Source organism: Pseudomonas sp. 8O, from assembly GCF_902506495.1.
Taxonomy (GTDB): domain Bacteria; phylum Pseudomonadota; class Gammaproteobacteria; order Pseudomonadales; family Pseudomonadaceae; genus Aquipseudomonas; species Aquipseudomonas chaetocerotis.
In genome coordinates this window covers 1-57671 of record NZ_LR733265.1, presented here as the reverse complement: position 1 = coordinate 57671, position 57671 = coordinate 1, and the positions used below count along the sequence as shown (strand labels likewise).

Here is a 57671-nt window from a genome sequence, read left to right as displayed (position 1 = left end):
TCACAGTTTCCGTGCTCGCGGCCTCAGCCCACAGGTGCGCCTGGAGGCCGACGCCGTACACCACCTGACTCAAGCGGTCAGCGCTGGTCTGTGCTGCAGCGTCATGCCGTTGCCGGCCGACGGTGCTCCGACCGACGGTCACCTGCGCCTTCTACCCATCGAGGAGGCTCATACCCTGGCACCTCAGGGCCTGATCATGCGTCGTAGCGCCCCTGCCTCACCGCTCGCGCAAGCCTGCTTCGAAGAGGCACGTGAGTGGCTGGCGGAGGCTTGATAGATTTGCTCGATCAACACATCAAAGCCAACGATTAGACGCTCCCCGCCCATGGGCCTAGGCTTAGCTGTGTCAATCTGTCACAGAGCGCGCCTCGATGGCCAAGCCAGCCGCCCAGTCGCACATCGCCAGTGCCTACACCTACGCCGAACTCGGTGACGGTCGTGCGCAGCACGCTGCACTGGCCGAAGAATGTGCCCTGGCGATCAGCTACAACGACCTGAATCAGGCCGTGATGATGGTTTCCCCCCATCATCTGGAAGACTTTGCCGTCGGTTTCAGTCTCGGTAACGACCTGATCAAGTCCATCGACGACATCTATGACATCCAGTTACGCGGCCTCGGTGACAGCCGCGAAGCGCGCCTGCAGGTCAGCAGCAGAGCCTTCTGGGCGCTCAAGCAGCAACGCCGGCAAATGGCCGGCACCAGTGGCTGTGGCCTGTGCGGCGTGGATGCACTGGAACAGGCGCTACCGGCCCTGACCGCCCTGCCCGGCGCGGCTTTGCCGCCGCTCGAACACCTGACTGGCCTGCGCGAGCGCATCGGTGACAAGCAACAACTGGCACGCCACAGCGGCGCGCTGCATGCAGCCCTGTTCATCGACGCCAGCGGCGAGATTCGTCTGTGCCGCGAAGACATCGGCCGCCATAACGCGCTGGACAAGCTGATCGGCGCCATCGCCCGCGAGCGCCTCGACACCCATGGCGGCTTCGCCCTGGTCACCAGTCGCTGCAGCCTGGAGCTGCTGCACAAGGCGGTACGCGCCGGCATCGACACGCTGGTGAGCCTGTCCGCGCCCACCGCCCTGACCGTGGACTGGGCGCGGCGCCACCGCCTCAACCTGATCCACCTGCCCCATCACAGCACGCCGCGGGTCTACAGCCCCGCGCCTGACGAAGAAGAACGACCATGAGCCTGCAACCCGTCAATCCCCGTTACAAGCCCTACAGCGGCCCTGCTGCCGGTTGGGGCGCGCTGAACGCCGTCACCCGTTTCTGGCTGGACAGCAAACAGCCGTTCAAGAACCTGCGCGCGCTGCTCAAGACCAACCAGAACGGCGGCTTCGACTGCCCCGGCTGCGCCTGGGGCGATTCGCCCGAAGACGGTCACATCAAGTTCTGCGAGAACGGTGCCAAGGCGGTCAACTGGGAAGCCACCAAGCGTCGCGTCGATCCGTCCTTCTTCGCCCGCTACACGGTCAGCCAACTGCGCGAGCAGAGTGACTACTGGCTCGAGTACCAGGGCCGCCTGACCCATCCGATGCGCTACGACGCCAGTACCGATCGCTACGTGCAGACCAGCTGGGATGACGCCTTCGCCCTGATTGCCCGGCACCTCAAGGCTCTGCCGAGCCCGGACCATGCCGAGTTCTATACCTCCGGCCGGGCCAGCAACGAGGCCGCCTTCCTCTACCAGTTGTTCGTGCGCGCCTATGGCACCAACAACTTCCCCGACTGCTCGAACATGTGCCACGAGGCCAGCGGTGTCGCCCTGGGCCAAAGCGTGGGAATCGGCAAGGGCAGCGTGACCTTCGCCGACTTCGAGCATGCCGACGCCATTTTCGTGCTGGGTCAGAACCCTGGCACCAATCACCCGCGCATGCTCGAGCCGCTGCGTGAAGCGGTCAAACGCGGCGCCCAGGTGGTCTGCTTCAACCCGCTCAAGGAACGTGGCCTGGAGCGCTTCCAGCATCCGCAACACGCGCTGGAGATGCTCACCAACGGTTCCGAGCCGCTGAATACGGCTTTCTTCCGTCCGGCGCTGGGCGGCGACATGGCTGCCCTGCGCGGCATCGCCAAGTTCCTCCTGCAGTGGGAGCGCGAGGCGCAGGCCAAGGGCGAACCGGCAGTGTTCGACCATGCCTTCATCGCCGAGCACACCGACGGCGTCGAGGCTTATCTGCAGTTGCTCGACGATTGCAGTTGGGAGGCGCTGCAGGCTCAGTCCGGCCTCAGCCTGCAGGAAATCGAACAGGCCGCGCGCATGTACCGCCGCGCCGAGCGCGTGATCATCTGCTGGGCCATGGGTATCACCCAGCACCACCATTCGGTGGCCACCATCCAGGAAATCGTCAACCTGCAACTGCTGCGCGGCAATCTCGGCCGCCCCGGCGCCGGCCTGTGCCCGGTGCGCGGCCACAGCAACGTGCAGGGCGACCGCACCATGGGCATCAATGACCGCCCGCCGGTGACGCTGCTCGATGCCCTGGAAAAACGCTTCCAGTTCAAGGTGCCGCGCGAGAACGGCCACAACACCGTCGAGGCGATCAACGCCATGATCGACGGCCAGGCCAAGGTGTTCATCGGCCTCGGCGGCAACTTCGCCCAGGCCACGCCGGACAGCCCGCGTACGCACAAGGCACTGCAGAGCTGCGACCTCACGGTGCAGATCAGCACCAAGCTCAACCGCAGCCACCTCACCGTGGGCGGTGACGCACTGATCCTGCCGTGCCTCGGGCGTACCGACATCGACCACCAGGCCGGCGGCCCGCAGGCGGTGACGGTGGAAGACTCGTTCAGCATGATCCACGCCTCCTACGGCCAGCTCGAACCGCTTGCCGGCAGCGAGATGCGCTCGGAGCCGGCCATCGTCGCCGGCATCGCCAAGGCCACACTGGGCAACCACCCGGTGGACTGGGACGCGCTGATCGCCGACTACGACCGCATCCGCGAGCTGATCGCCGACACCATTCCCGGCTTCCACGACTTCAACCAGCGTGTCGCTCACCCCGGTGGCTTTTACCTCGGCAACTCGGCCGGCGCGCGGCAATGGAAAACCGCATCTGGCAAGGCCAACTTCAAGGCCAATGCGCTGCTTGCCGACCTGCTGCCATCGCAGGTGCGCGAAAGCGGTGAAGCGCCGGATCTGATCCTGCAGACCCTGCGCTCGCACGACCAGTACAACACCACGGTGTATGGCCTCGACGACCGCTACCGGGGCGTGCGCGGCCAGCGTGACGTGCTCTTCGCCAACGAGGCGGACATCCTCCGCCTCGGCTTCAAGCCCGGGCAGAAGGTGGACATCCGCTCGCTGTGGAACGATGGCATCGAACGTCGCGTCAGCGGCTTCACCCTGCTCGCCTTCGACATCCCGGCCGGCCAGGCCGCTGCCTACTTCCCCGAGGCCAACCCGCTGGTGCCGCTGGAAAGCGCCGGTATCGGCAGCAGCACACCGACCAGCAAGTTCGTCGCCATTCGTCTGCAGGCGGCCAGCGGCGGCAATCTGCTGGGTAGTAGCGCAGCGAGCTGACAGGCGGCCAGGAACCTCCTGCGCAGATCACCGGTCAATGGCGTAACGCTCGCCATTGACCGGCGAATCCTGTGATCGAGGTGTCCATGAAGTCTCTGCAATTCTTCTTTCTTTCCCTTGGCCTGAGCAGCGGCGGCTTTGCCTTTGCCGGCAGTACCGAAGCCGGTTTGGGTGGTGCCCTGGGTGGCGCAGTGGGGGCGATGGTTGGCCAGCAGGTCGGTGGCAACACCGGCGCGGCGGTCGGCGCCGGTCTCGGCGGCGCCGCCGGCAGCATGGTCGGTGCCGACCGTCGCAGCCGTACCGAAGCCGCCATTGGCGGCGCACTGGGCGCAGCCGGCGGCAACGTCGTTGGTCAGCAGGTCGGTGGCAACACCGGCGGCGTGGTCGGTGCTGCAGTCGGTGGCGGCGCCGGTGGCGCGCTGGGCAACTACATGGGCAATGCCAGCTACGACGATGATCGTCGCGGCAAGCATCACCGCCACTACCATGGCAAGAAACACAAGAAGCACCACAAGCACTGGCGCCGTCACTGACGGATGCCTAGGGTCTGTTGGCATTTCGACGCAAGCCGCGTTGCCGCGAGAAATGGCTCCCGGTTAGGCGCAGGACGCAGGCAATGGTCATTCCCTTGCCAAGTCCTGCAACAACAGCGGGAGTCATTTCCCGCGCAACCCGAAGGGCCGGGCCAGTTTTAGCGTGGCGCGTCGTTACTCGACGGCTCATTTGGGCAACCAAACTTCGCGTCTCGTGCCTAGCTCCGCGCTAAAACTGGCTCCTGCGCGGTCGCGTCGAAACGCCAACAAACCCTAGCACCCAGGGTTCATGGCGACGACCGAAGGCGACTTCGATCTGTGCCTTGAACCCTGTTTGTTCATGGCCGCGCTCCCAGCCACGCGCCAGCTCGCGATAGGCATGGGGAACGCTAAGGCGGTCGTTCTCCAAGCGAATGGTCGCACCATAGCCGGCCTCTGCACCGTGGTGATAAGGCTCGATACTTCCGGCCAGTAACACCTGGCGCTGTCTATCCGGCCAGCGCTGACGCAGCACCTGCGCATCCACCCCCGCATCCACCAGCATCAGACGGCTGGATTGCTGCTCGACGAATTGCAGGCGGCGCTGGCGATCATCACGCTCTTGCCGCAACACCTCGCTCTCGGGCTTACCACCTAATTCAGCTTCAGCAGCGGCCAGTGCCTGGCGAGCCTGTTCGACCTGATGTCGGTACAACGGCCCATCCAGCTCCAACACCAACCAGACTTCGCGTGCTGTCTGCCTGTTCAAGGCTCGTTCATCCGTGGCGGAGAATCCCAGCTCGTGCAGCTTGGCTTCATTCAGCCAAGGCAACTGCCAGCCATCACCGGGGCGCTGCCAGCTCAGTTGCAGGCGCAGTACGCCATCGTCCTCATCGCGCAACCAGCCACCGTAGACGCGTTGTAGCTCGCGCTCGCTGAGCTGCAGTTGCGCCTCGGGCTCGCCGCTGCGGTTGTACCAGACGCCGCACAGGGCAACGGCATTGCTCAACAGCACCACGCCGAGAGCAAGCCACGCTGACCGCTTCATTGCGCACCTCCCGGCGCGCTGCGCCGCCAGCGTTGCAACACCACCAGCAGCAGCACGGCGATCAAGCCGAGCAGAAGGAAGAACAGGTAGCGCGGCAGCAACTGCCACCACCAGTCGAACAGCTTGGCGAAGAGCATGATCAACGCGAAGACCAGGCCGGTATTGACCACCTCACCCCAATTGCGCTGAATGCCCAGCCATACCGTCAACCCGGCGAGGACGAAGCCAAGCGTCTGGTAGAACGCCTCGATCCAGCCCGTCGGCCAATCAAGGTAGCTGCCGCCGCCCCAATAGGACAGCACCAGCACCGGGCCCAGCAGATAGAGCAGGCCGACCACTCGGTAGCAGGCGGCGAACCCAGCATAGCGCCGCTGATCGAGCCATTGCGGCACCAGCAGCAGCGCAGCCAGTGGCAAGAACAACTCCGGCCGTTCGCCCATCGACCACCAGTGCCAGCCCGCCCAATCACCCAGGCGAGCGGCGACGAACAGACCGAAGCAGAGCAGCGCCACCACCAGCAGCAGCCGCTGGCGGCACTGGTAGGCTAATAACAGCGCCAACGCACCCCAAGGCAGCAGGGCTTTGTCCGACGGGGTGATATTGAAGATCTGCCCGAGCATCGACAGGTTCAGCACGAAGCAGACGAACGCCAGCACCGCAGCCAGCTTGGCGTAATAGCCAGAGGTGTCGCGGGCCTGTAGCCAGAAGCACAGCAGCAGACTGCCGAGGCTGCTGCCGAAGAGGATGGCGACCTGAGCAGCAGCATCGAACAGCCCCCAGAACTGGTAGAACAGGAAAAACAGCCCGGCCGACAGCGCCAGCGCACCGAACAGCGAGGCCAGGCGCATGCCCAGCGACAGCTGGCGCGCGCGCGCATCGGCGTCGATATCCAAGGTCTGACGAAAATGCGCCAGCAACTGGCGATGATGGTGAGCGACGGCCTGCTCCTGCACCTCGCTCAGTTGCAACACCTGCTCCTGGCGCAGCTCGGCCAGCTCCTCGCGGAAGGCGGCGATGCGAGCGGCGCGTCGCTGCGCCTGCTCACGCTCGAGATCGGACATGGGCACTCCCTGGCGGATAATTGCCCACAGCCTAGCAGGCCGCAGCAGGAGGTGCGCATGGCGCACCCTACCCAGTGATTACACCCAAAGTGGAGTGCGCTGTGTGCGGAGCGTTCAGTCCACCAGCAATGCCGCCATCGCCGCACGCAAGGCCTCAGGTATCGCTACGGGACGATTGCTCGCACGATCCACGAACACGTGGACGAAACGCCCAGCGGCGCAGGCCTGCTCCTCGCCGGCCCTGAAGATCGCCAGCTCGTACTGCACCGAACTATTGCCCAGCTTGCCGACGCGCAGCCCCACTTCGATGGCATCGGGGAAGGCGATGGAAGCGAAGTAGTCGCAGCCGGAGCTGACCACGAAGCCGACCACTTCCCCGCCATGGATATCCAGACCACCCTCGGCGATCAGGTAGGCGTTCACCGCGCTGTCGAAGTAGCTGTAGTAGGTCACGTTGTTGACGTGCCCGTAGAGGTCATTGTCGTGCCAGCGCGTGGTGATCGGCTGGAAGTGACGGTAATCGCCACGCAGGTGCTGGGGTTGGTTCATCGATGATCCTTGGGTTGGAATCGCGGCTAAAGCCCCTCCCACAAAGCTTGCGGATCTGTGGGAGGGGCTTTAGCCGCGACCTGAATCAATAAGCAGCCTGATAAATGGCCAGGGCCTGTTGCTCGTTCATCTCGCGCGGATTGTTCACCAGCAGGCGCTGCTGCAGCATGGCGTCCGCCGCCAGCGTGGGCAACATCGTCTCGCTCACTCCGGTATCGCGAAGCCGTGTGGGCAGGCCGCTGCGCTGGCTGAAGCCGGCCAGCGCTTCGATCAATTGTTCGGTCTGCGCCGCCGCGCTGCCCGCCCGCAGACGCTCACCCAGCACCAACGGCGCCAGCTCGGCGTACAGTGACGACGCTGCCGGTGCATTGAAGGCCAGCACCTGCGGCAGCACCAGGGCGTTGGACAGCCCGTGGGGAATATGGAAATGCCCGCCCAGCGGGTAGGCCAGGGCATGCACTGCCGCCACGGGCGCATTGGCGAAGGCCTGCCCGGCCAGGCAGGCGCCGAGCAACATGGCCTGGCGCGCCTCGCGGTTGCTGCCGTTGTGCACCACCTCATCGAGGTTGGCCGCCAGCAGGCGCAGCGCTTCACGCGCCAACAGATCGGAAAGCGGATTTTTCTTCAGCGCGCTGGTGTAGGCCTCGATGGCGTGCACCATGGCATCGATCCCGGTGGCCGCGGTGACCGCTGCCGGCAGGCCAAGGGTCAGATCGGCGTCGAGCAGGGCCAGATCCGGCAGCAGCAGCGGCGAAACCACACCCATCTTGGTGGTCTCGCCAGTGGTAACGATGGCGATGGGCGTCACCTCGGAGCCAGTGCCGGCCGTGGTCGGTACCTGGATCAGCGGCAGGCGCCGACCGCGCGCGTTACCCACACCGTAGATCTCGCTCAGCGCCTGGGCGCAGTCTGGATGCGCCAGCAGAGCCACCAGCTTGGCCACGTCCATCGAGCTACCACCACCGAAGCCGACCACCAGCTCCGCTTGCAGCTCACGGGCCTGAGCCACGGCAGCCAGCACCACGACCTCGGGCGGGTCGGCCAGCACCTGGTCGAACACCTGCACACTCATGCCGGCACCAGCGAAGCCCGGCAGCAGCGGTTCGAGCAGACCCAGGCGGGTTATGCCCGGGTCAGTGACGATCAGCACGCGCCGGGCGCTGCGCTCATGGCAGAGTTCGGCCAGACGCAGGCTGGCGCCGGATTCGCAGATAATCTGCGCGGTGGTGGCGAAGCTGAATGGGTGCATGGGGTGCTCCTCTTGTTGTAGCCCGGATGCAATCCGGGACCGGTCATGCAAATGTCCCCGGATTGCATCCGGGCTACGCCGCTGCGTCCGTAGGAGCCGGCTTGCCGGCGATCACAACCGGCATCGCCGGCAAGCCGGCTCCTACAGACATCTGCGCTAAAAGGCGAAACTGTCCTCATCCATGGCCATCAGGCACTGCGCGCCGCCCAGCAGGGCTTCGCGGTGCGCGCTAGCGCGCGGCAGCACACGGCGCAGATAGAAATCGGCGCTGTGCAGCTTGGCCTGGTAGAACGCCGCCTCGCCGCTACCCGCCTCCAGCGCATCCTGAGCCCGCGCCGCGGCTTGCAGCCAGAAACCGGCGAGCAGCACATAAGCCGAGTACTGGAGAAAATCCACCGAAGTGGCGCCGATCTCCTGCGGGTCACGCTGACAGGCGGCAATCACTTCTGTGCTTAGCTCGCGCCATTCGCCCAAGCGGGCCTGCACCATGCTGGCCATCTGAGCCAGGGCCGGTCGATCCGCCTCGGCATCGCACAGCTGGCTGAACTCGGCCTGCAGTGCGGACAACTCCGCACCACCGTCACCCAGCAATTTACGGCGGATATAGTCCAGCGCCTGGATGCCGTTGGTGCCTTCGTAAAGCTGGGTGATGCGACTGTCGCGCATCAGTTGTTCCATGCCCCACTCGCGGATGAAGCCATGCCCGCCGTAGACCTGCACGCCATGGCTGGCCACTTCCTGGCCCATGTCGGTGAAGAACGCCTTGACGATAGGGATCAGCAGCGCCGCGCGCTTGCCGGCCGCCTTGCGCGCCTCGGCCGACTCGGCGCTGTGCTCCAGGTCGAGCTGGCGCGCGGTGTAGGCGGCGAGCATGCGGCTGCCCTCGACCAGGGTCTTCTGAGTCAACAGCATGCGTCGCACGTCGGGATGATTGATGATCGGATCAGCTGCCTTGTCCGGCGCCTGCACGCCCGCCAGACCACGTGACTGCAGGCGCTCGCGGGCATAACGCAGCGCGCCCTGGAAGGCCGCCTCGCCTATCCCCAAGCCCTGCAGGCCGACCTGAAAGCGCGCGTCGTTCATCATGGTGAACATGCAGGCCAGGCCCTGGTTGGCTTCGCCTACCAACCAGCCGGTGGCGCCGTCGAAGTTCATCACACAGGTGGAGGCACCCTTGATGCCCATCTTGTGCTCGATAGCGCCACACGACAGCGTGTTGCGTTCACCCGGTGTGCCGTCGGCGGCAGCGATAAATTTCGGCACCAGCAGCAATGAAATGCCCTTCACACCAGCAGGCGCATCCGGCAGGCGCGCCAGCACCAGATGGATGATGTTTTCGGAGATGTCCTGCTCGCCGCCGCTGATAAAGATCTTGCTGCCGCTGACGCGGTAGCTACCGTCGGCCTGCGGCTCGGCGCGGGTACGCAGCAACGCCAGGTCGGTGCCGGCCTGCGCCTCGGTCAGACACATGGTGCCGGTCCACTGACCGCTGACCAGCTTGCCCAGGTAATGCTGTCTCAGCGTTTCGCTGCCGTGCTTGTGCAGCGCCAGCACGGCGCCCTCGGTCAGCCCGGAGTAGACGCGGAAGGATAGCGAGGCGCCCATCAGCATTTCGTGGAAGGCAAAAGCCACCAGCTGCGGGAAGCCCTGGCCGCCATATTCCACCGGCCCGGTCATGCTCGCCCAGCCGTTGTCCACGTATTGCCGGTAGGCCTCGGCAAAGCCCTTGGGCGTGCTGACCTGGCCATTTTCCAGGTGGCAGCCCTCCTCATCGCTGTTGCGATTGAGCGGCGCGACCTCGCCTTCGGCGAAGGCCGCAGCCTCCTCCAGCACGCCGTCGATCAGCTCGCGATCCAGGACGTTACCCAGACGCTCGCAGTGGCCGGCAGCGTCGAACAGTTCGTGCAGGACGAAACGCATATCGCGCAATGGCGCCTGATAGCTCATACCCGACCCTCCTGTACGTCGCTGAAATACTTGTTCTCGGCAGCCAGCCGCTCGATCAGCGCCGCCGGTTGCCAATGCGCGCCGAAGCGCTCGGTCAGTTGCAGCAGACGCTGGTGAATCGCAGCGACACCTTCGCCGTCGGCCCAGCTCATCGGGCCGCCACGCTCGGCGGGAAAGCCGTAACCGTTGAGATAGACCAGATCGATGTCGTGGCTATTGGCGGCGATGTTCTCCTCGAGAATCTTCGCCCCTTCGTTGACCAGTGCCAGCAGGCAGCGCTCGAGAATTTCCTCGTTGCCGATATCGCGGCGGGTGAAGCCCAGGCGTTCCGATTGCATCTGCACCAGCCCGTCGACGACCGGATCATGCTCGGCCTGGCGACTGCCGGGCGCATAGCGGTAATAGCCCTTGCCACTCTTCTGGCCAAAGCGACCCAACTCGCACAGACGGTTATCCACCTGCACCGCCGGATCATCCTGACCCTGGCCGGACAGTTCACGGGCGCGCCATTCGAGGTCGATGCCGACCACGTCGTACATGCGAAACGGCCCCATGGCGAAGCCGAAGCCCTGCAGCGCCGCGTCCACCTGATGCGGCCAGGCGCCTTCGAGCAGCAGCATGCGCGCCTCGCGCACGTAGGTGTGCAGCATGCGGTTGCCAATGAAACCGTGGCAGTTGCCGGCGACCACCGCCACCTTGCCCATGCGCGCGCCCAGCTCTTGAGCGGCCTGCAGCACGGCTGGCGCGGTCTTGCCGCCGCGGACGATCTCCAGCAGTTTCATGATGTGCGCCGGGCTGAAGAAGTGCAGGCCCAGCACCGATTCTGGCCGCGTGGTGACCGCAGCGATAGCGTCGACATCCAGCGCCGAGGTATTGCTGGCGAGGATGGAGTCCGGCTTCAGCACCGCGTCCAGCTCACGGAAGATGCTTTGTTTGAGCTCGAGATTCTCGTACACCGCCTCGATCACCAGGTCGGCGTCGGCCAGGGCCGCGTAGCCGTCCACCGCCTCAACGCGCGCCCGTCGTGCCGCGGCTTCGGCCGAAGCGATACGGCCCTTGGCGACGTTGTGCGCCCAGGTCTGCTCGGCCATCTCCAGGCCCTGCTCGACCATCTGCGGGTTGTTATCCAGCCACAGTACCTGCAGGCCGGCATTGGCCAGGCTGATGACGATGCCACGGCCCATGGTGCCGGCGCCGATCACGGCGGCACAGCGAAGCGGCGAGACAACTTGAGTCATTGCTGTTCCTCTAGAGAACCAATAGAAAAGCTTGGGTCACGATAAGCAAGCCGCTACTATTTTTGAAATTTAGTCTTGTGATACGACGTATTCAGCAGATGAATTTCAGCAACTTCGACCTCAACCTGCTGCGTGTACTGGACGCCCTGCTACGCGAGCAGAACGTCTCGCGCGCCGCCGAACACCTGGCGCTGAGCCAGCCGGCGGTAAGTAATGCGCTGGGTCGCCTGCGCGTACTGCTAGACGACCCGCTGTTGGTGCGCGTCGGCCGGCGCATGCAGCCAACGCCGCGGGCACTGGCACTGGAGGCGCCGATCCGCAGCGCGCTGCGTCAGCTGGAGCAGAGCCTGAGCGCTGGCGAGGCCTTCGAGCCGGGCGAAAGCCGCCAGCGCTTTCGCATCGCCGTCACCGACTATGTCGAGCTGGTGTGCATGCCACGCCTGCTCGATCGTCTGAGCCAGAAGGCACCGGGCATCGGCATCGACATTCGCCACCTCAGCCCGAGCCTGCCAATGGAGGCGCTGGACAAGGGCGAACTGGATCTGGTGCTGGGCCGTTTCGACGAGATACCCGCACGTTTCGCCCGCCGTCACTGGATGAGCGAGACGCTCAAGCTGGCGGTGCACCGCGAGCACCCACTGCTGCGCCAGGGCCACCTGGAACTGGAGACGTTCCTGCGCCTGCGCCACCTCTGGGTACACGGCGGGCAGACCCGTGGCATGGTCGATCAGTGGCTGGGGGAACAGGGCCTGTCGCGGCAGATCCTCTACACCACGCCGAACTACCTGCAGGCAGCGCATATCGTCGCCGGCAGCGAACTGGCAGCAGTGCTGCCCACCGCCCTGGCCCGGCATTTCGCCACGCTGCTGCCGCTGCAGTTGTTCGATCTGCCCTTCACCCTCGGGCCCTTCCACCTCGAAGTGGTCAGCCTTGCGCAGCGCCAGCGCGATGCCGCGCTGCAATGGCTGATCGAGGAGATCGTCGCAGTGGCCAACCCGTAGGGTGTCGCAGGGCCGCCACAGGCCTTGCGCACCGGCCACTCTTCAATCTACGGGTGGTGCAATGTCGGTGCGCACAGCACACCCTACCTCTCGACTTGGCGATCGGCGCGGCCACCCAGGTACCAACCGAGCACACCCCATAGCGCGGCGCAAAGCGCACCGACCATGGCCACCAGCCAGGTCCCGTGGCCAAGCATGTCCAGCCCCGCCTTGGCCCAGCCACTGAGGGCATCGCCGCCACGATAGACCACGGTGTCGATGAAATTCTTCGCCTTGTACTTGCTCTCGGCGTCCAGTGGCGCGAAGAGCATTTCCCGCCCCGGTCGGACGAAGGCGTATTCACCGATGCGCCGAACGATCATCAGCCCCGCCAGCATGGCGAAGGTCGGCGCCAGCGCCAGACCGACAAAGCCCAGACAGACCAGCGCTGGCACCAGCGACAGCAGCACGCGCACGCCGAGCTTCTGCGCCACCCGACCGGTGATGAATACCTGAGTCGCCAGCGCACCGGACTGCACGACGAAATCGATCACGCCGAACACCTTCACCTGCGCGGCACGATCCGGGAACAGCTCGGCCACCAGGCGCGCCTGTTCGAAGTAGAGAAAGGTGCTCACCGAAGTGAGTAGCAGAATGAAAGCGCCGATACCCAGCAGGTAACGCGAACCGAGCATACGCGTCAGCCCGCTGAACGGATTACCCGGCACCGGCCTGCGCGGGCTCTCGCTGGGTACCGCCCCAGCTCGTCCGGCGCCCTGGCGCTCGCGCCAGTCCATCAGATAGCGCTTGAGCACCATGGCCGCGCCGAGCAGCACCGCGGCCATCAGCATCAACCCGGACTCGCCAACCACACCGATCAGAACAGCACTCAAGAGTGGCCCGCACAGCCCACCGACGCTGGCGCCTGCGGCAATGAAAGCGAACAGCCGCCGCGCCTGAGCGCCGTCGAATACATCGGCCATCAGGCTCCAGGCCACCGAGACGACGAACAGGTTGTAGACCGAGATCCACACGTAGAACACCCGCGCCAGCCACACGCTGTCGTGATCGACGCGAAACAGCACAACGAAGACCAGCAGGTTGAGGCAGAAAAAGCCGTATACCCAGTCGATGAAGTGAATGCGCGGGACTTTCGAATTGAGCCAGGCGAACAGCGGCACCGCCAGCAACATGACGACGAAGGTGGCGGTGAACAGCCACTGCAGATTGTTCACCCCACCAGTGATGCCCATCGCCTCGCGGATGGGCCGCAGCATGAAGTAACCGGCGAACAGGCAGAAGAACAGGGCGAAGCCAGCCAGAACGGCCGCCAGCTCCTCACCTTCGGCATTGATCGCCCGCGCCAGGCGCCGGGTCAGCGCCTGCATCTCAGGCGAACAACTCGATGATGCGCTGGCGCTGAGCCGCGTCAGGCAGGCGGCCCTGACCGGCGAGGATGTTGTCGGCCATGTAACGCGGATTGGAGGTGGCTGGAATCACCGCCGTCACCGCCGGATTAGCGAGAATGAACTTGAGCATCAGTTGGGCCCAGGAGGTGACATCCAGCTCCACCGCAGCCCAGTCGGGAAGGTTCTTTCCCTTTACTCGGTCGAACAGTGCCGCGCGCTGGAACGGCCGATTGATCAGTACCGCGATGCCCTTGTCGGCGCAGAAGGGCAACAGCTCGCGCTCGGCGTTGCGCTCGCCGATGGAGTAGTTGAACTGGACGAAATCCACCGGCTCCCGGCGCAGCACCTCAAGCAGGCGTTCATGGGCGGAATCGAGATAATGAGTCACGCCGATGTAGCGTACCCGGCCCTGTTCCTTCAGCTCGCGCAACAGACCCAGTTGAGTGCTGGTGTCCTGCAGGTTGTGCACCTGCATCAGGTCGATGGTGTCGGTCTTGAGCGCGGCGAAGCTGGCCTCGATCTGCCGCTCACCTGCCGCGCGCCCGGAGGAGGAGACCTTGCTGGCCAGGAACAGTTTCTTGCGCATGTCGTCTTCTGCGGCCAATGCACCACACACGGCCTCTGCTCGTCCGTAGCTGGGCGCGGTATCCACCAGACTGGCGCCACCATTGACCAGCGCCTGCAGCACCTCGCGCAAGGGCTGTAGGGCCTCATCGGTCATCGCCACATCGTGGGTGCGCGACGTACCCAGACCGATCACCGGCAGCAGTTCACCACTGCTGGGAATCGTCCGACTCAGCAGAGTGCCGGAAGCGAAGGCGGATGACGGCAACCAGGGCATCAGGGCGGCTAATGCCACCAGACTGGCGCTACCGTGCAGGAATCGACGACGACTGGGCATGGCGTGGCTCCTCTGACAGTGACCGGTTGGTTATAGGCACTGACCACGCTCAGACCAAGACGTTACATCCGTTGCCGATCAGGTATCGGGGAAAGAAAGCATGCCGGTGAAATGCCTGCAGCCCGGCTATGACGGGGGAAAGAGGGGAAATACGGCAGGCTACGGACGCAATATCCGGTAACCAAAAACGCCGCTGCGCCAGGCGGGATAACGACGCAGCGGTCGGGAAAGAGTTATCAGGCCGCGCGCGTGGCGGACTCGCTGATCAGCATGCCGTGGGACACCAGATAGCAGCGGCTGCCATTGCGCAGCGTCATGGGGCTGCGACTGGCGATGACCCAGCCTTTGCTCAACAACTGCTCGATGTGCTCCCGCAGTGCGGGCAGGTGGCGCTGTTCCTTCATGGCCGACTCCTCATGTGATGGATGACGTTGCACCCACTGGTTCATCCGTGACTCAGATCTCAAAATGGTAGTGGCGCAATGCCAGGAAAGAAAGCGGCGCGATTGTGCAACTTTTTGTAGGACATTCGCTATAGATCAGGACTGCGCCAACACGCTTTGCTGCTCGCCCTGAGGGGCGGAAAACACCAGATAATCGTCTTCGAGATTGCCGTAACGCAGCTGCGCCAGATCGAAGAGATAGTTCTGATGCAGCTTCCAGGGCACCCGATCACCCTGCGCCGGCAACAGGTGTGAAGCCCGCTCGATATAGCCCGACTGCAGATCGAGAAACGGCTCCGGCCGTGCCCGACCGTCGGTGTCACGCGGAGTTACCTGCCGCATGCCGATGGCATCCATGTGGCGGATCAGGCGGCAAAAGTACTCGCTGGAGAGATCGGCCTTGAGCGTCCAGCTGGCATTGGTGTAGCCCATCACCACCGCCAGATTGGGCAGGTCACGTAGCATGATTCCGCGATAGCCCATGCTCTTCGGTGCCTCGAAGGGCACACCATCGACACTCACGGCGATGCCACCGAACAACTGCAACTGCAGACCGGTGGCGCTGACGATCACGTCGGCAGCCAGCTCCTCGCCGCTTTTCAGGCGGATGCCCTGCGCGGTGAAACGCTCGATCTCGTCGGTCACCACCTGCGCCTTGCCCTGGCGCAGCACGCGGAACAGATCACCGTCGGGCACCGCACAGACGCGTTGGTCCCAGGGCTTGTAGCGGGGGCTGAAATGGCGCAGATCGACCCGTCCGCCCAGTTGCCGCCGCACCAGCCCAAGCAGGACCCGCCGCACCAGATTCGGAAAGCGCTTGGCCAGTTTGTAGAAGACCAGTTGCAGGGTCACGTTGCGCCCGCGCGCCAGGCGATACACCCAGGTCTCCGGCAATACCCGCCGCAGCGAGTTGGACAGCGCATCGCGCTGCGGCAGGTTGATCACGTAGCTGGGCGAACGCTGCAGCATGATGACCTGCGCCGCGCGCTCGGCCAGTGCCGGTACCAGGGTCACGGCGGTGGCGCCGCTGCCGATCACCAGGATGCGCTTGCCGCTGTGATCGAAACCCTCGGGCCACAGCTGCGGATGAATGAATGCACCCCGGTAATTCTCGCGCCCAACGAAATCGGGGGTGTAGCCGGCCTCATAGCGGTAATAGCCGGTGCACATCATCAGGAACTGACAGCTCAGACGCAGCGGTTCGTCCTCGTCGCCGCGCTGCACCAGCAACTGCCAGGTGGCGCTGGCACTGCACCAATCCGCTTTGAGCACCTTGTGCCGATAACGAATCAGCCCATCGACGCCATGTTCACGTGCGGTCTCCTCAATGTAGCGCCGGATCGACGGGCCGTCGGCAATGGCCTGTGGGTCGCTCCAGGGTTTGAAGTTGTAGCCGAGGGTGTACATGTCCGAGTCGGAGCGGATGCCCGGATAACGAAACAGGTCCCAGGTACCACCGAGCGCCTCTCGGCCTTCGAGAATGGCCAAGCGCTTGCCCGCGCAGTGGCGCTGCAAATGGCAAGCGGCGCCGACACCGGAAAGGCCGGCCCCGATGATCAGGACATCAAGATATTCCACGGACATGGCGCACGCTCACGAAACTCGGGCAATGAGCATCACCTTAGTCCATGCGCTCGTCATCCGATCTTTAGTGTGACCGAACGGCTTGTACACCGTACCGTCGACACAGTCTGAGCACCGCGGCTGGCCTGGCGGGTCCCGTCAGCGCTAAGCTGTCGCAATGACCACGCCATACCTGACCCCGCTCCAGACCAGCAGCACGGATGCAGCCAGCGGCCTGCGCATCGGTGGCGACTGGACGCTGGCCCATTACAGCCAACTCGAACCTCAGGTCTTGGCCCTGCGCGAACGCCTGCACGGCCAGGAAAGCATCGACCTCGACGAGCTGGCCGCGCTGGATACCGCCGGCGCTGCGCTGCTGGTGGAACTGCTGGGCAGCGAACGCCTGCGCCAACTTGCGCAACAGGACACCCTGAGCGCTGAGCGCCGCGCCCTGTTGCTGGCAGTGGCAGACGCCATGGCAGGCACTGCGCAGGTGCAGGAACACGCCACGCCTTCGGCACTGCGCGAGGTACTTGGGCATATCGGCGAAGTGGTCGAAAGTCTGTGGTGCCAGGGCCGTGCGCTGCTCGGGTTCATGGGCCTGACCCTGACCAGCATGCTGGCGATACTGGTACGCCCGGCGCGTTGGCGTCTGACCTCGCTGGCGGTCCATCTGGAACAATGCGGGCTCAACGCCGTGCCCATCGTCGCGCTGCTGACCTTCCTGGTCGGCGCCGTGGTGGCCTTTCTCGGCGCCACCATCCTCGCCGACTTCGGTGCCAGCATCTACACAGTGAATCTGGTCGCTTTCTCCTTCCTGCGCGAATTCGGCGTGCTGCTCACCGCTATTCTCATGGCCGGCCGCACAGCCAGCGCCTTCACCGCACAGATCGGCTCGATGAAGGCCAACGAGGAAATCGATGCCATCCGCACCCTCGGCCTGAGCCCGATCGAACTGCTGGTGCTGCCGCGGGTGTTCGCCATGCTCATCGCCCTGCCGATCCTGACCTTCATCGCCATGCTCAGTGGCATGCTCGGCGGCGCGCTGGTCTGTGCGCTGAGCCTGGACATCTCGCCAACCATGTACCTGTCGATCCTGCAGGACAGCGACTTGCTGCAGCACTTCCTCGTTGGCCTGCTCAAGGCGCCGATCTTTGCTTTCCTGATCGCCCTGATCGGCTGTCTGGAAGGCTTCAAGGTCAGCGGCAGCGCACAATCGGTGGGCGAGCACACCACCTCGGCGGTAGTGCAGTCGATCTTCGTCGTCATCCTGCTCGACGCCCTGGCGGCATTGTTTCTGATGGAGATGGGCTGGTGAGTCAGGCAACCGTCATCGAGGTACGCGACCTGTGCAACCAGTTTGGCACGCAGGTGGTGCATCAGCATCTGGACTTCGACCTCTATCGCGGCGAAATCCTCGGCGTGGTCGGCGGCTCGGGCACCGGCAAGTCCGTGCTGCTGCGCAGCATCGTCGGCCTACGCCAACCCAATGCCGGCACCGTGCGGGTGTTCGGCGAAGAGCTGCTGAGCCTGCCAGCCGAGCGGCGCTCGCAGCTGGAGCGGCGCTTCGGCGTGCTGTACCAGCGCGGCGCGCTGTTCTCCTCGCTGACCGTCAGTGAGAACATCGCCCTGCCACTGATCGAGCACGCCGGTCTGACGCGTGCAGCAGCCGAACGCCTGGCCAGGGTCAAGATCGCCCTCGCCGGCCTGCCGCAGGATGCCGCCGACAAATACCCCAGCTCGCTGTCCGGCGGCATGGTCAAGCGCGCGGCACTGGCCCGCGCCCTGGCACTGGACCCGGACATCCTGTTTCTCGACGAACCCACCGCTGGCCTCGACCCGATTGGCGCGGCAGCCTTCGACCAGTTGATCCGCACCCTCAGCGACAGCCTGGGTCTGAGTGTATTTCTGGTCACTCATGACCTGGATACGCTCTACAGCATCTGCGACCGAGTCGCGGTGCTGGCCCAGAAGAAGGTGCTGGTAGCCGACCGCCTGGACGTGGTGGCCGCCACCGACGATGCCTGGATTCAGGAATATTTTCACGGCCCGCGTGGACGCGCAGCCGCACAGACCGCTGCGGCGGCAGGGAGTCAATGAATGGAACCCAGAGCCCATCACGTGCTCATCGGCTTATTCACCGTAGTCACGGTGAGCGCTGCGCTGCTGTTCGGCCTCTGGCTGAACAAGACCGGGGCTGATCGTGCCGTCACCGACTACGAAGTGATCTTCAACGAAGCGGTCACCGGGCTGTCGCAGGGCAGCGCCGTTCAATACAGCGGCATCAAGGTCGGTGACGTGATCAGCCTTGGCCTGGATCCCGACGATCCGCGTACCGTGCGGGCGCGCATCCGCATCGTCGGCAACACACCCATCAAGCAGGACACCCGCGCCCGCCTGGCGATCACCGGCATCACCGGCCTGGCAGTGATCCAGTTGTACAGCGGCAGTCCGGAAAGTCCGCCGCTCAAGGGCAAGGATGGCGAGCCGGGGATCATCATCGCCGACCGCTCGCCACTCTCGCGGCTGATGGCCAACGGCGAAGACCTGGTGCTCAACATCACTCGCCTGCTCCACCGCGCAAACCGCATGCTCTCGCGCGAGAACGCCGAGCGCGTATCACGCACCCTGGAGAATCTGGAGCAGGCCACCGCCGGCATCGCTGACCAGCGTGACGAGCTGGGCGAAGCGCTGCGCCAGACCAGTGCCGCCACGCGTGAAGCCGCCGCGTTGATGCAAAACGCCAATCAACTGCTCGACAAGCAGGGTAGCCAGGTGCTGGAAAGCGCCGAACGCCTGATGGTCTCGCTGGAGCGCAGCAGTCGCACCATCGAGCAATTGCTGCAGAGCAACCGCAGCGCGCTGGACAATGGCATGCAGGGCATCGGCGAGCTCGGTCCCGCCATCAGCGAACTGCGCGACACCCTCGGCGCCCTGCGCGGCTTCTCCCGTCGCCTGGAGCAGGACCCCACCGGCTACCTGCTGCGTAACGACAGCATCAAGGAGTTCCAACCATGAAGCGCCTGTTCCTGCTGCTGGCCGCCGGCCTGCTCGGCGCCTGCTCGATCCTGCCGCAGAGCGAACCATTGGATATCTACCTGCTACCGGGCGCCGCCCTGCCGGCGCAAACCCAGCGCGTCGACTGGTCGCTGCGGGTGAACAGCCCGGTCAGCAACCAGCTGCTCGACGGTACGCGCATCGTCGTGCTGCCCGAGCCGGGTCGGGTCAACACCTATCAGGGGGTGCGCTGGAGCGAGCGCACGCCGCAGCTGCTGCGCGGCCGCCTGCTCGATGCCTTCCACGACGACGGGCGGATTCAGGCGCTGAGCAACGAGGAGCAGCGCCTGCAGGCCGATCTGGAACTGGTCAGCGACCTGCGCAGCTTCCATAGCCAGTATCGCGACGGCATTCCCGAGGCGCTGATCCAGCTCGATGCACGCCTGGTCGATGCACGCGACCAGCGTATCCTCGCCAGCCGCCGCTTCAGCGTCAGCCAGCCGGCGGGTGATACCTCGGTTGCCTCCGTGGTGGCTGCGTTCGGCCAGGCGGGGGATCGATTGTCCCGCGAGCTGGTGGACTGGACGCTGGCCGAAGGGCAACGCGCTAACCCGTAGGGTGTGGCGGGCCGCTTGGGCTGTACGCACCAGGCACTTCACAGGTGATCATCGGTGCGCGCGGCGCACCCTACACAACTGGCGAGAACCGTACGCACCAATGCCTTGCGCGCAATCCCTGGTGCGCACGCCTGGGCGCCCCTACGCGAACGACGCCGCCAACCAACCGCGCACCTCGGCGTAGGGGTACTCCTCCAGTGCAGCGAAACCGGCCAGCTGGCGTGCCTTGAGCTTGGTGAACAGCGGCGTGGGCACGCCGCAGAGAAAGCGCGCCAGGCACTCGCAGCTCGGCCTGTTACCCGCGTGCTGCTGGTGCTTCTCGACGAAGGCGGCGCACAGCGCCTGTGCATCGCGGCCTTGCAGAGAGGGCAACTCGGGCGGTTGTGGCAAAGTGGCGACCTGTCCCCGACACACCGAACAGTGCCCACAGCGCTCGGGCGCCTGCTCATCGCCGAAATACAGCGCCAGGCGCCGGCTCAGGCATTCGCGGCTCTCGAACAGCGCGAGCATGGCCTGGATACGGGCGATCTCGCTGGCTTCATGGCCGCGGAAGTGCGCGTGCAGATCATTGGCCAGGACTTCGACCTCAAAGCCGCCATCGAGTACGGCGTAGACCTCGGTCATCTGCTTGCTTTCCAGCTCCAGCCAGCCCTTCTCCTGGAAGTAATCCAGCGCCTTGACCACCCGCGCGCGCTCGGCGCCATGGTCGCGATACAGCACATCGAAATCCAGGGTGTTCCAGGTCCGCGCGCGGCGCGAGCAGGCCAGGATGGCCTCGACGAACTGACGTCGCTCGCCCTCGAACTGCGCCAGCAACGCCGCGTCGTCCAGCAACAGCTTGAAGCGGTATTCGGCGAAGTAGGCGTAGCGCGGCGCGATGATGCCGCGCAGTTCAAGCTGTACCAGCAGGGTCTTGAGCGGCAGCGCGCGGATATTGCTCAGCTCCGACAGTTGCCCGAGCATCAGCTCCCATTGCCCGCCCGTGCCGACCGCACGCAGGTCGGTGAGCACGGCACGAATCCCATCGAGCTCCGGCGTATCGCCATAGACGAAGTTTTCCAGCACGCTGAGCCCATCGCGGCTGGCCAGCACCAGGCAGTCCGAAGCCTGGCCGTCACGGCCGGCGCGACCGATTTCCTGGCTGTAGTTCTCCACCGACTTGGGCAGGTCGAAGTGCACCACGTTGCGAATGTCACGCTTGTCGATGCCCATGCCGAAGGCGATGGTGGCGACGATGCATTCCAGCTCGCCAGCCATGAAGCGCCGCTGGATCGACTCGCGTGCCTCATGCGCCATGCCGGCGTGGTAGGCGCTGACCGCCAGACCGTCTCGCGCCAGGCGCTCGGCGACCTGCTCGGAGGTCTTCTGCTGGGTGACGTAGACGATGCTTGCCTGGCCGCGGCGCGGCGCCAGCCATTGCTGCAGGCGCTGCGCCTTGGCGCCGCCAGGCACCGGCTCGACCAGCAGATTGAGGTTGGGCCGATAGAAGCCAGTGGTGACCACGTCTGCTTCGGCAATGGCGAATTTTTCGCGCATGTCGGCAATCACCTTGGGCGTCGCCGTGGCAGTGAGCAGCAGCACCTGGCCGATGCCGAACTGACGCTGATAGTCGGGCAGCTTGAGGTAGTCCGGGCGAAAGTTGTGGCCCCACTCGGAAATGCAGTGCGCCTCGTCGACCACCAACAGCGAGATCGGCACCTGAGCGATGAAATTGCGAAAGCGCTCGTTCTTCAGGCGCTCCACCGAGATCATCAGGATCTTCAGTTCGCCACTGCGCGCGCGATTCATCACCTCGGCAGCCTGCTCGCGGCTCTGCGCCGAATCGATGCTCGCCGCCGCGATGCCATGGGCATGCAGGAAGGCCAACTGGTCTTGCATCAGTGCCAGCAGCGGCGAAATGACCACTGTCAGGTGTGGCAGGTGCAAAGCCGGCAACTGATAGCACAGCGACTTGCCGGAGCCGGTGGGGAAGATCGCCGCCGCTGAACGGCCGGCGAGTACGGCGCTGATCACCGCTTCCTGACCGGGACGCAGGTGATCGAAACCGAAGACACGTTTGAGGGTGGACATGCGCTGTCACTCCATTGACCGCCGAATGGCCCATGACCATAACGCGGTTGGGTAGGGTGCGCCATGCGCACCAACGTATTGCCGTATTAAGCCGGTGCGCACGGCGCACCCTACCCCGGAAATGACAAAGTATGTAGCCCGGATGAAATCCGGGAAGTCTCGTGGGCGGGTGCAACCCGCCACTCTGGCCATGGCGGGTTTCACCCGCCCTACGGCGCACTTGGCCTTCATAAATGACAAAGCCGCCCGCAGGCGGCTTTGTCAGAGAGCGCAGGTCAGCTTACAGCTGCAGCCCGGCGTTCTTGATGGCGTCGCTGACATCGAACTTCTGGAAGTTGTCGATGAACAGCTTGGCCAGGCCCTTGGCGGCTTCGTCGTAGGCATTCTTGTCAGCCCAGGTGTTGCGCGGGTTGAGCAGGTTGGTCTCGACGCCCGGAACCGACTTGGGCACATCCAGGTTGATGATCGGCAGGTGCTCGGTCTCGGCACCGATCAGCGCGCCGCTCTGGATGGCGGCGATCACACCACGAGTGGTGGGGATGTTGAAACGCTTGCCAACGCCGTAGCCACCACCGGTCCAGCCGGTATTGACCAGGTAGACCTTGGAGCCGAAGGCATTGATGCGCTTGATCAGCAGCTCGGCGTATACGCCGGCCGGACGCGGGAAGAACGGTGCACCGAAGCAGGTGGAGAAGGTCGACTTGATGCCGCCGCCCGAACCCATTTCAGTGGAACCGACCAGCGCGGTGTAGCCGGACAGGAAGTGGTAGGCCGCCTGCTCGTTGTTGAGGATCGACACCGGCGGCAGTACGCCGGTCAGGTCGCAGGTCAGGAAAATCACGGCGTTCGGCTCGCCGCCCAGGTTCTTCTCGCTGCGCTTCTCGACGTATTCCAGCGGGTAGGCGGCGCGGCTGTTCTGGGTCAGGCTGTCATCGGCGTAATCGGGAACACGCTGCTCGTCGAGCACGACGTTTTCCAGAACGGTACCGAACTGGATGGCTTTCCAGATCACCGGCTCGTTCTTCTCGGACAGGTCGATGCACTTGGCGTAGCAACCACCTTCGACGTTGAACACCACACCTTCGCCCCAGCCGTGCTCGTCGTCACCAATCAGGTAACGCGACTCGTCGGCGGACAGGGTGGTCTTGCCGGTACCGGACAGGCCGAAGAACAGGGTGACATCGCCCTCTTCGCCGATGTTGGCGGCGCAGTGCATCGGCAGCACGTCTTTTTCCGGCAGCAGGAAGTTCTGCACGGAGAACATGGCTTTCTTCATTTCACCGGCGTAGCGCATGCCGGCGATCAGTACTTTCTTGGCGGCAAAATTGATGATCACGCAGCCGTCGGAGTTGGTGCCATCACGCTCAGGCACGCACTCGAAGTTGGCAACGTTGAGGATCTGCCACTCGCCCTTGCCAGCCTGGTTGTAAGTGGTCGGGTTGATGAACAGCTGACGTCCGAACAGGTTCTGCCAGGCGGTCGCGGTGGTCATCTTGACCGGCAGGTAGTGCTCTTCGGCAGAACCGACGTGAACGTGGGAGACGAAGTGCTCCTGAGCGTCGTTGAAGGCGGCGACGCGATCCCACAGGGCGTCAAACTTGTCGGCCGGGAACGGACGGTTGATGGCGCCCCAGGCGATCTGCGCCTCGGTGCTCGGCTCCTGAACGATGAAGCGATCAGCCGGCGAGCGGCCAGTGCGATGACCAGTACGTACGACCAGCGCGCCATTGGCGGCCAGTTCCCCTTCACCACGGCGAATGGCTTCTTCGACCAGTTGCGCGGCGCTGATGTCGGTGTACACGGCGTTGTTGGCTTGCGTCATGAGGGTCCCCGTCGGCCACTGGCCGAGTCTTCCGAACGTTGTGTAGTGCAGGGGCAACTGCACTACACGGTAAAAAAGTCGCGGGAGTATGCCAGAAAAGCGAACTGCTTGGCATCCTCCGATCTGATAGAGAACGGCTATCGTTCAGAAAAGTTCATCAATGTCGTGTATGCGACGGTGCCTCGCTGCCAGCGCCGGCGAACAGCTGGGCGATATCGGCAGCGTCGAATGCATAACGCTCGTTGCAGAACTGGCAATCGATCACCACGCTGCCACCCTGCTCGGCCAGCAGCAGTTCGGCATCGGCCTGACCGAGGCTGGCCAGGGCGCTGGCAGAACGCTCACGCGAGCAGCTGCAGCGAAACTCCAGCGGCTGCTCATCGAACAGACGCACATTCTCTTCGTGGTAGAGGCGATGCAGCAGGGTCGGGTTGTCCAGACCGAGCAGCTCTTCGGCGCTCAGGGTGTCGGCCAGGGTCAGCACATGGTTCCAGCTCTCGGCGCGTGCCTCGGGCTCGATCTGGTGGTGCGGTGGCAGCTGTTGCAACAGCAGACCGCGAGCACGCTGGCCGTCGGCCTTGAGCCAGAAGCGAGTCGGCAGTTGCTCGGAGCTGGCGAAATAGTTGGACAGGCACTCGGCCAGGTCGACGCCATCCAGGTCGACGATGCCCTGGTAGCGCTGGCCCCGGGTCGGATCGATGGTGATGGCCAGCACGCCATTGGGCATCAGGCTTTGCAAGTCGGCATCGGCGCCGATCTGCTCAGCTTCATAGCGGGCGATACCGCGCAGTTCACGCGCACTGGAACATTCCACCATCAACAGCGACAGCGGGCCTTCGGAGCGCGCCTGCAGTACCAGCAGACCATCGAACTTGAGGGTGCCAACCAGCAGGGCCGCGGCGGCCATCATCTCGCCGAGCAGCTGCTCCACTGGCTGCGGGTAGGCGTGCTTGGCCAGCACATGGGCGTAACTTTCGCGCAACGCGACCATTTCGCCCCGCACGTCGGTGTCGTCGAAGAGAAAACGTTGACTGAAGTCGTTCATGGCGGCTAGCCCAGAGTCTGTAAAAAGGCTGGCGATTTTATGCACAAACGCCATCACAACCAAGGCCCGACCGTCATGTGCGCCTGCTCACACAGCAGAAGCCAGGCCCTGAACCTCGACTGAACGAGCGCTCGGCTGCCCTTGTACTGCCGCGCGCACTGCCTATCATCCGCGCGCCTGGAGTTGGCCTGTCATAAAACTGCAAAGGGAATTCCCATGTCGAGCACGTTCATCAATCGCCACTGGCACCTACGCGCCGTGCTGGTCTGCCATGTCGTGGCCATCGCGCTGCTCGTCAGCTGGCTGTGGCAGCCCACACGCGAGTTATGGGACGCCTTCGACCTGTGGCTGTTCAAGCTGCTCAACGACCCGGTGCATGCTGGTGGCCTGTGGGCACATATCTGGGCAATCGGCAGCATGCGCCCGGTGGACCTGGGCGTCGGCGTGGTGATGCTGGCGGTGATGCTCAAGGCCGGCCTGGTCTTCGAAGGCCATCAGGTGCGCCGGGCCTTGTTCGCCTTTCTGGTCGTCCTGACAGTGATGCTACTGATGCGTGTGCTGTTTTCCGACCTGGTCGACTACATGGGCTGGCAGCATGCCAGCCCGTCGCTGGTGGTAGAAGGCGGTGCCCGCCTGACCGAGATGTTCCCGGCCTGGGAAGAGCGCTGGAACCTCAAGGACAGCGCCAGTCGCAGCTTTCCCGGTGATCACGCCTCGGTGCTGCTGATCTGGGCCTATTTCATGAGTTTCTTCGCCCGTGGCTGGCGCCTGCTGCTGGTCTGGGCAATTACCCTGATCGGCATACTGCCGCGCCTGGTGGCCGGCGCCCACTGGGGGGCGGATGCTTTCGTCGGCGGCGTGTTCCTCAGCCTGCTGGCCCTGGCCTGGGGTTGCTACACCCCACTGGGTCATCGCGCCAGCGAATGGCTGGAAAAGATCACCCTGCCGCTCACCTTGCGCCTGACCAAGCTGCCGCTGTTGGGCCACCTGAGCATCGTCAGCGGACGCTGAACGAGATCGCCCGGATGCAATCGGGGAAGGTCGAGATGATTCCCCCGGATTTCATCCGGGCTACTGCCGCCAACCGTAGGGTGCGCCGTGCGCACCAACATCGGTCGGTGAAGTTTAGGTACGCACAGCACACCCTACGGCCAGGTAACGCTATTCGTCCTCATCCGCCCAGGGATGGCGCAGGCCACCTTCTTGCTGTTCGTTGAACTGATGGATCTGCCGCCGCTGCTTCTTGCTCGGCCGGCCGTCGGTCTGCACACCCACGGCGCCTGCCTTACGCATCGCCGCAGCCTGCTCGCGGCGAGCGATACTTTCTTCCGTTTCGCGATACAGCAGTTGCGCCTCGGGCGCGCCACGACGCACGCTGGATAGAGCCAGCACGACCACCGTGCGTTCGTCGAAACCGGTGCGCAGCACGTATTCGTCGCCGATCTTCGGCTCCTTGCCCGGCTTGCAGCGCTCGCCACGATGATGAACCTTTCCACCTTCTATAGCGGCCTTGCACAGGGCGCGCGTCTTGAAGAAGCGTGCCGCCCACAGCCATTTGTCCAGGCGAATCTTGTCGTCGTCTTTTTCGCTCAATGCTCTCTCAACTCCATAACCATCGCTTCATGCCTGCCCGCACCCTACATTCACACCTGGAGCGGCGGTGAACGTGGCGCAACTCTTCACGTACAGGCAGGTCGGCAGGTGTTTTCAAGTTCCACACCAGCCCCATTCGCTGAAGCACCAAAAGCACCCACCATCCCGGGTCCCACTCGCCCTTATACAACCCCAGCTTTGCAGACCCTGGGAACGCGTGGTGATTGTTATGCCAACATTCGCCCATTGTCAGCAGGGCAGCGAAAGGCACGTTGTAACCCTGCACGCTCGCGCCTTCCACGATATGTGCCTGGTCACCATGACGGTGGGCGAAATGCCCAATCAACCAGTGGCCAAATACCCCAGCGGTGACTCGGGCGCAGACACCCCAGAACACCCAACCCCAACCACCGATAGCAAAGAACAGAAGAGCCCAGGGCAGTTGCTGCAGCATCCAGGTTTTTTGCAGGAAACGATAAACCGGGTCCTCCTCGACTCGAGCCTCAACCAGAATTTCCGGTGGCTGTCTCAGGCGCAACTCACAATGCAATTGCCACCAAGCATCCACCAACGGCGAACGCCGATGGCCAAAGAAGTCGTGACACGCCTTCTGCCGCTGGGCATAGTCGCGCAAATCATGGGTACGCAGCAGGCCGAGTGGTCCGCAGAGCCCCACCAGCACACCGCAATAGACCAGGAAGTATTCCAACCACTTGGGGCACTGAAAGCTTTCGTGGATGAGTTTTCGGTGCATGCCCAACGAATGCCCGCACAGCAAAACAAAAGCAGTCGTAACCACAAACAGCACAAGTGCAGACCAACTGAATGTCAGCGTACCGCCAACCAACGCTCCCAGGGCCATCGTGCTGAACCAGAGGGAACGTATCGGCTCCCAATGAACCTCACCGTTTTCGACGTCCGCCCCCAACTGGACTCGATGACTTTTCAGACTCTGCGGAAATATATCCATATGTTCCTCCGCCGGGACACCGGCTCATTCAGACGCTTTCTTGGCCTGCGCCTCAGACTCGCGCTTGAGTTGCCCACCCGTCGGGCAGACCTCAAAAGCAAAACCGAGCAGGGTATTCAGCAAGCTGTCGGGGTTAAGCCGGTAAGCCACGAACTGCCCCCGTCGCTCGCTTACGACCAATCCGGCCGTAGTCAGTACAGCTAAATGACGGGAAATGGCAGGGGCACTCATATCGAAGCGACTGGCAATTTCTCCCGCTGTCAGCTCCTGCGCGGAAAGATAGGCCAGTATCTGCCTACGCGGCATTGAAGCCAGCGCCTCAAAAATTCGATTAGCGTCCATTCGTGCCACCACAATTAACAACTTAGTTAATTGCTTATATGCCTAAAAGAAAAAGGTGACAACTGGATCAAGCAAAAACCATGTGGGCAGGTGCGGTTGTCATGCGCCCTGTCTAGAATGCCCATCCAAATACCCTGGAACGCCGCCTTGAAGACTTTCGACCAGCTCAGCGTGATCGGCCTGCGTGAGTGGATCAATCTGCCCGAGCTCGGCATCATTGGCTTGCGCGCCAAGATCGACACCGGCGCCAGCACCTCGAGCCTGCACGCCAGCGATATCCAGCCGTTCCAGAAGGACGGCGAGAACTGGGTGCGTTTCACCGCCTACCTCGGTACCCAGGTGCAACGCCGCCATCGCTGCGAGGCGCAGATGGTCTCGGTGAAACGTATCAAGAGCTCCAATGGCCAGGCGCAGAGCCGCTACGTGATCCGCACGCACCTGGCCCTCGGCGATCGCCTGTGGCCGGTCGAGTTCACCCTGGCCTGCCGCAAGACCATGCGTTATCGCGTACTACTCGGTTCCAAGGCGCTGATCACCGGCCAACTGGTGGTCAATCCGGCACTCAGCTATGTGCAGGACAAACCCTCACTCTCCTCGTCCCTTCCAGGTGCCCAATGAAGATCGCCGTGCTGTCGCGCAACCCGCGTCTGTATTCCACTCGCCGTCTGGTGGAGGCCGGTCAGCAGCAGGGCCATGAGATGCAGGTGATCGACACCCTGCGCGCCTACATGAACATCGCCAGCCACAAACCGCAGATCCATTATCGCGGCCAGGCGCTTGAGGGCTTCGATGCCGTGATTCCTCGCATCGGTGCTTCGGTGACGTTCTATGGCTGCGCGGTATTGCGCCAGTTCGAGATGATGGGCGTCTACCCGCTCAACGAGTCGGTGGCCATCAGCCGCTCGCGCGACAAGCTGCGTGCCTTGCAACTGTTGTCGCGCAAGGGCATCGGCCTGCCGGTGACCGGCTTCGCCCACTCCCCGGACGACATTCCCGACCTGATCCAGATGGTCGGTGGCGCGCCGCTGGTGATCAAGGTGCTGGAAGGCACCCAGGGCATAGGTGTGGTACTGGCCGAAACGCACAAGGCGGCCGAGTCGGTGATCGAGGCATTCCTCGGCCTCAAACAGGACATCATGGTCCAGGAGTACATCCAGGAAGCCGGCGGCGCCGACATTCGCTGCTTCGTGGTCGGTGACAAGGTGATCGCGGCGATGAAGCGCCAGGCCAAGTCCGGCGAGTTCCGCTCCAACCTGCATCGCGGCGGCAGCGCCAGCCTGATCAAGATCACCCCGGAAGAGCGCATGACCGCCGTACGCGCGGCCCGCGTGATGGGCCTGAACGTCGCCGGGGTGGACATCCTGCGCTCCAACCACGGCCCACTGGTGATGGAGGTGAACTCCTCGCCCGGCCTGGAGGGCATCGAAACCACCACCGGCAAGGACGTCGCCGGCATGATCATCCAGTACCTGGAAAAGAACGCCGAACCCGGCCAGACCCGCACCAAGGGCCGCGGATGAGGCCAGTGTTCGACGGTCGCCTGGCGCTGATCGCGCCAGCCTCTGCCATCGCCGAAGACGTGCTCGAGGCGACCCTGGCGCAGCTCGACGTGCTGGGCATCCGCTACCACCTGGGCCAGCACGTGCGCGCCCGGCATCGCTACCTGGCCGGTACGCCGGAGCAACGCCTGGAAGACCTGCACCAGGCCTTCGCCCTGCCGGACATCAGCGCCGTCTGGTGCCTGCGCGGTGGCTACGGCTGCGCACAACTGGTGGCGGATATCGACTGGGCGCTGCTGCGCCAGGCCAGCCCGCGCCCGCTGATCGGTTTCTCCGATCTGTCGATTCTGCTCGAGGCCTTTGCCCAACAGGGTCTTCCAGCCATTCATGGGCCGGTGGCCACGGCGCTCGGCCATCAGGCTCTGTCAGCGCCCGGTGGTCAGCGTGAACGCCTGGCCTCGATGCAAGCGCTATGGAGCCTGCTCAAGGGCCAGCACCAGCAACTGCCGCTGCGCCATATCAGCGGCCCGCGGCATGTCATCGAGGGCACCTTGCAGGGCGGCAACCTGACGGCCCTGGCCAGCGTCTGCGGCACCCATGCCGAGCTGCGCCTGGCGGAAGATTCGATCCTGATACTGGAGGACGTCGGCGAGCCCTACTACCGCCTTGAACGCAGCCTCTGGCAACTGTTGCACAGCTTCGCCGGGAAGCGCCCACGCGCGGTGTGCCTGGGCAGTTTCACCGACTGCCCGCGGCGCGGCGTGCACCACAGCCTGGAACAGATCATCGGTGAATACCTCGCGCCGCTGGGCATAGCCCTGTACGCCGACCTGCCGAGTGGCCATGGCGACAGCAATTATCCCTGGTCTTACGGCCAGCGGGCGCGCCTGGGCGGCGGCAGCCTGAGCTGGTAACGCTGCTCAGCGCTGACGCGCCTGCATCCAGGCGAGAAACTCCGCTTCGGTCATCGGCCGGCCGAACAGGTAGCCCTGGCCCAAGGCACAGCCCTGCTCACGCAGTAGCGCCAGCTGGCTGTCGTGTTCGATACCTTCGGCCACGCACTCCAGGCCCAGGTTGCGCGCGATCATCAGGATGGTCTGCACCAGCATGCGTCCACTCGCTTCGCCGTCGAGATCGGCGACGAAGCTGCGGTCGATCTTCAGCCGGTCCAGCGGCAGACGCTTGAGATAGGTCAGCGACGAGTAGCCGGTACCGAAGTCGTCGATGGCGAAGCGCACGCCCTGCGCCTTGAGCTGCTGCATCGTGCCGATACAGCGCTCGACATCTTCGAGTAGCACGCCTTCGGTGATTTCCAGCTCCAGGGACTGGGCCGGTACGGCGTGCTGGCGCAGGCACTGCTCGACACGTTCCACGCAGCCCGCCTGACGCAGCTCACGCGGGCTGAGATTGACCGCCAGTACCAGTTGCGGCCATTGCGCCTGCCAGCGTGCCAGCGCCGCACAGGCCTGCTCCAGCACCCACTGACCAATTTCCTGGATCAGCCCGGTTTCTTCGGCCAGGGGAATGAACTGATCCGGACCGATCTCACCACGCTCGGGGTGCATCCAGCGCAGCAACACCTCGGCGCCCGCCACGCTGTTGTCAGCCAGCATCAGCTGCGGCTGGAACACCAGCTGCAGTTGCTGACGCGCGATGGCCTGACGCAACTCGCTCTGCAACTGCAGACGTTCGTCGATGGCAACCTGCATCTCCGGAGCGAAGAAATGCAGAGCGTTGCGCCCGGCATTCTTGGCCCGGTACATGGCAGTATCGGCCTGTTTGAGAATGTCCGAGGCCTGCTGCAGGCCCAGCGGGTGCAGGGCGATGCCGATACTGGCGCTGATCGCCAGCTCATGACCATCGATCAGGCAACTGCCATGCAGGCCGCGCAGCAATTTCTCGCCCACTGCTGCGGCCTGCTCGGCAACCGCTTGCGGCTCATGGCCCAGCGCTTCGAGCAGCACCACGAACTCGTCACCGCCGAGACGTGCCAGGGTGTCTTCAGTGCGCAGCTCACGGGCCAGGCGTGTGGTCACTTCGACCAGCAGGGCGTCGCCAACCAGATGACCCAGGCTGTCATTGACCGTCTTGAAGTGATCCAGATCGATGAACAGCAACGCGCCCAGACTGCCCTCACGATTCTCGCGATCCATGGCGTGCTGCAGGCGATCGAGCAGCAGGCGGCGATTGGGCAAGCCGGTAAGTTCGTCGCTGTAGGCCAGGCGCTCGATCTCGCGCTGGTAGCGTTGGCGCTCGGAGATGTCGGTGACACTGGCGCGAATCAGCAGGCTCTCCCCTGGCATGCGTACCAGGCGCACCTCGCAGGGCAACTGGCGACCGCCGCTGTCGCGATGGCTCCATTCGAACACCGGCGCATCACCGGCAATGGCGCGGCGCAGGAAAGCCTTGCCGGCGCGGGAGGACAGCCGACCATCAGCCTGACGCAGCGGGCTGATGCTCTGAATCGACTTGCCGAGCAGCTCATCGCGGCGATAGCGAAACAGACGCAGGGCGTTCTCATTGCACTCGACGATGCCGCCCTCCGGGTCGAACAGCAAGATCGCCTCGGGCGCGTGCTCGACCAGCGTTCGATAGCGCGCCTCGGCCTCACGCCGGGCACTGATGTCCTCGACCAGCAGCAGGAACAGCGTCTGCCGGCCACCACCGCCGCGCACGGCGCGCAGGCTGACACGGGTGAAGACTACCAAGCCATCGGCACGCAGAAAGCGCTTGTCCATCTCGAAGCCATCGCTGCTGCCCAGCAGCACCTGCTCCACATGAGCCTGCTCGACTGGCAGATCGTCCGGGTGCGACAACTGCTGCCAACTGCTGGCGAGCAATTCGTCGCGGCTACGACCGAGGATGCTGCACAGCTTCTGGTTCACCTCTTCCCAGCCAAAGCTCCGGGTAGTCAGCGCCATGCCGATCAGCGGCGCCTCGAAGAACAGGCGCAGACGTTCGTCTCGCTCGCGAAGCTGCGACTCGGTGCGCTTGCGCTCGCTGATGTCCTGCACCACGCCGTAGATGCGCACCAGGCTGCCGTCGATATCGCGCTCGGCCATGCCGCGCAGGCGCACCAGGCGTCCCCCCAGGCGCGCGGCCAGGCGCACCTCGATATCCAGATCATCCCTGCCGCTCAAGGCTGCCTGCAGGGTCTGCATGATCAGCGTCTGACTCGGCGTGTCGTAGTAGTCCAGCACCTGCTGCAGGTCGGGTGGCCCCTGCTGGATGTCGCGGTCGACGATGCGGTAGCAGCCATCGCTCCAGAACATGCCGTAGTCGCTGATCTCCAGCACCCAGCCGCCCAGGTTGGCGATGTCTTCGGTCTGGCTGAACAGATGGCTCTGACGCAGTAATTGCGAGCGCTGTAGCTCGACCTTGGCCGCCAGCTCGACACGCTCGGTGACATCGTGCTGCAGCCCGACGAAATGGCTGATGCCCTGCTCGTCGCGCATCGGCGCCAGCACCACCTCGTTCCAGAACGGCTTGCCGTCCTTGCGATAATTGCGCACCACCGCATGGCCGCTGCGCCCCTCTCGCAGGGCACGGCGCAACGGTTGCAGCTCGAGCTGGGCGCGATCCTGACCGAGCAGGAAACGACAGTTGCGCCCCAGCGCCTCCTCGGCGCTGTAGCCGGTTATCTGGCTGAATGCGAAATTGCAGTACACCAATGGCATGTCGGCCTGGCGCGCATCGGCGATGGTCACGCCCAGCGGGCTGGCCTCCATCGCCAGATTGGCGCGGGCCAGTTGCTGCTGCATCAGCGCGCTGCGCGACAGCGCCTGGCGCAGATCGCCGAGCGCACGTCCCACCAGCAAGGTGGCGCCCATCAGCAGCAAGACGGCAAAGTGCAACTGGCTACGCTGCAGATCCAGCTCGCCGAAGCTCAGGCTGCCGCGTAACAGCGGTAGCGGCAGGGTGGCGGCGTACACCAGCAGCACACCATACAGAGCGCCGGCAAAGGCATGCCGTAGCGCCAGTACCAGCATGCTCAGACCAAGCAGTGGCAGAGCGAGCTGAGCCGGCAGGCTGGCGCTGAGCAGCATCAGCACCAGAAATATGCCAGTCGCCAACAGCCAACCACCTGGCGAACGACTGATGCTCAGCGTCGGCGCGCTATCTGCCAGCGGCTCGCTTATCCAGCCGCGCGTACGCAGCAGCGGGGTACCGTACGCCAGCAAGGGCGCCGTCAGGGCGAGCATGTTGATGGTGTCGCCCAACCAGATCGCCAGGCTGTCCTGCGCCCACTGCTCGCTGGTCTGAAAACCGGTCAGCCAGAGGTTGCTCTGCAAGCCGAGCGCCACCAACGCGCTCGGCATCAACACGGCGAAGGCGAGAAACCTCAGCAGATCGCTCAAACGTCCCAGGGCGGGATCGAAAGGCTGACGCCGCAACAGCCACCAGCCCAGAGCAACGGCGGCGGTTTCCGGCAGAGCATAGAGCGGCGCCCACTGCCAGGGCAGGCCCCACAGCGGCGTGCTGAACAAGGCATTGAGGTACAACGCCGGCAGCACGCGCGGCCCCCACCAGAGGCACAAGGCAAGGCCTAGCACCAGAGGCAGATAACACAACGCCACCCCGTCATTCAGGCGGGTCGCCAGGGAAATCCAGGTTGCCAGATGGAAAATTGGCAGCGGCAGCCACCAGATCCAGTAGGGCAAGCGTTCGGGAAAGGCGGCGGGCATGCAGGCCTCGAATTGATGCGCTGGCACAGCATAGCCCAGCGCCAGAGCGCTTGGCAGCATATTGCCAGCACCATCCCCCTCGCCGGGACGCTCGGTCGTCAGCTACACCGCGTCGCGCGGCAACAGCAGGCCGAGCGGCAGGCGCACCCGTGCCTCGAGCCCTCCACCACTGCGATTGCGTAACTCGACGCTGCCACCATGCAGTGCCGCGATGCGCTTGACGATAGCCAGACCAAGACCTGTGCCGCGCCCACCACGCGCCCGATCACCACGAATGAAGGGGTTGAAGATGCTGTCCAGCTCGGCCGGATCGATACCGTTGCCACGGTCCAGCACACTCAGCACCACATAAGGCGCGTTGTGGTCGCCGGCCAGGCTGGCGACCACCTCGACGGCATCACCACCGCCATGATTGAGGGCGTTCTCCACCAGATTGGTGAGCAGGCGCTTGGTCGAGACACGGCGCAGCGGGAAAGGCGGGATCGGCTCGAGGCACAGGCGCACGCGCTCGCCGTTCTGGTTGTAGGGCGCCAGGGTTTCGCGCACCAGTTCGGAGAAGTCCAGCGCCTCCACCGGCTCGTCGCGCCCGTCGCGGATGAAGGCGAGGAACTGATCGAGGATGGCGTCCATGTCTTCGATATCGCGCACCATATCCTCGGTAAGCTCGGAATCGTGGTCCATGAACTCCAGGGCAAGGCGCAGACGAGTCAGCGGCGTGCGCAGATCATGAGAGACGCCGGCCAGCATCAGTTCACGTTCGCGCCCGGCCTGTTCGACGTCTTCGGCCATCTGGTTGAAGGCGCGGTAAACCTCTGTCATCTCGCTTGGCGTATCGCCCACCGGCAGGCGCACACTGCGCCCCTGACCAAGCTGGCGAGCGGCATAGACCAGGCGCTTGAGCGGCGCATTGAGTTGGCGCACGAAGATCCAGGCGGCGGCCGTGGACAGCAGGCCGATACCCAGGAACCAGCCAAGCACGCTCCAGATACGCTGACCACGCAGAGGATGCGGATACATCGGCACCCTCACCCAGCCATCGCCGAGACTCGGCGCCCGCACCCACAGCGCGGGTGGCGTGGTCGCGCGCACGCGGGTTTCGGTATCGGGACCGAGCTCGGTTTGCATCTGCCGCTGGAAGATTTCGCTGTAGGGCCAGTGCTGCTCACTGGCCGGTACCTTGTCGCGCGGGATGCGCTTGAGCCCGGCAGCCTGGGCGATATGGTCGCGATCATCGGGATTGGCCGCCCAGTAGGCCCGCAGGGTCAGCGCCGCACCGTGGCTGTACTGGCGGTCGACCAGCACATCCTCGTTCATCATCAGGTACACCAGCGTCAGTGCCTTGGAGAACAGTACGACCACGAGCACCAGCCAGAGGGTGCGGGCGAAGAAGCTTTGCGGGAACCAGTAGGGGGCTTTCATCAATACAGAACCGTAGGAGCGAGCACAGCTCGCGAATCGAAACAACGTTTTCGCGAGCAGCGCCCGCTCCTACATGTCACTTGTTGCCGTCGGGCACGAAGACGTAGCCCACACCCCAGACAGTCTGGATATAGCGCGGCTTGGAAGGGTCCGGCTCGATCAGGCGGCGCAGGCGGCTGATCTGCACATCGATGGAACGTTCGAGCGCATCCCACTCGCGGCCGCGGGCCAGGTTCATCAGCTTGTCGCGGGTCAGCGGTTCGCGCGCATGTTGCACCAGCGCCTTGAGCACGGCGAACTCGCCAGTGGTGAGCATGTGCACTTCCTCACCCTTCTTCAGCTCGCGGGTGGCCAGGGACAGTTCATATTCGCCGAAACTGACGCTCTCGTCCTCGCTACCCGGCGCACCTGGCACCACCGGCGCCTGACGGCGCAGCACCGCCTTGATTCGCGCCAGCAACTCACGCGGGTTGAAGGGTTTGGCCAGGTAGTCGTCAGCACCCAGTTCCAGGCCCTGGATACGACTGGACTCATCGCCCTTGGCGGTGAGCATGATGATCGGCATCTGGTTGCCGGCTTCACGCAAGCGGCGGCAAGCAGAGAGACCGTCTTCGCCCGGCAACATCAGGTCCAGCACCACCAGATTGAACAGTTCGCGCGCCAGCAGACGATCCATCTGCTCGACGTTTTCCACTGCGCGAACCCGATAGCCCTGCTCATCGAAGAAGCGCTCGAGCAAGCGGCGCAGACGGGCGTCGTCATCGACGATGAGGATCTTCTCGCCTTCGGCGACAGGGGCAGCGGACTGGGTCATGGCGTCTCCTTGGACAGCCGTACTGAGGACGGCAAGTGGCGGCATTATCGCTCAGGCGCATGAGTGGGCGCTTTAGCCATTGTTAGCAGATTTTTCCCCAACGGTTCGCAGCTCTCGCGAATGCGGTGTTTATAATGCGCCGCTTTCGTGTCTGGCCAGCATCTTTGCGGCCGCCCTGTCGCTTCAGTGGGTAGTTTTTATATGGACAGCATCAACAACCGCATCGCCGATGAACTGGGCGTGCGCCCGCAACAGGTTGCCGCCGCCGTGGCCCTGCTCGACGAAGGCTCAACCGTGCCCTTCATCGCCCGTTACCGTAAAGAAGTGACCGGCAGTCTCGACGACACCCAGTTGCGCCACCTGGAAGAGCGCCTGCGCTACCTGCGTGAGCTGGACGAGCGCCGCGTGGCAATACTCGCCAGCATCGAGGAGCAGGGCAAGCTGACCCCCGAACTCAAGCGCGAAATCGACCACGCCGACACCAAGACCCGTCTCGAAGACTTGTACCTGCCGTACAAGCAGAAGCGCCGCACCAAGGGCCAGATCGCCCTGGAAGCAGGCCTCGGCGAACTGGCCGATGCGCTGTTCAACGACCCGAATCTCGCGCCCGAGCAGGAAGCCGAGCGCTTCATCGACGCCGAAAAGGGCTTCGCGGATGTAAAAGCCGTGCTCGAAGGCGCCAAGTACATCCTCATGGAGCGCTTCGCCGAAGACGCCGCGTTGCTCGACAAGCTGCGCAGCTTCCTCAAGGACAACGCCACCCTCAGCGCTCGCCTGGTGCCGGGCAAGGAGAACGAAGGCGCCAAATTCAGCGACTACTTCGAGCACGACGAAGCGCTCAAGGGCGTTCCGTCGCACCGTGCGCTGGCGATTTTCCGCGGCCGCAACGAAGGCATTCTCAGCTCCAGCCTGAAGGTCGGCGAGGAGCTGCCCGGCGCCATGCATCCGTGCGAGCTGATGATCGGCGAGCGCTTCGGCATCAGCGCGCAAGGCCGTGCCGCCGACAAGTGGCTGGCTGAGGTGGTGCGCTGGACCTGGAAGGTCAAGCTCTACAACCATCTGGAAACCGACCTGCTCGGCGAGCTGCGCGAGAAGGCCGAGGACGAGGCGATTGCCGTGTTCGCCCGCAACCTGCATGACCTTCTGCTGGCCGCTCCAGCCGGCCCGCGCGCCACCCTGGCACTCGACCCGGGCCTGCGTACCGGCTGCAAGGTGGCGGTGGTCGACGCCACCGGCAAGGTGCTGGAAACCGCCACCGTCTACCCGCACGCGCCGCGCAACGACTGGGACGGCACTCTCGCCATCCTCGCCAAGCTCTGTGCCAAGCATGGCGTCGACCTGATCTCCATCGGCAACGGCACCGCCAGCCGCGAGACCGACAAGCTGGCCGCCGAGCTGATCAAGAAGGTGCCGGGCCTGAAGCTGACCAAGGTGATGGTCTCCGAGGCCGGCGCCTCGGTGTACTCGGCCTCGGAACTGGCCGCCCGCGAATTCCCCGATCTCGACGTCTCCCTGCGCGGCGCCGTCTCCATCGCCCGTCGCCTGCAGGACCCGCTGGCCGAACTGGTGAAGATCGACCCGAAATCCATCGGTGTCGGCCAGTACCAGCACGACGTCTCGCAGCTCAAGCTGGCGCGTAGCCTGGACGCCGTAGTCGAGGACTGCGTGAACGCCGTCGGCGTGGATGTGAACACCGCCTCCGCCGCCCTGCTGGCGCGCATCTCCGGCCTCAACGCCACCCTGGCGCAGAACATCGTTGCCCATCGCGACCAGAACGGTGCGTTCAAGACCCGAGCCGAACTGAAGAAGGTGCCGCGCCTGGGCGACAAGACCTTCGAGCAGGCCGCCGGCTTCCTCCGCGTGATGAACGGCGACAACCCGCTGGACGCCTCCGCCGTACACCCGGAAACCTACCCGCTGGTCGAGCGCATCGCCGCCGATACCTCACGCGATATCCGTTCGCTGATTGGCGACTCGGCCTTTCTCAAGCGCCTCGACCCGGCCAAGTTCACCGATGAACGCTTCGGCCTGGTCACAGTCGGCGACATCCTCAAGGAACTGGACAAGCCTGGCCGCGACCCGCGCCCGGAATTCAAGACCGCCGAATTCCAGGAAGGCGTGGAAACCCTCAAGGACCTCGAGCTGGGCATGGTGCTCGAAGGCGTGGTGACCAACGTCACCAACTTCGGTGCCTTCGTCGACATCGGCGTGCATCAGGACGGCCTGGTACACATCAGCGCGCTGTCGGAGAAGTTCATCAAGGACCCGCACGAGGCAGTCAAGGCCGGCGACGTGGTCAAGGTCAAGGTGATGGAGGTGGACATCCCACGTAACCGCATCGCCCTGTCCATGCGCATGGGCGACACGCCGGGCGAGAAGATCGAGGGACCGCGAGGCGGTCAATCGCGCGGCGGCAACCGTAGCGGCAACGCACCGCGTAGCGAGCGCCATTCCAGCCAGGACAAACCGGCCCCCGCCACCGGCGGCATGGCCGCCCTGTTCGCCAACGCCAAGCAGTTGAAGAAATGAGCACGACCGACAACGTGGGCGCCAGCAGCGCCTTTTCCCGCCTGCTCGGCCTGGAGATCCTCCAGGTCGGCGGCGGCGAGGCGCGCGTGCGCCTGACCCTGACCGACGATTTGCGCAACCTGCACGGCAAGCTGCACGGCGGTGCGCTGTTCTCGCTGATCGACACAGCCATGGGCCAGGCCAGCCACAGCCTGGGCGATGGAGGCCCGAGCAGCGTGACCCTGGAGTGCAAGATCAACTACATCCGCCCGGTGTCCGAGGGTAGCGTGCTGTGCCATGCCAAGGTGCTGCACGCCGGCCGCCGCACCCAGGTAGTGGAAGCCGAAGTGCTGCAGGGCGACAAGCTGGTCGCCAAGGCGCAAGGCACCTTCGCCTGCGTGTAATCGCCTCCGCTCGGTCTGGTCTAATCTGGGAAACCGTTCGCCCCTTGCAGAGTGCAGGGGCGATCCCCATATTGTGGCGACTGCCCAGTTAGGAATTGCATCTTGAGCGATCTTCTCTCCCGCCGCCTGGCTCAGCTCGGCGAGCCGGCCAACCTGTCCCTGCTGGGTGAGTGTCTGCACGGTATCGAGCGCGAATGTCTGCGCGTCGATCGCGACGGCCAGCTGGCCCTGACCCCGCACCCGCAGGCGCTGGGGTCGACACTGACCCATGCGCAGATCACCACCGACTATTCCGAGTCGCTGCTGGAGTTCATCACCGGCACCGCCAACGACCCGGCCGCCACCCTTGCCGAACTGGAAAGCATCCACCGCTTTGCCTACGACAAGCTCGATGGCGAACTGCTGTGGAGCCCGTCGATGCCCTGTGCCCTGCCGGACGAGGAGACCATTCCCATCGCCCACTACGGCAGCTCCAACATTGGCCGCCTCAAGTACGTGTACCGCAAGGGTCTGGCGCTGCGTTACGGCAAGACCATGCAGTGCATCGCCGGCATCCACTACAACTTTTCCCTGCCCGAGGGGTTGTGGCAGCTGCAACAGCAGAGCGAAGGCAATGAGCAGAGTGCGCGTGACTATCAGTCGGCGCGCTATATCGCGCTGATCCGCAACTTCCGTCGCTACAGCTGGCTGCTGATGTACCTGTTCGGTGCCTCGCCGGCGCTGGACAAGGGCTTCATGCGTGGCCGTCCGCACCACCTTCAGGAGCTGGACGCCAACACTCTGTACCTGCCCTACGCCACCAGCTTGCGCATGAGCGACCTGGGCTACCAGAGCAGCGCGCAGTCCGGACTGACCCCCTGCTACAACGACCTGGCCAGCTACATCGACAGCCTGCGCCTGGCGGTCGGTACGCCCTACCCGGCCTATGTCGAGGCCGGCATAAAGCGCGGCGACGAGTGGCTGCAGTTGAACACCAACATTCTGCAGATCGAGAACGAGTACTACTCGAGTATCCGCCCGAAACGCGTCACCTACAGCGGCGAGCGACCGATCCAGGCGCTGATGAGCCGCGGCGTACAGTACGTGGAAGTACGCTGCCTGGACATCAACCCCTTCCTGCCGCTGGGCATCGACGTGGCGCAGGCGCGCTTCATCGACGCCTTCCTGCTGTTCTGTGCGCTGGAAGACAGCCCGCAACTTGAGAACGGCGAGTGCAGCAGTTGCACCAGCAACTTCCTCAAGGTGGTCAAGGAAGGTCGTCGCCCGGGCCTGCATCTGCACAAAGGCAAGCAGCAGGTGGAACTCAAGGTGTGGGCCAGCGAACTGCTCGAACGCATCCTGCCGCTGGCCGAACTGCTCGATCGCAGCCAGGGCAGCAGCGTGCATATCGAGGCGTTGGCGCAACAGCAAGCCAAGGTCGCGGATGTGGCGCTGACACCTTCGGCCCAGGTCCTGGCGATTCTGCGCCAAGGCAAGAGCTTCACCGAGTTCGCCCTGCAGCAGAGCCTGCGACACGCCGAATACTTCCGCGCTCAGCCACTCAGCGCGCAGCAGCAGCAGGCCTTCGAACAAGCCGCCCACGATTCACTGGCCGCGCAGGCAGAACTGGAGGCCCAACCCCAGGGTGATTTCGATGCGTTCGTCGCGGCCTACCAGGCGAGCATTCTGGCGTTGGCCGTGTAGCTCAAGCCGGTCGAGCTGCGCCGCAGGGTGTGCCGTGCGCGCCAAGCGACTCAGGATACAGGCGGTGCGCACGGCGCACCCTACGCGACACCCGGCAACATCAGGTGCTTGCCAATGGCCAAATCGGATTAGTCGACTGCGTCACAAAGCCAACCAGCGGAGCAAAAGCCAGGATGGGCGGCCACTCCCTTGGCCGCCCGGCCAGCTAGCATTGCCGGGTAAAGGACGATAGACGAGCAGCGCCCATGGCCGACGACGCCACGCCGCAATGGAGCCTGGAAAGCCTGACCAAGGCCTACCAGCAAGGTTATATGGCCGGTCTTACCGGCCAGCCCAGAACCCGCCAGCCCTACCCCGAGGAAATCCCTGCTGCCGCCTGGGAAGCCGGCTGGGACGACGGCTTCGAGCAGATGCGCCTGCAGCAGCACAGCGCCTGACGTTCTGACCGCATCGTGGGAGGGGCTTTAGCCGCGAACTGGCTCACCGGTCGCGGCTAAAGCCCCTCCCACTCATCGCATTTTTCTCTCTACAAGGTCTTTTCGAACACCTTGGAATTGCGCTGGTAGTTGTACAGCGACGCCCGTGCGGTGGGCATGCGCTCGACGCTGCTCGGCTCGAAGCCGCGCTCGCGGAACCAGTGGGCGGTGCGGGTGGTGAGTACGAACAGGGTCTTGATCCCCTGCGCCCGCGCCCGCGCCTCGATCCGTTCCAGCAGCTCGTCGCCGCGACCGCCGTGGCGATAATCGGGATTGACGGCCAGACAGGCCAGCTCACCGCAGTCGGAGTCGGCAATAGGGTACAGCGCTGCACAGGCGATGATCAGCCCTTCGCGTTCGACGATGCTGAACTGCTCGATCTCACGCTCGAGCACCTCGCGCGAACGACGCACCAGAATGCCCTGCTCTTCCAGCGGGCTGATCAACTCGATCAGGCCGCCGACATCTTCGATGGTCGCCTCACGCAGGGATTCGAACTGCTCCTGGGCGACCAGAGTGCCGTTACCGGTGCGGGTGAACAGCTCGCTGAGCAGCGCGCCATCGGTGGCATAACTGACGATATGACTGCGCCCCACGCCGCCACGGCAGGCCTCGGCCGCGGCATCGAGCAATTCCCCCTGGTAGTTGCTACCCAGCCGTGCCAGGTGCGCCGGCACCTGCTGCGGACGCAGCTCACGCACCAGCCTGCCCTGCTCGTCGAGCAGACCGTCTTCGGCGCCGAACAGCAGCAGCTTATCCGCACCCAGATCGATGGCCGCGCGGGTGGCGACGTCCTCGCAGGCCAGGTTGAAGATCTCCCCGGTGGGCGAATAGCCCAGCGGAGAGAGCAGCACGATGCTGCGCTCGTCGAGCTGGCGATTGATGCCCTTGCGATCGATACGCCGCACCTCGCCGGTGTGGTGATAGTCGACGCCATCGAGCACGCCGATCGGTCGTGCAGTGACGAAATTACCGCTGGTCAGACGCAGCCGTGAGCCCTGCATCGGCGAGGCGGCCATATCCATCGACAAGCGCGCCTCGATGGCGATGCGCAGTTGACCAACGGCGTCGATCACGCATTCCAGGGTCGGTGCGTCGGTGATGCGCAGGTCGCGATGGTAATGCGGGATCAGGCCACGGGCAGCGAGGCGCGCCTCGATCTGCGGGCGCGAGCCGTGTACCAGTACCAGGCGCACGCCAAGGCTGTGCAGCAGCACCAGATCGTGGACGATGTTGGCGAAGTTCGGGTGGGCAACGCCCTCGCCCGGCAGCATGACCACGAAGGTGCAGTCGCGATGGGCGTTGATGTAGGGCGAAGCGTGGCGTAACCATGTGACGTAGTCGTGCATGTAAAGGTCCGTTAGCGTCGAAACGTAGGGCGGGTGCAACCCGCCATGGCCATTTGGCGGGTTGCACCCGCCCTACCTCTCATCGTCGCTGCACGTCTTCACTCCGCGTCAGGCAATAGTGTTGGATCAGTTGGCGCAGCAGCACCACGGTAGGTTCGATGCGAGCCAGCTCCAGGTGTTCCCCAGGCTGGTGTGCGCAGTCGATGTCGCCGGGGCCAAGCACCAGTGTCTCGCAGCCAAGTTGCTGAAGATAAGGCGCCTCGGTGCCAAATGCCACCGCTTGCGCGCGGTGCCCGGTCAGACGCTCGGCCAGGCGCACCAGCTCGGCATCGGCAGCCTGCTCGAAGGGCGGCACGGCCGGGAACAGCGGGCCGTAGTCGATGCGCACCTGGTGCTTGAGCGCCAACGGCTGCAACTTGCCGCGAATCGCCTCACGCAGTTGCTCCGGGTCCATGCCCGGCAACGGGCGCAGGTCGAACTCCAGCGCGCACTGGCCACAGATACGGTTGGGGTTGTCGCCGCCGTGGATGCAACCCAGGTTCAAGGTCGGCTGTGGCACACCGAATTGCGGGTTGTTGAATTCGCGCTGCCACTGCGCGCGCAGGCCGCGCAGCTCGCCCATCACGTCCTGCATGGCCTCCAATGCGCTGCGGCCGAGCGCCGGGTCGGAGGAATGGCCACTCTGGCCGAGGATATCGATGCGCTCCATCATCACGCCCTTGTGCAGGCGGATGGGCTTGAGGCCGGTCGGCTCGCCGATCACCGCCGCACGGCCCAGCGGCCGGCCGGCATCGGCCAGGGCGCGGGCGCCGGCCATGGAGCTTTCTTCGTCACAGGTGGCAAGAATCAGCAGCGGCTGCCTGAACGGCTGATCGAGCAGCGGTCGCACGGCCTCGATGGCCAGCGCGAAGAAGCCTTTCATGTCGCAACTGCCAAGGCCCACCCAGCGGTCACCGACTTCGGTCAGCTTGAGCGGGTCGGTCTGCCACAGGGCGGCATCGAACGGCACGGTGTCGCTGTGCCCGGCCAGCACCAGACCGCCAGGGCCAGAGCCATAGCTGGCGAGCAGGTTGAATTTGCCGGGAGCGATCTGCTGGGTTTCGCAGGTAAAACCCAGATCACCGAGCCAGGCGGCGAGCAGCTCGATCACAGGCGCGTTGCTCTGATCCCAGTTCGGCTGGGTACAGCTCACTGAAGGCGCGGCGATCAGCGCGGCGAACTGCTCTTGAAAGGACGGCAAGGGCATCAGCACTCTCCTGGGTCGGAGCTCCATCATAGGAGCATCCAACCGCAGGGGAAACCGTCAGGACGGGATCAGACCCCGCCGAACAGCGCGCGCAGAATGAAGAAGAAGACGATCGACAGAATCGCACCGGCCGGCAGGGTGATGATCCAGGACAGGAAGATCTTGCCGATCATGCCCAGGTTCAGCGCACCGATACCACGAGCCAGACCGACACCGAGAATCGCGCCGACCAGGGTGTGGGTGGTGGAAACCGGCAGACCCAGGCCCGAGGCGCTGACCACGGTGGTGGCTGCGGCCAGTTCAGCGGCAAAACCACGGCTTGGCGTCAGCTCGGTGATTTCCTTGCCGATGGTGGCGATGACCTTGTAACCATAAGTGGCCAGGCCGACCACGATACCCAGTGCACCCAGCAGCAGGATCCAGCCCGGAACGATGGACTTCTCACCTGCAGCCAGCTCACCGCCGCTCTGGATGACACCGACGATGGCGGCCAGCGGACCAACGGCATTGGCCACATCGTTGGAACCGTGGGCGAACGCCATGGCACAAGCGGTGAAGATCATCAGAATGGCGAACACTTTCTCCACGCTGGAGAAATGGAAGGCCTTGTCCGCTTCGGCATCGACGTGAATGCGGCTGAGCAGGGCGATACCGATCAGCATGACCAGCACACCGATACCGAGCGAGAGCATGAAGCCTTCGGTGCTGGAGAGGTTCAGACCGACGTGCTTGAGGCCCTTGGTCATGGTCATCAGCGAGATCATGAAGCCTGTGATGAACATGTAAAGCGGCACGTAGCGCTTGGCATTAAGGAAGGGGTTGTCAGTGTCGATGATCAACTTCTGCACACTGACGAACAGACAGAAGGAGATGATACCGGCCAGCATTGGCGTGACCACCCAACTGGCAACGATGGGACCAACGCCGCCCCAGTGCACCGCATCCATCGACACGCCGACCGCAGCGAAACCGATCACGGCACCGACGATGGTGTGCGTGGTCGAAACCGGCCAGCCGCGCGTCGAAGCCACCAGCAGCCAGGTACCTGCCGCCAGCAAAGCCGACATCATCCCCAGCACCATCAGGTTGGGGCTGATCATGTTGGCATCGACGATGCCGTTCTTGATGGTTTCGGTCACCTCGCCGCCAGCCAGGTAGGCACCGGCAAACTCGAAGACCATGGCGATGATGATCGCCTGCTTGATAGTAAGTGCACGCGAGCCAACGGATGTACCCATAGCATTGGCTACATCGTTGGCTCCAACACCCCAGGCCATGAAAAAACCGAAAAGGCAGGCAAGAACGAGCAGAACGAGCCCGTAGTCCGCAATAAGAGACATAAATTAGTTTTCCGTAGATCCCAGAAAGGACACTGGCGCTTAGCGCGCCAGCAGTTGTTCCAGTCGGTTGCCCACTCGTTGGGCACGGTCGGCGACATCGCCGACCCAGTCGATGATCTGATAGAGGAACATCACATCGACCGGGGGAAGGTCCTTCTCCAGCTTGAACAGGTTGCGGCGTACCTCGATCTGCAGACGATCGGTATCGTTTTCGATCGAACCGAGTTCCTCGATCAGGGTTTCCACAAGTACAGCTTCACGGCCGGCGAAACCGGTCTCGAGCAGCTCGTCCAATTCGTTCATTGCCTTCAGCGCCTGAGCGCTGGCATCCACGCTGCGCTGCACATAGGTGCGCATCAGCGGCTGCAACGGCTGTGGAATAGCCATCTGCCGGCCGAGCATCAGGCCGGCGATGTCCTTGGCACGGTTGGCGACTTTGTCCTGTACACTGAGCAGCTCGAGCAGGTCCGAACGCGGCACTGGCAGGAACAGGCTCTTGGGCAGGTGCAGGCGCACGCTTTTCTTCAGCTTGTCGGCCTCGTGCTCCAGCCGGGACATCTCCTGTTGTACCTGTTCCACCTTGGCCCAGTCCTCGACCATTATGGCTTCGAAGAAAGGCACCAGGTTCGCCGCGCACTCGTGAGCCTTGGCGATATGCTGTTGCATGGGGCCGATGGGTGAACGGCCGAACAGGCTGACAAAGGGATTGATAGGCATAGGGTAAGCCCCCGTTTTGAGAAGGTCGCAAGTATAGGGACCGGCTTCGTCATTCGCCAGCGCGCGTCATCGCTCTGTCACATTTTCATAAAAGGCTATCTAGCTCTCCACCATGGTCAAAGAAACCGAAATCAAACTGCGCGCCAGCCGCGCCACCCTGGCCGCCCTGCGTGAACACCCGTTGCTGAAAAAACGCAACAAGAGCGGCTGGCAGCGCTGCGAGCTGTTCAACCAGTACTACGACACGCCGGACCGTGAACTGGCCGGGGCCAAGGTAGCCCTGCGTCTGCGCCGCGATGGCGAGCAGTTCATCCAGACCCTGAAGAGCCGTGGCCAGAGCGTCGCCGGCCTGTCCGAGCGCAACGAGTGGGACTGGTACCTGAGCAAGGCCAAGCTCGACCTGAAAAAGCTCGATGACAGTTGCTGGCCGGCCAGCCTGGCCGAGCTGGACAAGAAAACCCTGCAACCGCTGTTCACCACCGACTTCGTCCGCGAAAAAGCCGAGATCGCCTGGGGCCGTGGCAAGGCCAAGGTAGTCATCGAAGCCGCGCTGGACCTGGGCAAGGTCATCGCCGGAGAGGGCGAAGAAGAGATTTGCGAGCTGGAGCTGGAGTTGCGCCAGGGCGAACCCGCCGCGCTGCTGGAACTGGCCTGCGAGCTGGCCGCCGAACTGCCGCTGATGCCCTGCGACATCAGCAAGGCCGAGCGCGGCTATCGTCTGTTCGATGCCGGCAGCTACAACCTGAGCCTACCGGCTCCCGAGCTTAACGCCGAAATGAGCCTGGACGACGCCTTCGCTGCACTCGCCTGGCACCTGCTCGGCGCCAGCCAGCGCCTGGCCGAGCAATATCGCTGGAACGGCCATTGGAGTCTGTTGCAACAATGGCTGGAGCAACTGATCGACCTGCGCGCCCTGCTCGCCAGCCTCGGTCAGGCAGCGCCCCGCAGCAGCTCACGTGAATTGCGCGAAGCGCTCGATGCCCTGCTCGATGACTGGCGTCCGCGCCTGGCAGCCGGCCAAGGCGACGACAGCATGCGGCGCAATGCGCCGGCGCTGTTCGCTGCCGAACTGGATGGTTGCCGCTGGGGCCTGGTGTCGCTGAAACTGTCGCACTGGCTACTGCTACGCAGCTGGACGGCGGAGCGCAACAATCGCGGTAATCGCCAGGGCAATGCAGCCCTGGGCAACTGGTTACCGACCCTGCTGAACGAAGAAGGTAATGCCCTGCAACTGCGCCGCTACCAGCAGCAGCCGGAAGATCTGGCCGAGCAGATGCCGCGCCTGGAGCGCCTGCTGGTCTGGCTGCGCCTGGCGCGAGGCGTACTGGAAGTCCCCGAGGTCGACCGTCTGTATGGCGAGCTGAACAAGCTGTACGGCCTGGCTCAGCAAGATCTTGACGAAGAGCAGCGCCAGTTGCGTGCGACTCAGACGCAGATCGTGAGCAGCCTCAAGGCCTGGAAGGCGTTGGTCAAATAGCGCAAGACTCGGTGCGCACAGCGCACCCTACCGCTGGAAGGTGTTGGTGAAATAATCGCCTACACACTGTGGGAGGCGCTTCAGCGGCGAGCTTGGACGTCGCGGCTACAGCCCCTCCCACACACCATGAAAAACGGGCCCCGCAGGGCCCGTTTTTCATTTCAGCGTGCAGCTCAGTTGCTGCTGGGGTTGCGACGACTGTCGACGACCTGCTGCCAGGACGGATTGGCGGTCTCGTCCATGGCTTGTTGCATGGCCTTCTTGCGCTTTTCTTCGGCACGATGGGCGAAGAACCAGGCCAGGAAAGTGGCGAACGACACCGCCAGCAGGATCAGGCTGGCCACCGCGTTGATCTCAGGTTTAACCCCCAGGCGCACGGCGGAGAAGATCTCCATCGGCAGGGTGGTCGCTCCAGGACCGGAAACGAAGCTGGCCAGTACCAGGTCATCCAGCGACAGGGCGAAGGACATCATCGCACCCGCTGCCAGCGACGGCGCGATCATCGGTACGGTGATCAGGAAGAACACTTTCCACGGCCGCGCCCCCAGGTCCATGGCCGCTTCTTCGATGGACATGTCCAGCTCACGCAGACGCGACGACACTACGACCGCTACATAGGCCGAGCAGAAGGTGGTGTGGGCGATCCAGATGGTGGTCATGCCACGCTGCATCGGCCAGCCGATCAGTTGCGCCATCAGCACGAACAGCAGCAGCAACGACAGACCGGTGATCACTTCCGGCATCACCAGCGGCGCGGTGACCAGGCCACCGAACAGGGTGCGACCCTTGAAGTGGGTGATGCGGGTCAGCACGAAGGCCGCCAGGGTGCCCAGCGCCACCGCCGCGATGGCGGTGTAGCAGGCGATTTCCAGCGAGCGCATCACCGAGTTCATCAACTGCGTATTGTCCAGCAGGCCGACGTACCACTTCACCGACCAACCGCCCCATACCGTTACCAGCCGCGAGGCGTTGAACGAGTAGATAACCAGGATGACCATGGGCAGGTAGATGAATACCAGGCCGACCCAGAGCATGATGCTGGAGAAACTGAAACGCTTCATGGACGGCCCTCCAGTTCTTTTGCTTGGTTACGGTTGAACAGAATGATGGGCACGATCAGGATCGCCAGCATCACCACGGCCAGAGCGGAAGCCACCGGCCAGTCGCGGTTGTTGAAGAACTCCTGCCACAGCACCTTGCCGATCATCAGGGTCTCCGGGCCACCAAGCAGCTCGGGGATGACGAACTCGCCGACCACCGGAATGAACACCAGCATGGAACCGGCGATGATGCCGTTCTTCGACAGCGGCACGGTGATTTTCCAGAAGTTGTTGAAATTGCTCGAACCCAGGTCCGAAGCAGCCTCCAACAGGCTGAGGTCGTGCTTCACCAGGTTGGCGTAGAGCGGCAGGATCATGAACGGCAGATACGAATACACGACGCCGATATAGACCGCAGTGTTGGTGTTGAGAATCTGCAGCGGCGTATCGATCAGGCCAATGCCCATCAGCAGGCTGTTGAGCAGGCCGTTGTTGCCGAGAATGCCCATCCAGGCATAGACGCGGATCAGGATCGCAGTCCAGGTCGGCATCATGATCAGCAGCAGCAGTACGGTCTGGTGTTCTTTCGGCGCACGCGCGATGGCATAGGCCATCGGGTAGCCAATCAGCAGGCACAGCAAGGTGCTGAAGAAGGCGATCTGCAGCGAACCCAGGTAAGCCGACAGGTACAGGGCATCCTCGGTGAGGAAGATGTAGTTACCGAGGTTCAACAGCAGCGTCAGCTTGTTGTCCGCCCACTGGTAGATTTCCGTGTAGGGCGGAATCGCCACGTCGGCTTCGGCGAAGCTGATCTTCAGCACGATGATGAAGGGCAGCAGGAAGAACATGAACAGCCAGAGGAAAGGTATGCCGATAACGGCATGCCGCCCAGTGGGCAGATAGCGCGCCAGTTTGCTCGGTTTCATGATTGCAGTACCACGCCGCTGTCGTCTTCCCAGTACACCACTACCGGATCGTCCCAGGTCGGGCGCTTGCCGCGGCGCTCGGCGTTGGCGATGAAGCACTGCACGATCTGTCCGGAGGTGAGCTTGACGTGGTACACCGAGTGACCGCCGAGGTAGGCGATGTCGTGCACGTGGCCACGGCTCCAGTTGTACTCGGGATGCTCGTGGTCATCCGGCAGCGTGGTGGCCATCAGCAGTTTTTCCGGACGCAGGGCGTAGCTGACAGCCTTGTTTTCGGCGCGCGTACTGACGCCATGGCCGATGTAGATCGGCTTGTCCAGGTGCGGGCAATCGATGATCGCGTGGTCGACTTCGTCAGTGGTGATCTGGCCATCGAACAGGTTGACGTTGCCGATGAATTCGCACACCAGACGGCTGGTGGGCGTCTCGTAGATGTCGATCGGGCTGCCGGTCTGGGCGATCCAGCCCAAGTGCATGATGGCGATGCGCTGGGCCATGGTCATGGCCTCTTCCTGGTCGTGGGTCACCATCACGCAGGTCACGCCGACCCGCTCGATGATCTCCACCAGCTCCAGTTGCATCTGCGAACGCAGCTTCTTGTCCAGCGCGCCCATCGGTTCGTCGAGCAGCAGCAGCTTGGGGCGTTTGGCCAGGGAGCGGGCCAGGGCCACGCGCTGACGCTGACCACCGGAGAGCTGATGCGGCTTGCGCTTGGCGTACTGGGTCATGTGCACCAGCTTGAGCATCTCGGCCACGCGCTCGTCGATCTCGGCCTTGGGCAGTTTGTCCTGCTGCAGACCGAAGGCGATGTTCTGCGCCACGGTCATGTGCGGGAACAGCGCATAGGACTGGAACATCATGTTGATCGGCCGCTGGTACGGCGGCATGTCGGTGATGTCGACGCCATCGAGGATGATGCGCCCTTCGGTCGGCCGCTCGAAGCCGGCGAGCATGCGCAGCAGGGTCGATTTACCCGAGCCGGAGCCGCCCAGCAAGGCAAAGATCTCGCCCTTGTTGATGGTCAGCGAGACGTCATCGACGGCTATGGTCTCGTCGAACTTCTTGGTCACCCGATCGATCTTGACCAGCACCTCTTTCGGTGTCTGATCCCCCTCGAGGGCTTTTTTGTAGGCGCTGGAGGCAACAGCCATTATTGGAAAACTCCCGGAAGATTGTGCCCGCCCCCTGTGGCCGGGCAGGAACGATTACTGACCCGACTTGACCTTGGTCCAACTGCGGGTCATCAGGCGCTGCACGCGAACCGGCAGCTCGGCGGAGATGTACAGCTTGTCCAGCACCGCTTGCGACGGGTAGATGGACGGGTCGTTGCGGACCTCCTCATCCATGAATTCATCCGCCTTGGTATTGGGGTTGGCATAACCGACGTAGTCACTGACTTCGGCGATCACCTCGGGCTCGAGGAGGAAGTTGATGAAGGTGTGCGCCTGTTCGGCGTTCGCCGCATCGACGGGAATGGCCATCATGTCGAACCAGAGGTTGGCGCCTTCCTTGGGAATGCTGTAGGCGATTTCGATGCCCTTGCCGGCCTCGTCGGCGCGATCGGCGGCCTGCAGAATGTCGCCGGAGAAGCCGGCAGCCACGCAGATGTTGCCGTTGGCCAGATCGCCGATGTACTTGGAACTGTGGAAGTAGGTGACGTAGGGACGCACCTCCAGCAGCTTGGCTTCGGCCTTGGCGTAGTCGTCGGGATTGGTGCTGTTGGGGTCCAGACCAAGGTAATTGAGCATGGCCGGGATCATTTCATCACCGGAATCGAGGAAGGCTACGCCGCACTGGCTGAGCTTCTTGATGTTGTCCGGCTCGAACAGAACGGCCCAGGAATCGATCTCCTCGACACCGAGCGCGGCCTTGACCTTCTCGACGTTGTAGCCGATGCCGTTGGTGCCCCACAGGTAGGGCACCGAATACTGGTTGCCGGGGTCGTTGGTTTCCAGTTGCTTGAGCAGCGCCGGATCGAGGTTGTCCCAGTTGCTCAGCTTGCTGCGATCCAGCGGCTGGAAGGCGCCGGCGCGAATCTGTTTGCCGAGGAAGTGGTTGGAGGGCACCACCACATCGTAGCCACTGCGGCCGGCGAGCAGTTTGCCTTCGAGGGTCTCGTTGGAGTCGAAGACGTCATAGACCGGCTTGATGCCGGTTTTCGCCTCGAACTTGGCCAGAGTCTCTTCGCCGATGTAATCGCTCCAGTTGTAGATATGCACGGTTGGCTGAGCCAGAGCGGCGCCACAGAAGGCGGAAGCCGCCATCGCGATCAGAGACTTGGGCAGGGTAACTCGCACAGTATCGTCCTCGTTTTTGTGTGCCGAGCGGAAAAGGCGCGGCACTTTATAGGAAAATCGTTCGTCGATCAGCGGCCGCTTTTGATTCGCGTCCAATCACGGGTCAGCCAGCGCTGCACTTCCGGCGAACGCTCCTCGGCGACATACAGCTTGGCCATCACGTCCTTGCCGGGATACACGCCCGGATTGTTGCGCACGCTCTCATCGACCAGTTCGGTGGCCTTGAGGTTGGGGTTGGCGTAGGCAACGTAGTCACTGATCTTGGCGATCACGTCGGGGCGCAGCAGGTAGTTGATGAACTCGTGCGCTTCGTCGACGTTCTTCGAGTCCTTGGGGATGGCCAGCAGGTCCGCCCACATGGCGGTGCCTTCCTTGGGAATGATGTAGATGATCTCGTCGCTGCGGCCGGCCTCTTCCGCGCGATCAGCGGCCTGCAGCACGTCACCGGAGTAACCGAAAGCGGCGCAGATGTTGCCGTTGGCCAGATCGGATATGAATTTCGAGCTGTGGAAGTAGGTGATGTAAGGACGCACCTTCATCAGCTGCTCGTAGGCCTTCTCGTAGTCTTCGCGCTTGGTGGTGTGCGGCGACAGGCCCAGGTAGTTGACCGTCTGTGGCAGCACTTCGTCGCCTGAATCGAGCAGGGCGATACCGCAGGATGCGAGCTTCTCGGCGTACTTCGGATCGAACAGCAGCTCCCAGGAATCGAGCGGCGCATCGTCGCCCAGCACGGCGCGCGCCTTGGTGGCGTTCAGGCCGATGCCATTGGTGCCCCACAGGTAGGGCACCGAGTATTCGTTGCCGGGGTCGCCCGCGGCCAGGTTCTTCATGATGGTCGGATCGAGATTGACCAGGTTGGGCAGTTTGGACTTGTCCAGTTTCAGGTAGGTGCCGGCACGTACCTGCTTGGCCAGAAAGTGGTTGGTAGGCACCACCACGTCATAGCCGCTCTGGCCGGTGGCCAGCTTGCCATCGAGGGTTTCGTTGGAGTCGAAAACGTCATACACCACTTTGATACCGGTTTCCTTCTCGAACTCGGCGATGGTGTCCGGCGCAATATAGTCGGACCAGTTGTAGACCTTGACCACGCGATCATCTGCATGGGCTACAGATATGCCAATGGCGGCGGCGACCAGGCCAGCCAGCAGGGTAGAACGACGCATAACGTTTCCTCTTCTTGCGATTTGGGTGCCTGGCGGGCGAACCCGCCAGGCGGCGTTGCTTCGTTGCTTAGCGGCCGGATTTGATCTTGGTCCAGCTGCGGGTCATGGTGCGCTGCACCGCCGGCGCCAGGTCCGGGAAGGTGTAGATCTTCTTCAGCACTTCCGGAGTCGGGTATACGCCCGGGTCGGTACGCAGCGCCTCATCCACAAGTGGAGTGGCAGCGGCGTTGCCGTTGGGGAACTGCACGTAGTTGGTGATGCTGGCCATCACCTCCGGCTTCATCAGGTAGTTGAGAAACACGTGGGCAGACTCGACATTCTTGGCGTCAGCCGGCACGGCCAGCATGTCGAAGAAGGAACCCGCGCCTTCCTTCGGAATGTTGTAGCCAACTTGCACGCCGTTCTTGGCTTCTTCGGCGCGCGCCTTGCTCTGGTAGATGTCACCCGAGTAGCCGATAGCGACGCAGATGTTGCCGTTGGCCAGGTCGGAGATGTACTTGGAGCTGTGGAAGTAGGCCACCGAAGGACGGATGGAGAGGAACAGCTCCTCGGCCTTCTTTAGCTCGTCGGCCTTGCTGCTATCCGGGGCATAGCCCAGGTAATGCAGAGCGGCAGGGAGGATTTCGGTCGGCGAGTCGAGGAAGGAAACACCGCAGGACTTCAGCTTTTCCATGTTCTCCGGCTTGAACACCAGATCCCAGGAGTCGACCGGCGCGTCTTCGCCGAGTACGGCCTTGACCTTCTCGACGTTGTAGCCAATACCGATGGTGCCCCACATGTAGGGGATCGAGTACTGGTTGCCCGGGTCGCTCGGATCCAGTGCCTTGAGCAGGTCCTTGTCCAGGTTCGACCAGTTCGGCAGCTTGGACTTGTCCAGCTTCTGGAACACGCCGGCCTTGATCTGCTTGGCCAGGAAGGGGTTGGACGGTACCACTACGTCGTAACCGGAGCTGCCGGCCAGCAACTTGGCTTCCAGCACTTCGTTGCTGTCGAAGACGTCGTAGACGACCTTGATGCCGGTTTCCTTCTCGAAGTTGGCCAGAGTGTCTTCGGCGATGTAATCGCTCCAGTTGTAGACATGCAGCACTTTGTCGTCAGCCTGAGCAGCGCTTGCCACGGCTGCGGTCAGGGACAACGCGAGAAGGGTCTTGCCGAATGTTTTCATGCGTACAGCTCCTGTTGTTGTGTCGATATTCCAGAGGTCGCGCAAGCCGTTCGAATCAGGCTGGTTCACGCACTCTGGCGCAGTCTGGCAAGGTCATGGCACCGCTGACAACTTTCCGTGACTGCGGGCTTTCAGACCTACAGGTCACGCAGGGTCAGATCCAGGCACTTGCGTGCTTTCTCCACCAGTTCATCCACTTCCGCCAGGCTGATCACCAGTGGCGGCGCGATGATCATGGTGTCGCCCACGGCGCGCATGATCAGACCATTATTAAAGCAGTGGCCGCGGCAGATCATGCCTACCGCCTTGTCACCCGGATAACGTTTGCGCGTCGCCTTGTCCTGTACCAACTCGATGGCACCCAGCATCCCGACACCGCGCACTTCGCCCACCAGTGGGTGATCCGCCAGCTCACGTAGACGACGCTGCAAATACGGTGCCGTTTCTGCCTTCACCCGTTCGACGATGCCTTCGTCCTTGAGAATGCGCAGGTTCTCCAACCCCACCGCTGCCGCCACCGGGTGGCCGGAATAAGTGAAACCGTGGTTGAAGTCGCCATGCGCTTCGATCACCTCGAACACCTTGTCGTTGACGATCAGCCCGCCCATCGGCACGTAGCCGCTGGTGAGGCCCTTGGCGATGGTCATCAGGTCAGGCTTGAGGTCGTAGTACTGGCTGCCGAACCACTCGCCAGTACGGCCGAAACCGCAGATCACTTCATCGGCGACAAACAGGATGTCGTACTTGCCGAGGATTTCCTTGATGCGCGGCCAGTAGGTCTCCGGCGGGATGATCACGCCGCCAGCGCCCTGGATCGGCTCGGCGATAAAGGCCGCCACATTGTCCACACCCAGTTCGAGAATCTTCTTCTCCAACTGGTCAGCGGCCCAGATGCCAAATGCTTCCGGCGATTGCTCGCCACCCTCGCCGAACCAGTATGGCTGCGGGATATGCGCGATGCCCGGGATCGGCAAGTCGCCCTGCTCGTGCATGAATTTCATACCGCCGAGGCTGGCACCGGCCACGGTGGAGCCGTGGTAGCCGTTGTCGCGGCCGATGATGATCTTCTTGTTCGGCAGGCCCTTGCACGCCCAGTAGTGGCGCACCAGGCGCAGCATGGTGTCGTTACCCTCCGAGCCCGAACCGGTGAAGAACACGTGGTTCATGCCGGCCGGCGCCAGCTGGGAGATGGCATGGGCCAGCTCCAGCACCGGCGGGTGGGCAGTCTGGAAGAAGGTGTTGTAGAACGGCAATTGACGCATCTGCGCGCTGGCGGCTTCGACCAGTTCCTCGCGGCCATAGCCGACGGCCACGCACCACAGACCGGCCATGCCATCGAGGATCTTGTTGCCCTCGCTGTCCCACAGGTGCACACCCTTTGCTTCAGTGATGATGCGCGGGCCCTTCTCGGCCAGTTGCTTGTAATCACTGAACGGCGCCAGGTGGTGGGCCTGGCTGAGGGCTTGCCAGTGGGCGGTCTTGGGGTTNCTACAGGTCACGCAGGGTCAGATCCAGGCACTTGCGTGCTTTCTCCACCAGTTCATCCACTTCCGCCAGGCTGATCACCAGTGGCGGCGCGATGATCATGGTGTCGCCCACGGCGCGCATGATCAGACCATTATTAAAGCAGTGGCCGCGGCAGATCATGCCTACCGCCTTGTCACCCGGATAACGTTTGCGCGTCGCCTTGTCCTGTACCAACTCGATGGCACCCAGCATCCCGACACCGCGCACTTCGCCCACCAGTGGGTGATCCGCCAGCTCACGTAGACGACGCTGCAAATACGGTGCCGTTTCTGCCTTCACCCGTTCGACGATGCCTTCGTCCTTGAGAATGCGCAGGTTCTCCAACCCCACCGCTGCCGCCACCGGGTGGCCGGAATAAGTGAAACCGTGGTTGAAGTCGCCATGCGCTTCGATCACCTCGAACACCTTGTCGCTGACGATCAGCCCGCCCATCGGCACGTAGCCGCTGGTAAGGCCCTTGGCAATGGTCATCAGGTCAGGCTTGAGATCGTAGTACTGGCTGCCGAACCATTCGCCGGTACGGCCGAAACCGCAGATCACCTCATCGGCAACGAAGAGGATGTCGTACCTGGCGAGGATTTCCTTGATGCGCGGCCAGTAGGTCTCCGGCGGGATGATCACGCCGCCCGCGCCCTGGATAGGCTCGGCGATAAAGGCCGCCACATTGTCCACACCCAGTTCGAGAATCTTCTTCTCCAGTTGGTCGGCGGCCCAGATGCCAAATGCTTCCGGCGATTGCTCGCCACCCTCGCCGAACCAGTATGGCTGCGGGATATGCGCGATACCAGGAATCGGCAGGTCGCCTTGCTCGTGCATGAACTTCATGCCGCCGAGGCTGGCACCGGCCACGGTGGAGCCGTGGTAGCCGTTGTCGCGACCGATGATGATCTTCTTGTTTGGCTGGCCCTTGCACGCCCAGTAGTGGCGCACCAGGCGCAGCATGGTGTCGTTGCCCTCCGAGCCCGAACCGGTGAAGAACACATGGTTCATGCCAGCTGGCGCCAGCTGGGAGATGGCATGGGCCAGCTCCAGCACCGGCGGGTGGGCAGTCTGGAAGAAGGTGTTGTAGAACGGCAATTGACGCATCTGCGCGCTGGCGGCTTCGACCAGTTCCTCGCGGCCATNCTTTGAGCTCAGGCAACCGTTCGGGTTAATCAAGAAAAACCTGCTCCGACCCTCGCTCGCCCACGATCTGGAGATCTAGTCACTGGCGGTCTGGAGCAGGTGTGGAACAACTTACAAGTCACTTTCTCTTGCTTGCCCAAGAGAAAGTAACCAAAGAGAAGGGCACCCCGACATCCGAGCTAGGCGCCCCCGCCCTGCTGCGCCGGGGTTCCCTCGCTCCATCACCGCTCCAGGGGCACGACCGGATGCGGCCCACTGACGAAGGGCCATCCCTGGCCCATCGCAGCTCTCGCGACATCCATGTCGCTCAACCCCTTACGCGGTGATTCCACTCGGCCTCCTGAAGGGGACTTGGGCGTCGTCTGTACCATCGCAGTTGAAGAGCAAAGGCAAGGCACAGACGCCGCCAATTTCAATTTCGCGAAGATTACGCAAGCTCGCGGCCCGGTCCCCTTCAGGAGGCCGAGTGGAGGTGTTGCGTAGGGGAGCGAGCCGCATGGATGCGGCGAAATACCGATGGCGGCCCCGCTTAAAGGGCCAGGGATGGCCCTTGTAAGCCGGTGTGGAACAACTTACAAGTCACTTTCTCTTGCTTGCCCAAGAGAAAGTAACCAAAGAGAAGGGCACCCCGACATCCGAGCTAGGCGCCCCCGCCCTGCTGCGCCGGGGTTCCCTCGCTCCATCACCGTTACAGGGGTACGCCGTGAAGGGCCATCCCTGGCCCATCACGGCTCTCGCGACATCCATGTCGCTCAACCCCTTCCACGGCGATTCCACTCGGCCTCCTGAAGGGGATTTGGGCGTAGTCTGTGAGATCGCGCTTCAAGAGCAAAAGCCAAACGCCACCGACTTTGATCTTCCGGAGATTTCGCGAGCTCGCGGCCCGGTCCCCTTCAGGAGGCCGAGTGGAGGTGTTGCGTAGGGGAGCGAGC

The 57671-nt window shown here is 63.5% G+C and carries 47 protein-coding genes and 2 pseudogenes (1 of these 49 running past the window's edge); 18 read left to right on the top strand and 31 right to left on the bottom strand.

Going from position 1 to position 57671, the window contains the following annotated elements; translation table 11 throughout:
- From GV002_RS13895 to GV002_RS13880, 4 genes are all read left to right on the top strand, one after another.
- On the top strand, positions 1 to 274 hold the 3' portion of the coding sequence (locus GV002_RS13895) for a LysR family transcriptional regulator (RefSeq protein WP_160018978.1). The gene continues 614 nt to the left of window position 1, outside the view; the window shows 274 of its 888 coding nt (coding positions 615–888); its start codon lies beyond the left edge, outside the window; it ends in the stop codon at positions 272 to 274.
- Between the two features lie 97 nt (positions 275 to 371).
- Complete coding sequence (gene fdhD / locus GV002_RS13890) at positions 372 to 1187, top strand: formate dehydrogenase accessory sulfurtransferase FdhD (protein WP_160018977.1); 816 nt, start codon at positions 372 to 374, stop codon at positions 1185 to 1187.
- The gene (locus tag GV002_RS13885) at positions 1184 to 3523 is read left to right on the top strand and encodes an FdhF/YdeP family oxidoreductase (protein WP_160018976.1); all 2340 of its coding nucleotides are present in this window, start codon (positions 1184 to 1186) and stop codon (positions 3521 to 3523) included. The genes fdhD and GV002_RS13885 overlap by 4 nt, the downstream gene beginning before the upstream one ends.
- Positions 3524 to 3609: 86 nt before the next feature.
- Positions 3610 to 4056: a glycine zipper domain-containing protein gene (locus GV002_RS13880; protein WP_160018975.1), complete on the top strand. Its 447-nt coding sequence runs from the start codon at positions 3610 to 3612 to the stop codon at positions 4054 to 4056.
- Between the two features lie 229 nt (positions 4057 to 4285).
- On the opposite strand, the gene GV002_RS13875 is transcribed toward GV002_RS13880, so the two are convergent.
- The 6 genes from GV002_RS13875 to GV002_RS13850 all read right to left on the bottom strand — a co-directional run bounded on the left by GV002_RS13875 (position 4286) and on the right by GV002_RS13850 (position 11127).
- Positions 4286 to 5083: a DUF4824 family protein gene (locus GV002_RS13875; RefSeq protein WP_160018974.1), complete on the bottom strand. Its 798-nt coding sequence runs from the start codon at positions 5081 to 5083 to the stop codon at positions 4286 to 4288.
- Positions 5080 to 6144, bottom strand: a complete 1065-nt coding sequence (locus tag GV002_RS13870; protein ID WP_160018973.1) for a DUF2157 domain-containing protein — start codon at positions 6142 to 6144, stop codon at positions 5080 to 5082. Before GV002_RS13870 ends, GV002_RS13875 begins: the two co-directional genes overlap by 4 nt.
- Before the next feature lie 114 nt (positions 6145 to 6258).
- Positions 6259 to 6693, bottom strand: a complete 435-nt coding sequence (locus GV002_RS13865) for an acyl-CoA thioesterase (RefSeq protein WP_160018972.1) — start codon at positions 6691 to 6693, stop codon at positions 6259 to 6261.
- Positions 6694 to 6778: 85 nt separating this feature from the next.
- Positions 6779 to 7942 (bottom strand): iron-containing alcohol dehydrogenase, encoded by a 1164-nt coding sequence (locus GV002_RS13860; protein WP_160018971.1) that lies wholly within the window; start codon positions 7940 to 7942, stop codon positions 6779 to 6781.
- 156 nt (positions 7943 to 8098) lie between these two features.
- Positions 8099 to 9889 carry an acyl-CoA dehydrogenase C-terminal domain-containing protein gene (locus GV002_RS13855; protein WP_160018970.1) on the bottom strand — a complete coding sequence of 597 codons (1791 nt, stop codon included), beginning with the start codon at positions 9887 to 9889 and terminating at the stop codon, positions 8099 to 8101.
- On the bottom strand, positions 9886 to 11127 hold the full coding sequence (locus GV002_RS13850; RefSeq protein WP_160018969.1) for a 3-hydroxyacyl-CoA dehydrogenase: 1242 nt from the start codon (positions 11125 to 11127) through the stop codon (positions 9886 to 9888). The genes GV002_RS13855 and GV002_RS13850 overlap by 4 nt, the downstream gene beginning before the upstream one ends.
- Positions 11128 to 11225: 98 nt before the next feature.
- On the opposite strand from GV002_RS13850, the gene GV002_RS13845 reads away from it, so the two are divergent.
- Positions 11226 to 12128: a LysR family transcriptional regulator gene (locus GV002_RS13845; protein WP_160018968.1), complete on the top strand. Its 903-nt coding sequence runs from the start codon at positions 11226 to 11228 to the stop codon at positions 12126 to 12128.
- Positions 12129 to 12211: 83 nt separating this feature from the next.
- Here the strand turns inward: GV002_RS13845 and GV002_RS13840 are convergent, their stop codons facing one another.
- The 4 genes from GV002_RS13840 to GV002_RS13830 form a co-directional block, all read right to left on the bottom strand.
- Positions 12212 to 13495, bottom strand: a complete 1284-nt coding sequence (locus GV002_RS13840) for an NTP/NDP exchange transporter (protein WP_160018967.1) — start codon at positions 13493 to 13495, stop codon at positions 12212 to 12214.
- 1 nt (position 13496) lies between these two features.
- Positions 13497 to 14417 carry an aldo/keto reductase gene (locus GV002_RS13835; protein ID WP_160018966.1) on the bottom strand — a complete coding sequence of 307 codons (921 nt, stop codon included), beginning with the start codon at positions 14415 to 14417 and terminating at the stop codon, positions 13497 to 13499.
- 236 nt (positions 14418 to 14653) lie between these two features.
- Complete coding sequence (locus GV002_RS24160; RefSeq protein ID WP_017678407.1) at positions 14654 to 14821, bottom strand: hypothetical protein; 168 nt, start codon at positions 14819 to 14821, stop codon at positions 14654 to 14656.
- A 135-nt stretch (positions 14822 to 14956) separates the two neighbouring features.
- Positions 14957 to 16444 carry a flavin-containing monooxygenase gene (locus GV002_RS13830; RefSeq protein ID WP_160018965.1) on the bottom strand — a complete coding sequence of 496 codons (1488 nt, stop codon included), beginning with the start codon at positions 16442 to 16444 and terminating at the stop codon, positions 14957 to 14959.
- Between the two features lie 157 nt (positions 16445 to 16601).
- On the opposite strand from GV002_RS13830, the gene GV002_RS13825 reads away from it, so the two are divergent.
- The 4 genes from GV002_RS13825 to GV002_RS13810 are packed head-to-tail and all read left to right on the top strand — an operon-like array spanning position 16602 to position 20037.
- Positions 16602 to 17741 (top strand): MlaE family ABC transporter permease, encoded by a 1140-nt coding sequence (locus GV002_RS13825; RefSeq protein WP_160018964.1) that lies wholly within the window; start codon positions 16602 to 16604, stop codon positions 17739 to 17741.
- Positions 17738 to 18523 carry an ABC transporter ATP-binding protein gene (locus tag GV002_RS13820; protein ID WP_160018963.1) on the top strand — a complete coding sequence of 262 codons (786 nt, stop codon included), beginning with the start codon at positions 17738 to 17740 and terminating at the stop codon, positions 18521 to 18523. Before GV002_RS13825 ends, GV002_RS13820 begins: the two co-directional genes overlap by 4 nt.
- On the top strand, positions 18524 to 19441 hold the full coding sequence (locus tag GV002_RS13815; protein WP_160018962.1) for an MlaD family protein: 918 nt from the start codon (positions 18524 to 18526) through the stop codon (positions 19439 to 19441). It abuts the gene before it with no gap.
- Entirely contained in the window at positions 19438 to 20037 is a 600-nt protein-coding gene (locus GV002_RS13810; protein WP_160018961.1) for an ABC-type transport auxiliary lipoprotein family protein, read from the top strand. Before GV002_RS13815 ends, GV002_RS13810 begins: the two co-directional genes overlap by 4 nt.
- Before the next feature lie 141 nt (positions 20038 to 20178).
- Here the strand turns inward: GV002_RS13810 and GV002_RS13805 are convergent, their stop codons facing one another.
- The 3 genes from GV002_RS13805 to hslO all read right to left on the bottom strand — a co-directional run bounded on the left by GV002_RS13805 (position 20179) and on the right by hslO (position 24974).
- Entirely contained in the window at positions 20179 to 22107 is a 1929-nt protein-coding gene (locus GV002_RS13805; RefSeq protein WP_160018960.1) for a RecQ family ATP-dependent DNA helicase, read from the bottom strand.
- A gap of 280 nt (positions 22108 to 22387) precedes the next feature.
- A complete protein-coding gene (locus GV002_RS13800) occupies positions 22388 to 23929 on the bottom strand; it encodes a phosphoenolpyruvate carboxykinase (RefSeq protein WP_160018959.1) in 1542 nt (513 codons plus the stop codon).
- Positions 23930 to 24086: 157 nt separating this feature from the next.
- Positions 24087 to 24974, bottom strand: coding sequence for an Hsp33 family molecular chaperone HslO (hslO, locus tag GV002_RS13795; protein ID WP_160018958.1), 888 nt, complete (start codon positions 24972 to 24974; stop codon positions 24087 to 24089).
- A gap of 216 nt (positions 24975 to 25190) precedes the next feature.
- On the opposite strand from hslO, the gene GV002_RS13790 reads away from it, so the two are divergent.
- The gene (locus GV002_RS13790) at positions 25191 to 25985 is read left to right on the top strand and encodes a phosphatase PAP2 family protein (protein ID WP_160018957.1); all 795 of its coding nucleotides are present in this window, start codon (positions 25191 to 25193) and stop codon (positions 25983 to 25985) included.
- Between the two features lie 150 nt (positions 25986 to 26135).
- Here the strand turns inward: GV002_RS13790 and GV002_RS13785 are convergent, their stop codons facing one another.
- Genes GV002_RS13785 through GV002_RS13775 form a run of 3 tightly spaced genes read right to left on the bottom strand, consistent with a single transcriptional unit; the run spans position 26136 to position 27879 of the window.
- Positions 26136 to 26567, bottom strand: a complete 432-nt coding sequence (locus tag GV002_RS13785) for an RNA-binding S4 domain-containing protein (protein ID WP_160018956.1) — start codon at positions 26565 to 26567, stop codon at positions 26136 to 26138.
- Positions 26568 to 26574: 7 nt separating this feature from the next.
- Positions 26575 to 27537: an acyl-CoA desaturase gene (locus GV002_RS13780; RefSeq protein ID WP_178094690.1), complete on the bottom strand. Its 963-nt coding sequence runs from the start codon at positions 27535 to 27537 to the stop codon at positions 26575 to 26577.
- A 24-nt stretch (positions 27538 to 27561) separates the two neighbouring features.
- Positions 27562 to 27879: a metalloregulator ArsR/SmtB family transcription factor gene (locus GV002_RS13775; RefSeq protein ID WP_160018955.1), complete on the bottom strand. Its 318-nt coding sequence runs from the start codon at positions 27877 to 27879 to the stop codon at positions 27562 to 27564.
- A gap of 180 nt (positions 27880 to 28059) precedes the next feature.
- Here GV002_RS13775 and GV002_RS13770 point away from each other — a divergent pair, with 180 nt between their 5' ends.
- The 3 genes from GV002_RS13770 to GV002_RS13760 are packed head-to-tail and all read left to right on the top strand — an operon-like array spanning position 28060 to position 30292.
- Complete coding sequence (locus GV002_RS13770; RefSeq protein ID WP_178094747.1) at positions 28060 to 28497, top strand: ATP-dependent zinc protease; 438 nt, start codon at positions 28060 to 28062, stop codon at positions 28495 to 28497.
- Positions 28494 to 29399: a 30S ribosomal protein S6--L-glutamate ligase gene (rimK, locus tag GV002_RS13765; RefSeq protein ID WP_160018953.1), complete on the top strand. Its 906-nt coding sequence runs from the start codon at positions 28494 to 28496 to the stop codon at positions 29397 to 29399. The genes GV002_RS13770 and rimK overlap by 4 nt, the downstream gene beginning before the upstream one ends.
- Positions 29396 to 30292, top strand: coding sequence for a S66 peptidase family protein (locus GV002_RS13760; protein ID WP_160018952.1), 897 nt, complete (start codon positions 29396 to 29398; stop codon positions 30290 to 30292). The genes rimK and GV002_RS13760 overlap by 4 nt, the downstream gene beginning before the upstream one ends.
- A gap of 6 nt (positions 30293 to 30298) precedes the next feature.
- Here GV002_RS13760 and GV002_RS13755 read toward each other — a convergent pair whose 3' ends face one another.
- The 3 genes from GV002_RS13755 to ompR form a co-directional block, all read right to left on the bottom strand.
- Positions 30299 to 34123 carry a GGDEF domain-containing phosphodiesterase gene (locus GV002_RS13755; protein WP_256667089.1) on the bottom strand — a complete coding sequence of 1275 codons (3825 nt, stop codon included), beginning with the start codon at positions 34121 to 34123 and terminating at the stop codon, positions 30299 to 30301.
- Between the two features lie 42 nt (positions 34124 to 34165).
- The gene (locus tag GV002_RS13750) at positions 34166 to 35482 is read right to left on the bottom strand and encodes an ATP-binding protein (protein WP_160018951.1); all 1317 of its coding nucleotides are present in this window, start codon (positions 35480 to 35482) and stop codon (positions 34166 to 34168) included.
- 76 nt (positions 35483 to 35558) lie between these two features.
- Positions 35559 to 36296, bottom strand: coding sequence for a two-component system response regulator OmpR (gene ompR, locus GV002_RS13745; protein WP_106733612.1), 738 nt, complete (start codon positions 36294 to 36296; stop codon positions 35559 to 35561).
- Positions 36297 to 36497: 201 nt separating this feature from the next.
- Here ompR and GV002_RS13740 point away from each other — a divergent pair, with 201 nt between their 5' ends.
- The 4 genes from GV002_RS13740 to rmf all read left to right on the top strand — a co-directional run bounded on the left by GV002_RS13740 (position 36498) and on the right by rmf (position 41328).
- Entirely contained in the window at positions 36498 to 38825 is a 2328-nt protein-coding gene (locus GV002_RS13740) for a Tex family protein (RefSeq protein ID WP_160018950.1), read from the top strand.
- Positions 38822 to 39208, top strand: a complete 387-nt coding sequence (locus GV002_RS13735; RefSeq protein WP_106733610.1) for a PaaI family thioesterase — start codon at positions 38822 to 38824, stop codon at positions 39206 to 39208. Before GV002_RS13740 ends, GV002_RS13735 begins: the two co-directional genes overlap by 4 nt.
- A gap of 102 nt (positions 39209 to 39310) precedes the next feature.
- On the top strand, positions 39311 to 40891 hold the full coding sequence (gene gshA / locus GV002_RS13730; protein ID WP_160018949.1) for a glutamate--cysteine ligase: 1581 nt from the start codon (positions 39311 to 39313) through the stop codon (positions 40889 to 40891).
- A gap of 245 nt (positions 40892 to 41136) precedes the next feature.
- Complete coding sequence (gene rmf, locus GV002_RS13725) at positions 41137 to 41328, top strand: ribosome modulation factor (RefSeq protein WP_090335979.1); 192 nt, start codon at positions 41137 to 41139, stop codon at positions 41326 to 41328.
- An 89-nt stretch (positions 41329 to 41417) separates the two neighbouring features.
- On the opposite strand, the gene argA is transcribed toward rmf, so the two are convergent.
- The 4 genes from argA to GV002_RS13705 form a co-directional block, all read right to left on the bottom strand.
- Positions 41418 to 42716 (bottom strand): amino-acid N-acetyltransferase, encoded by a 1299-nt coding sequence (argA, locus tag GV002_RS13720; protein WP_160018948.1) that lies wholly within the window; start codon positions 42714 to 42716, stop codon positions 41418 to 41420.
- 79 nt (positions 42717 to 42795) lie between these two features.
- Entirely contained in the window at positions 42796 to 43962 is a 1167-nt protein-coding gene (gene argE / locus GV002_RS13715; RefSeq protein ID WP_160018947.1) for an acetylornithine deacetylase, read from the bottom strand.
- A 68-nt stretch (positions 43963 to 44030) separates the two neighbouring features.
- The gene (locus tag GV002_RS13710; protein WP_160018946.1) at positions 44031 to 45302 is read right to left on the bottom strand and encodes an inorganic phosphate transporter; all 1272 of its coding nucleotides are present in this window, start codon (positions 45300 to 45302) and stop codon (positions 44031 to 44033) included.
- A 39-nt stretch (positions 45303 to 45341) separates the two neighbouring features.
- Positions 45342 to 46019: a TIGR00153 family protein gene (locus GV002_RS13705; protein ID WP_104729913.1), complete on the bottom strand. Its 678-nt coding sequence runs from the start codon at positions 46017 to 46019 to the stop codon at positions 45342 to 45344.
- 112 nt (positions 46020 to 46131) lie between these two features.
- On the opposite strand from GV002_RS13705, the gene GV002_RS13700 reads away from it, so the two are divergent.
- Entirely contained in the window at positions 46132 to 47496 is a 1365-nt protein-coding gene (locus GV002_RS13700) for an inorganic triphosphatase (protein WP_160018945.1), read from the top strand.
- Between the two features lie 173 nt (positions 47497 to 47669).
- Here GV002_RS13700 and GV002_RS13695 read toward each other — a convergent pair whose 3' ends face one another.
- The 8 genes and pseudogenes from GV002_RS13695 to GV002_RS13660 all read right to left on the bottom strand — a co-directional run.
- On the bottom strand, positions 47670 to 48557 hold the full coding sequence (locus GV002_RS13695) for an ABC transporter permease subunit (RefSeq protein WP_160018944.1): 888 nt from the start codon (positions 48555 to 48557) through the stop codon (positions 47670 to 47672).
- Positions 48554 to 49435, bottom strand: a complete 882-nt coding sequence (locus GV002_RS13690; protein ID WP_178094745.1) for an ABC transporter permease subunit — start codon at positions 49433 to 49435, stop codon at positions 48554 to 48556. The genes GV002_RS13695 and GV002_RS13690 overlap by 4 nt, the downstream gene beginning before the upstream one ends.
- Before the next feature lie 23 nt (positions 49436 to 49458).
- Positions 49459 to 50613 carry a polyamine ABC transporter ATP-binding protein gene (gene potA / locus GV002_RS13685; RefSeq protein ID WP_160018943.1) on the bottom strand — a complete coding sequence of 385 codons (1155 nt, stop codon included), beginning with the start codon at positions 50611 to 50613 and terminating at the stop codon, positions 49459 to 49461.
- 54 nt (positions 50614 to 50667) lie between these two features.
- Positions 50668 to 51759, bottom strand: coding sequence for a polyamine ABC transporter substrate-binding protein (locus GV002_RS13680; RefSeq protein ID WP_160018942.1), 1092 nt, complete (start codon positions 51757 to 51759; stop codon positions 50668 to 50670).
- Between the two features lie 68 nt (positions 51760 to 51827).
- Positions 51828 to 52922 carry a polyamine ABC transporter substrate-binding protein gene (locus tag GV002_RS13675; RefSeq protein WP_160018941.1) on the bottom strand — a complete coding sequence of 365 codons (1095 nt, stop codon included), beginning with the start codon at positions 52920 to 52922 and terminating at the stop codon, positions 51828 to 51830.
- A gap of 67 nt (positions 52923 to 52989) precedes the next feature.
- Entirely contained in the window at positions 52990 to 54087 is a 1098-nt protein-coding gene (locus GV002_RS13670; RefSeq protein ID WP_160018940.1) for a polyamine ABC transporter substrate-binding protein, read from the bottom strand.
- Positions 54088 to 54224: 137 nt separating this feature from the next.
- Positions 54225 to 55574, bottom strand: a pseudogene (locus tag GV002_RS13665) (aspartate aminotransferase family protein); the annotation flags it as partial.
- Between the two features lies 1 nt (position 55575).
- Positions 55576 to 56738: pseudogene (locus GV002_RS13660) on the bottom strand (aspartate aminotransferase family protein); the annotation flags it as partial.
- Positions 56739 to 57671: the final 933 nt, after the last annotated feature.

Coding starts and splice junctions, on each gene's coding strand:
- fdhD (WP_160018977.1), top strand. CDS start 372: ATGGCCAAGCCAGCCGCCCAGTCGCACATCGCCAGTGCCTACACCTAC.
- GV002_RS13885 (WP_160018976.1), top strand. CDS start 1,184: ATGAGCCTGCAACCCGTCAATCCCCGTTACAAGCCCTACAGCGGCCCT.
- GV002_RS13880 (WP_160018975.1), top strand. CDS start 3,610: ATGAAGTCTCTGCAATTCTTCTTTCTTTCCCTTGGCCTGAGCAGCGGC.
- GV002_RS13875 (WP_160018974.1), bottom strand. CDS start 5,083: ATGAAGCGGTCAGCGTGGCTTGCTCTCGGCGTGGTGCTGTTGAGCAAT.
- GV002_RS13870 (WP_160018973.1), bottom strand. CDS start 6,144: ATGTCCGATCTCGAGCGTGAGCAGGCGCAGCGACGCGCCGCTCGCATC.
- GV002_RS13865 (WP_160018972.1), bottom strand. CDS start 6,693: ATGAACCAACCCCAGCACCTGCGTGGCGATTACCGTCACTTCCAGCCG.
- GV002_RS13860 (WP_160018971.1), bottom strand. CDS start 7,942: ATGCACCCATTCAGCTTCGCCACCACCGCGCAGATTATCTGCGAATCC.
- GV002_RS13855 (WP_160018970.1), bottom strand. CDS start 9,889: ATGAGCTATCAGGCGCCATTGCGCGATATGCGTTTCGTCCTGCACGAA.
- GV002_RS13850 (WP_160018969.1), bottom strand. CDS start 11,127: ATGACTCAAGTTGTCTCGCCGCTTCGCTGTGCCGCCGTGATCGGCGCC.
- GV002_RS13845 (WP_160018968.1), top strand. CDS start 11,226: ATGAATTTCAGCAACTTCGACCTCAACCTGCTGCGTGTACTGGACGCC.
- GV002_RS13840 (WP_160018967.1), bottom strand. CDS start 13,495: ATGCAGGCGCTGACCCGGCGCCTGGCGCGGGCGATCAATGCCGAAGGT.
- GV002_RS13835 (WP_160018966.1), bottom strand. CDS start 14,417: ATGCCCAGTCGTCGTCGATTCCTGCACGGTAGCGCCAGTCTGGTGGCA.
- GV002_RS24160 (WP_017678407.1), bottom strand. CDS start 14,821: ATGAAGGAACAGCGCCACCTGCCCGCACTGCGGGAGCACATCGAGCAG.
- GV002_RS13830 (WP_160018965.1), bottom strand. CDS start 16,444: ATGTCCGTGGAATATCTTGATGTCCTGATCATCGGGGCCGGCCTTTCC.
- GV002_RS13825 (WP_160018964.1), top strand. CDS start 16,602: ATGACCACGCCATACCTGACCCCGCTCCAGACCAGCAGCACGGATGCA.
- GV002_RS13815 (WP_160018962.1), top strand. CDS start 18,524: ATGGAACCCAGAGCCCATCACGTGCTCATCGGCTTATTCACCGTAGTC.
- GV002_RS13810 (WP_160018961.1), top strand. CDS start 19,438: ATGAAGCGCCTGTTCCTGCTGCTGGCCGCCGGCCTGCTCGGCGCCTGC.
- GV002_RS13805 (WP_160018960.1), bottom strand. CDS start 22,107: ATGTCCACCCTCAAACGTGTCTTCGGTTTCGATCACCTGCGTCCCGGT.
- GV002_RS13800 (WP_160018959.1), bottom strand. CDS start 23,929: ATGACGCAAGCCAACAACGCCGTGTACACCGACATCAGCGCCGCGCAA.
- hslO (WP_160018958.1), bottom strand. CDS start 24,974: ATGAACGACTTCAGTCAACGTTTTCTCTTCGACGACACCGACGTGCGG.
- GV002_RS13790 (WP_160018957.1), top strand. CDS start 25,191: ATGTCGAGCACGTTCATCAATCGCCACTGGCACCTACGCGCCGTGCTG.
- GV002_RS13780 (WP_178094690.1), bottom strand. CDS start 27,537: ATGGATATATTTCCGCAGAGTCTGAAAAGTCATCGAGTCCAGTTGGGG.
- GV002_RS13775 (WP_160018955.1), bottom strand. CDS start 27,879: ATGGACGCTAATCGAATTTTTGAGGCGCTGGCTTCAATGCCGCGTAGG.
- rimK (WP_160018953.1), top strand. CDS start 28,494: ATGAAGATCGCCGTGCTGTCGCGCAACCCGCGTCTGTATTCCACTCGC.
- GV002_RS13760 (WP_160018952.1), top strand. CDS start 29,396: ATGAGGCCAGTGTTCGACGGTCGCCTGGCGCTGATCGCGCCAGCCTCT.
- GV002_RS13755 (WP_256667089.1), bottom strand. CDS start 34,123: ATGCTGCCAAGCGCTCTGGCGCTGGGCTATGCTGTGCCAGCGCATCAA.
- GV002_RS13750 (WP_160018951.1), bottom strand. CDS start 35,482: ATGAAAGCCCCCTACTGGTTCCCGCAAAGCTTCTTCGCCCGCACCCTC.
- ompR (WP_106733612.1), bottom strand. CDS start 36,296: ATGACCCAGTCCGCTGCCCCTGTCGCCGAAGGCGAGAAGATCCTCATC.
- GV002_RS13740 (WP_160018950.1), top strand. CDS start 36,498: ATGGACAGCATCAACAACCGCATCGCCGATGAACTGGGCGTGCGCCCG.
- GV002_RS13735 (WP_106733610.1), top strand. CDS start 38,822: ATGAGCACGACCGACAACGTGGGCGCCAGCAGCGCCTTTTCCCGCCTG.
- rmf (WP_090335979.1), top strand. CDS start 41,137: ATGGCCGACGACGCCACGCCGCAATGGAGCCTGGAAAGCCTGACCAAG.
- argA (WP_160018948.1), bottom strand. CDS start 42,716: ATGCACGACTACGTCACATGGTTACGCCACGCTTCGCCCTACATCAAC.
- argE (WP_160018947.1), bottom strand. CDS start 43,962: ATGCCCTTGCCGTCCTTTCAAGAGCAGTTCGCCGCGCTGATCGCCGCG.
- GV002_RS13710 (WP_160018946.1), bottom strand. CDS start 45,302: ATGTCTCTTATTGCGGACTACGGGCTCGTTCTGCTCGTTCTTGCCTGC.
- GV002_RS13705 (WP_104729913.1), bottom strand. CDS start 46,019: ATGCCTATCAATCCCTTTGTCAGCCTGTTCGGCCGTTCACCCATCGGC.
- GV002_RS13700 (WP_160018945.1), top strand. CDS start 46,132: ATGGTCAAAGAAACCGAAATCAAACTGCGCGCCAGCCGCGCCACCCTG.
- GV002_RS13695 (WP_160018944.1), bottom strand. CDS start 48,557: ATGAAGCGTTTCAGTTTCTCCAGCATCATGCTCTGGGTCGGCCTGGTA.
- potA (WP_160018943.1), bottom strand. CDS start 50,613: ATGGCTGTTGCCTCCAGCGCCTACAAAAAAGCCCTCGAGGGGGATCAG.
- GV002_RS13675 (WP_160018941.1), bottom strand. CDS start 52,922: ATGCGTCGTTCTACCCTGCTGGCTGGCCTGGTCGCCGCCGCCATTGGC.
- GV002_RS13670 (WP_160018940.1), bottom strand. CDS start 54,087: ATGAAAACATTCGGCAAGACCCTTCTCGCGTTGTCCCTGACCGCAGCC.